The organism is Pseudomonas sp. 5Vm1k, assembly GCF_056161485.1.
The window spans coordinates 340,897-398,567 of sequence record NZ_JBSPCZ010000006.1; the positions used below are offsets into that span (position 1 = coordinate 340,897).

At 60.0% G+C, this 57,671-nt stretch carries 42 protein-coding genes and 1 pseudogene (2 of these 43 only partly in view); 30 read left to right on the forward strand and 13 right to left on the reverse strand.

Annotated features, from left to right (window positions below; all coding sequences use genetic code 11):
- From ACWIKB_RS14960 to ACWIKB_RS15020, 13 genes are all read left to right on the forward strand, one after another.
- On the forward strand, positions 1-604 hold the 3' portion of the coding sequence (locus tag ACWIKB_RS14960) for an MIP/aquaporin family protein (protein WP_475267749.1). The gene continues 248 nt to the left of window position 1, outside the view; only the last 604 of its 852 coding nucleotides appear in the window; its start codon lies beyond the left edge, outside the window; it ends in the stop codon at positions 602-604.
- Positions 605-677: 73 nt separating this feature from the next.
- A complete protein-coding gene (gene glpK, locus ACWIKB_RS14965) occupies positions 678-2,183 on the forward strand; it encodes a glycerol kinase GlpK (RefSeq protein ID WP_475267751.1) in 1,506 nt (501 codons plus the stop codon).
- Positions 2,184-2,278: 95 nt separating this feature from the next.
- A complete protein-coding gene (locus ACWIKB_RS14970) occupies positions 2,279-3,034 on the forward strand; it encodes a DeoR/GlpR family transcriptional regulator (protein WP_007916700.1) in 756 nt (251 codons plus the stop codon).
- A 245-nt stretch (positions 3,035-3,279) separates the two neighbouring features.
- Complete coding sequence (gene glpD, locus ACWIKB_RS14975; RefSeq protein WP_475267753.1) at positions 3,280-4,818, forward strand: glycerol-3-phosphate dehydrogenase; 1,539 nt, start codon at positions 3,280-3,282, stop codon at positions 4,816-4,818.
- Positions 4,819-5,250: 432 nt separating this feature from the next.
- Entirely contained in the window at positions 5,251-6,165 is a 915-nt protein-coding gene (locus ACWIKB_RS14980; RefSeq protein ID WP_475267755.1) for a glutamate/aspartate ABC transporter substrate-binding protein, read from the forward strand.
- Between the two features lie 193 nt (positions 6,166-6,358).
- Entirely contained in the window at positions 6,359-7,105 is a 747-nt protein-coding gene (locus ACWIKB_RS14985; RefSeq protein WP_475267757.1) for an amino acid ABC transporter permease, read from the forward strand.
- Positions 7,105-7,776: an amino acid ABC transporter permease gene (locus tag ACWIKB_RS14990; protein ID WP_475267759.1), complete on the forward strand. Its 672-nt coding sequence runs from the start codon at positions 7,105-7,107 to the stop codon at positions 7,774-7,776. Before ACWIKB_RS14985 ends, ACWIKB_RS14990 begins: the two co-directional genes overlap by 1 nt.
- Entirely contained in the window at positions 7,773-8,507 is a 735-nt protein-coding gene (locus ACWIKB_RS14995) for an amino acid ABC transporter ATP-binding protein (protein ID WP_092278598.1), read from the forward strand. The genes ACWIKB_RS14990 and ACWIKB_RS14995 overlap by 4 nt, the downstream gene beginning before the upstream one ends.
- Before the next feature lie 143 nt (positions 8,508-8,650).
- A complete protein-coding gene (gene aauS / locus ACWIKB_RS15000; protein ID WP_475267761.1) occupies positions 8,651-10,552 on the forward strand; it encodes a two-component sensor histidine kinase AauS in 1,902 nt (633 codons plus the stop codon).
- Positions 10,549-11,877 (forward strand): two-component response regulator AauR, encoded by a 1,329-nt coding sequence (gene aauR / locus ACWIKB_RS15005; protein ID WP_475267763.1) that lies wholly within the window; start codon positions 10,549-10,551, stop codon positions 11,875-11,877. Before aauS ends, aauR begins: the two co-directional genes overlap by 4 nt.
- An 8-nt stretch (positions 11,878-11,885) precedes the next feature.
- Positions 11,886-12,215 carry a GlpM family protein gene (locus ACWIKB_RS15010; RefSeq protein WP_475267868.1) on the forward strand — a complete coding sequence of 110 codons (330 nt, stop codon included), beginning with the start codon at positions 11,886-11,888 and terminating at the stop codon, positions 12,213-12,215.
- A 257-nt stretch (positions 12,216-12,472) separates the two neighbouring features.
- Complete coding sequence (locus tag ACWIKB_RS15015; protein ID WP_475267765.1) at positions 12,473-12,847, forward strand: DMT family transporter; 375 nt, start codon at positions 12,473-12,475, stop codon at positions 12,845-12,847.
- 19 nt (positions 12,848-12,866) lie between these two features.
- The gene (locus ACWIKB_RS15020; protein ID WP_475267767.1) at positions 12,867-13,250 is read left to right on the forward strand and encodes a DMT family transporter; all 384 of its coding nucleotides are present in this window, start codon (positions 12,867-12,869) and stop codon (positions 13,248-13,250) included.
- 114 nt (positions 13,251-13,364) lie between these two features.
- Here the strand turns inward: ACWIKB_RS15020 and ACWIKB_RS15025 are convergent, their stop codons facing one another.
- Positions 13,365-14,117 (reverse strand): MipA/OmpV family protein, encoded by a 753-nt coding sequence (locus ACWIKB_RS15025; protein WP_475267769.1) that lies wholly within the window; start codon positions 14,115-14,117, stop codon positions 13,365-13,367.
- Positions 14,118-14,334: 217 nt separating this feature from the next.
- Between ACWIKB_RS15025 and ACWIKB_RS15030 the strand changes: the two genes are divergently transcribed.
- The 5 genes from ACWIKB_RS15030 (at position 14,335) to ACWIKB_RS15050 (ending at position 20,581) form a co-directional block, all read left to right on the forward strand.
- On the forward strand, positions 14,335-15,057 hold the full coding sequence (locus ACWIKB_RS15030) for an HAD-IB family phosphatase (RefSeq protein ID WP_475267770.1): 723 nt from the start codon (positions 14,335-14,337) through the stop codon (positions 15,055-15,057).
- Positions 15,050-16,444, forward strand: coding sequence for an aspartate aminotransferase family protein (locus tag ACWIKB_RS15035; RefSeq protein ID WP_475267772.1), 1,395 nt, complete (start codon positions 15,050-15,052; stop codon positions 16,442-16,444). Before ACWIKB_RS15030 ends, ACWIKB_RS15035 begins: the two co-directional genes overlap by 8 nt.
- A complete protein-coding gene (locus ACWIKB_RS15040) occupies positions 16,441-17,319 on the forward strand; it encodes an alpha/beta hydrolase (RefSeq protein ID WP_475267774.1) in 879 nt (292 codons plus the stop codon). The genes ACWIKB_RS15035 and ACWIKB_RS15040 overlap by 4 nt, the downstream gene beginning before the upstream one ends.
- A gap of 111 nt (positions 17,320-17,430) precedes the next feature.
- Positions 17,431-19,203, forward strand: a complete 1,773-nt coding sequence (locus ACWIKB_RS15045) for a sensor histidine kinase (RefSeq protein ID WP_475267775.1) — start codon at positions 17,431-17,433, stop codon at positions 19,201-19,203.
- Complete coding sequence (locus tag ACWIKB_RS15050) at positions 19,193-20,581, forward strand: sigma-54-dependent transcriptional regulator (protein ID WP_475267777.1); 1,389 nt, start codon at positions 19,193-19,195, stop codon at positions 20,579-20,581. Before ACWIKB_RS15045 ends, ACWIKB_RS15050 begins: the two co-directional genes overlap by 11 nt.
- A 121-nt stretch (positions 20,582-20,702) precedes the next feature.
- Here ACWIKB_RS15050 and ACWIKB_RS15055 read toward each other — a convergent pair whose 3' ends face one another.
- The 3 genes from ACWIKB_RS15055 to metE form a co-directional block, all read right to left on the reverse strand.
- Complete coding sequence (locus ACWIKB_RS15055; protein WP_475267779.1) at positions 20,703-21,368, reverse strand: DsbA family oxidoreductase; 666 nt, start codon at positions 21,366-21,368, stop codon at positions 20,703-20,705.
- A gap of 202 nt (positions 21,369-21,570) precedes the next feature.
- Entirely contained in the window at positions 21,571-22,590 is a 1,020-nt protein-coding gene (locus ACWIKB_RS15060; RefSeq protein ID WP_475267780.1) for an alpha/beta fold hydrolase, read from the reverse strand.
- A gap of 249 nt (positions 22,591-22,839) precedes the next feature.
- Positions 22,840-25,152, reverse strand: coding sequence for a 5-methyltetrahydropteroyltriglutamate--homocysteine S-methyltransferase (gene metE, locus ACWIKB_RS15065; RefSeq protein ID WP_475267782.1), 2,313 nt, complete (start codon positions 25,150-25,152; stop codon positions 22,840-22,842).
- Positions 25,153-25,271: 119 nt separating this feature from the next.
- Between metE and metR the strand changes: the two genes are divergently transcribed.
- Positions 25,272-26,189: a transcriptional regulator MetR gene (metR, locus tag ACWIKB_RS15070; protein ID WP_054613654.1), complete on the forward strand. Its 918-nt coding sequence runs from the start codon at positions 25,272-25,274 to the stop codon at positions 26,187-26,189.
- Between the two features lie 122 nt (positions 26,190-26,311).
- Here metR and ACWIKB_RS15075 read toward each other — a convergent pair whose 3' ends face one another.
- From ACWIKB_RS15075 to nosR, 4 genes are all read right to left on the reverse strand, one after another.
- On the reverse strand, positions 26,312-26,809 hold the full coding sequence (locus tag ACWIKB_RS15075) for a GNAT family N-acetyltransferase (protein WP_475267784.1): 498 nt from the start codon (positions 26,807-26,809) through the stop codon (positions 26,312-26,314).
- Between the two features lie 2 nt (positions 26,810-26,811).
- A complete protein-coding gene (locus ACWIKB_RS15080) occupies positions 26,812-27,450 on the reverse strand; it encodes a LysE family translocator (protein WP_475267786.1) in 639 nt (212 codons plus the stop codon).
- Between the two features lie 25 nt (positions 27,451-27,475).
- The gene (locus ACWIKB_RS15085) at positions 27,476-27,898 is read right to left on the reverse strand and encodes an NUDIX hydrolase (protein ID WP_475267787.1); all 423 of its coding nucleotides are present in this window, start codon (positions 27,896-27,898) and stop codon (positions 27,476-27,478) included.
- Between the two features lie 134 nt (positions 27,899-28,032).
- Complete coding sequence (gene nosR / locus ACWIKB_RS15090) at positions 28,033-29,394, reverse strand: response regulator c-di-GMP phosphodiesterase, NosR family (RefSeq protein WP_475267789.1); 1,362 nt, start codon at positions 29,392-29,394, stop codon at positions 28,033-28,035.
- A gap of 259 nt (positions 29,395-29,653) precedes the next feature.
- Between nosR and ACWIKB_RS15095 the strand changes: the two genes are divergently transcribed.
- The 5 genes from ACWIKB_RS15095 to ACWIKB_RS15115 are packed head-to-tail and all read left to right on the forward strand — an operon-like array spanning position 29,654 to position 38,046.
- Positions 29,654-31,960 carry a GGDEF/EAL domain-containing response regulator gene (locus ACWIKB_RS15095; protein WP_475267791.1) on the forward strand — a complete coding sequence of 769 codons (2,307 nt, stop codon included), beginning with the start codon at positions 29,654-29,656 and terminating at the stop codon, positions 31,958-31,960.
- Positions 31,957-33,831, forward strand: coding sequence for a putative bifunctional diguanylate cyclase/phosphodiesterase (locus ACWIKB_RS15100; protein ID WP_475267793.1), 1,875 nt, complete (start codon positions 31,957-31,959; stop codon positions 33,829-33,831). Before ACWIKB_RS15095 ends, ACWIKB_RS15100 begins: the two co-directional genes overlap by 4 nt.
- Positions 33,832-33,875: 44 nt before the next feature.
- Positions 33,876-34,835, forward strand: a complete 960-nt coding sequence (locus tag ACWIKB_RS15105) for a cytochrome-c peroxidase (RefSeq protein ID WP_475267795.1) — start codon at positions 33,876-33,878, stop codon at positions 34,833-34,835.
- The gene (locus ACWIKB_RS15110; protein ID WP_475267797.1) at positions 34,832-36,643 is read left to right on the forward strand and encodes a DAHL domain-containing protein; all 1,812 of its coding nucleotides are present in this window, start codon (positions 34,832-34,834) and stop codon (positions 36,641-36,643) included. Before ACWIKB_RS15105 ends, ACWIKB_RS15110 begins: the two co-directional genes overlap by 4 nt.
- Positions 36,640-38,046 carry an ATP-binding protein gene (locus ACWIKB_RS15115; protein WP_475267799.1) on the forward strand — a complete coding sequence of 469 codons (1,407 nt, stop codon included), beginning with the start codon at positions 36,640-36,642 and terminating at the stop codon, positions 38,044-38,046. The genes ACWIKB_RS15110 and ACWIKB_RS15115 overlap by 4 nt, the downstream gene beginning before the upstream one ends.
- Positions 38,047-38,187: 141 nt before the next feature.
- On the opposite strand, the gene ACWIKB_RS15120 is transcribed toward ACWIKB_RS15115, so the two are convergent.
- Together ACWIKB_RS15120 and ACWIKB_RS15125 are read right to left on the reverse strand one after the other, a co-directional pair.
- Positions 38,188-39,513 carry an APC family permease gene (locus tag ACWIKB_RS15120; protein ID WP_475267801.1) on the reverse strand — a complete coding sequence of 442 codons (1,326 nt, stop codon included), beginning with the start codon at positions 39,511-39,513 and terminating at the stop codon, positions 38,188-38,190.
- 210 nt (positions 39,514-39,723) lie between these two features.
- Positions 39,724-40,545, reverse strand: a complete 822-nt coding sequence (locus tag ACWIKB_RS15125) for a carbon-nitrogen hydrolase family protein (protein WP_475267803.1) — start codon at positions 40,543-40,545, stop codon at positions 39,724-39,726.
- A gap of 127 nt (positions 40,546-40,672) precedes the next feature.
- Between ACWIKB_RS15125 and ACWIKB_RS15130 the strand changes: the two genes are divergently transcribed.
- Complete coding sequence (locus ACWIKB_RS15130) at positions 40,673-41,473, forward strand: helix-turn-helix transcriptional regulator (protein ID WP_475267805.1); 801 nt, start codon at positions 40,673-40,675, stop codon at positions 41,471-41,473.
- A 176-nt stretch (positions 41,474-41,649) separates the two neighbouring features.
- The gene (locus ACWIKB_RS15135) at positions 41,650-43,269 is read left to right on the forward strand and encodes an FMN-binding glutamate synthase family protein (protein WP_475267807.1); all 1,620 of its coding nucleotides are present in this window, start codon (positions 41,650-41,652) and stop codon (positions 43,267-43,269) included.
- Between the two features lie 174 nt (positions 43,270-43,443).
- Here the strand turns inward: ACWIKB_RS15135 and ACWIKB_RS15140 are convergent, their stop codons facing one another.
- On the reverse strand, positions 43,444-44,949 hold the full coding sequence (locus ACWIKB_RS15140) for a glucosyltransferase domain-containing protein (protein ID WP_475267809.1): 1,506 nt from the start codon (positions 44,947-44,949) through the stop codon (positions 43,444-43,446).
- Between the two features lie 213 nt (positions 44,950-45,162).
- On the opposite strand from ACWIKB_RS15140, the gene ACWIKB_RS15145 reads away from it, so the two are divergent.
- Positions 45,163-46,287: an OpgC family protein gene (locus ACWIKB_RS15145; RefSeq protein ID WP_475267811.1), complete on the forward strand. Its 1,125-nt coding sequence runs from the start codon at positions 45,163-45,165 to the stop codon at positions 46,285-46,287.
- A gap of 163 nt (positions 46,288-46,450) precedes the next feature.
- On the opposite strand, the gene ACWIKB_RS15150 is transcribed toward ACWIKB_RS15145, so the two are convergent.
- Positions 46,451-47,872: an amino acid permease gene (locus ACWIKB_RS15150; protein ID WP_475267813.1), complete on the reverse strand. Its 1,422-nt coding sequence runs from the start codon at positions 47,870-47,872 to the stop codon at positions 46,451-46,453.
- A 639-nt stretch (positions 47,873-48,511) separates the two neighbouring features.
- Between ACWIKB_RS15150 and ACWIKB_RS15155 the strand changes: the two are divergent.
- The 3 genes and pseudogenes from ACWIKB_RS15155 (at position 48,512) to ACWIKB_RS15165 (ending at position 57,244) form a co-directional block, all read left to right on the forward strand.
- A pseudogene (locus tag ACWIKB_RS15155) lies at positions 48,512-48,970 on the forward strand (REP-associated tyrosine transposase).
- Positions 48,971-49,272: 302 nt separating this feature from the next.
- Positions 49,273-52,383 (forward strand): transglycosylase domain-containing protein, encoded by a 3,111-nt coding sequence (locus ACWIKB_RS15160; protein ID WP_475267815.1) that lies wholly within the window; start codon positions 49,273-49,275, stop codon positions 52,381-52,383.
- A gap of 196 nt (positions 52,384-52,579) precedes the next feature.
- Positions 52,580-57,244: an NEL-type E3 ubiquitin ligase domain-containing protein gene (locus ACWIKB_RS15165; protein WP_475267817.1), complete on the forward strand. Its 4,665-nt coding sequence runs from the start codon at positions 52,580-52,582 to the stop codon at positions 57,242-57,244.
- Positions 57,245-57,367: 123 nt separating this feature from the next.
- On the opposite strand, the gene ACWIKB_RS15170 is transcribed toward ACWIKB_RS15165, so the two are convergent.
- Positions 57,368-57,671, reverse strand: partial view of a CS1 type fimbrial major subunit gene (locus tag ACWIKB_RS15170; RefSeq protein WP_475267819.1) — the 3' portion only. Its footprint extends 197 nt past the window's final position; only the last 304 of its 501 coding nucleotides appear in the window; its start codon lies off the right edge, out of view; its stop codon occupies positions 57,368-57,370.

Genomic DNA, 57,671 nt, shown 5'->3' on the forward strand with positions numbered 1-57,671 from the left:
CTTCGAAAAACGCAAACTGCCCTTCTACATCCTCGCCCAGGTCGCTGGTGCTTTCTGCGGAGCGTTGTTGGTTTACACGCTCTACAGCAATTTATTCTTCGATTACGAACAAACTCACCATATGGTTCGTGGCACCCAGGCAAGCCTTGAGCTGGCGTCGGTGTTCTCCACCTTCCCGCACCCTGCCCTGTCCACGGCCCAGGCGTTTCTGGTTGAAGTGATCATCACCGCCATCCTGATGGGCGTGATCATGTCCCTGACCGACGACAACAACGGCCTGCCCAAGGGTCCGCTGGCACCGCTGCTGATCGGCTTGTTGATTGCAGTGATTGGCAGCTCGATGGGCCCACTGACCGGTTTCGCGATGAACCCGGCGCGTGATTTCGGTCCTAAGCTAATGACTTTCTTCGCAGGCTGGGGTGAAATTTCCTTCACTGGCGGCCGCGATATTCCGTACTTCCTGATTCCGATTTTTGCACCGATTGTCGGTGCCTGCCTCGGCGCTGCGGCCTATCGCGGGCTGATTGCCCGTCATCTGCCAAGCACCGAACCTGCAACAAAGGGCGCAGCACCGGCCATTGACGGCAAACCAAGAACTTCTTGATACCGTTGGCGCGTGATCCTGCCATTTGATCGCGCGCCTGACCTCACTCTCTTTTTCGTCCAAGGCAATCGACATGACCGACATTCAGAATAAGAACTACATCATTGCCCTCGATCAGGGTACGACCAGCTCCCGCGCGATCATTTTCGACCGTGACGCGAACGTGGTCTGCACTGCACAACGTGAATTCGTCCAGCATTACCCGCAAGCCGGTTGGGTTGAACACGACCCGATGGAAATCTTCGCGACCCAAAGCGCCGTGATGGTCGAGGCCCTGGCTCAAGCCGGCCTGCATCATGACCAGGTCGCCGCCATCGGCATCACCAACCAGCGCGAAACCACCGTGGTCTGGGACAAGACCACCGGCCGCCCGATCTACAACGCGATCGTCTGGCAGTGCCGCCGCAGCACCGAGATCTGCCAGCAGCTCAAGCGCGATGGCCACGAGCAATACATCAGCGACACCACGGGCCTTGTGACTGACCCGTACTTCTCCGGCACCAAGCTCAAGTGGATCCTCGACAACGTCGAAGGCAGCCGCGAGCGTGCGCGTAACGGCGAACTGCTGTTCGGCACCATCGACAGCTGGCTGATCTGGAAATTTACCGGCGGCAAAGTCCACGTCACCGACTACACCAACGCCTCGCGCACCATGCTGTTCAACATCCACTCGCTGGAGTGGGACGCGAAGATGCTGGAAATCCTCGACATCCCTCGTGAGATGCTGCCGGAAGTTAAATCGTCGTCGGAAATCTACGGCCACACCAAAAGCGGCATCGCCATCGGCGGTATCGCGGGCGACCAGCAAGCGGCCCTGTTCGGCCAGATGTGCGTCGAGCCAGGCCAGGCGAAAAACACCTACGGCACCGGCTGCTTCCTGCTGATGAACACCGGCGACAAAGCCGTGAAGTCCAAGCACGGCATGCTGACCACCATCGCTTGCGGCCCGAAAGGCGAAGTGGCCTACGCCCTGGAAGGCGCGGTATTCAACGGCGGTTCGACCGTGCAGTGGTTGCGTGACGAGTTGAAGATCATCGCCGATGCCACCGACACCGAATACTTCGCCAGCAAGGTCAAGGACAGCAACGGCGTGTACCTGGTGCCAGCCTTTACCGGCCTGGGTGCTCCGTACTGGGACCCGTATGCCCGTGGCGCGCTGTTCGGCCTGACTCGCGGCGTTCGCGTGGATCACATCATTCGTGCCGCGCTGGAATCGATCGCTTATCAAACCCGTGACGTGCTCGACGCCATGCAACAGGACTCCGGCGAACGCCTCAAGTCCCTGCGTGTGGACGGCGGTGCAGTGGCGAACAACTTCCTGATGCAATTCCAGGCCGATATCCTCGGCACCCAGGTTGAGCGTCCGCAAATGCGCGAAACCACAGCACTGGGCGCAGCTTACCTGGCCGGCCTGGCGTGCGGCTTCTGGGGCAGCCTGGACGAGTTGCGCGGCAAGGCAGTGATCGAACGCGAGTTCGAACCGGCCCTGGAAGAAACCGCGAAGGAAAAACTCTACGCCGGCTGGAAAAAAGCCGTCAGCCGCACCCGCGATTGGGAACCACACGAAGGGGCTGAATAAGCCAAGGACCGGACTCGTATCCGGTTGTAACTGGTAGGGAGCGGATTCCTGCGGCATCATGGGCAAATTTTGCACGGCAGCCCAAAGGAAGCCCCATGAATCTGCCTCCCCGTCAGCAGCAAATCCTCGAACTGGTCCGCGAACGCGGCTATGTCAGCATCGAGGAAATGGCTACGCTGTTCGTCGTTACACCGCAAACCATCCGCCGCGATATCAATCAGCTCGCGGAAGCCAATTTGTTGCGTCGCTACCACGGCGGCGCAGCCTACGACTCCAGTGTCGAGAACACCGCCTACGCCATGCGTGCCGACCAGATGCGCGATGAAAAGCAGCGTATCGGCGAAGCCATTGCGGCACAGATTCCCGATCACGCCTCGCTGTTCATCAATATCGGCACCACCACCGAATCGATTGCCCGGGCGTTGCTCAACCACAATCACCTGAAAATCATCACCAACAACCTGCATGTGGCCTCGATGCTCAGCGCCAAGGACGACTTTGACGTTTTGCTGACCGGCGGTAATGTGCGGCGCGACGGTGGCGTGGTTGGTCAGGCGAGTGTCGATTTCATCAACCAGTTCAAGGTCGATTTCGCCTTGGTCGGCATCAGCGGTATTGATGAAGACGGTAGCCTGCTGGACTTCGATTATCAGGAAGTGCGGGTCTCCCAGGCGATTATCGCCAACGCGCGGCAGGTGATACTGGCAGCGGACTCCAGCAAATTCGGGCGCAACGCCATGATTCGCCTGGGTCCGATCAGCCTGATTGATTGCCTGGTGACTGATCAGCAGCCGGTACCGGCGCTGGCGCAATTGTTGAGCCAGCACAAGATTCGGCTCGAGGTCGTCTAAGGCTTTCAGCCTCAAAAGATCGCAGCCTTCGGCAGCTCCTACAGGTTCACTCTGCCCTGTAGGAGCTGCCGAAGGCTGTGATCTTTTGCTTCTAATGTTCGTAAATTTTCCTTTAGCCACCCTTCGATCAGTATTTTCAATCGAAGTTGACTGGCTGTGCGCGGCTTTATGGGCTACCATTTTCGCAAATGAACATTAATGTTCGAATTCCAATATCGAAAATCATAAAAGCCCGAGGCCAGCCGATGCCCACTTCTACCTTGCCTACGCCCCCTCTCGCCGAGGTCTACGATATCGCCGTCATCGGTGGTGGGATCAATGGCGTGGGGATCGCAGCGGATGCCGCCGGTCGCGGTCTTTCGGTGTTTCTTTGTGAAAAAGACGATCTGGCCAGCCATACCTCGTCAGCCAGCAGCAAGCTGATCCACGGCGGCCTGCGCTACCTCGAACATTACGAATTCCGCCTGGTGCGTGAAGCCCTGGCCGAACGCGAAGTGCTGTTGGCCAAGGCCCCGCACATCGTCAAGCAGATGCGTTTCGTGTTGCCGCACCGTCCGCACCTGCGTCCAGCGTGGATGATCCGCGCCGGCCTGTTCCTGTATGACCATTTGGGCAAGCGGGAAAAACTGGAAGGCTCGAAAAGCCTGAAGTTCGGCCCGAACAGCCCGCTGAAAAGCGAAATCACCAAAGGTTTCGAATACTCCGATTGCTGGGTCGACGATGCCCGCCTGGTGGTTTTGAACGCCATGGCCGCTCGCGAGAAAGGCGCTCACGTGCACACCCAGACCCGTTGCGTCAGCGCCCGTCGCTCCAAAGGCCTGTGGCATCTGAACCTGGAACGCGCCGATGGCAGCCTGTTTTCGATCCGCGCCAAGGCGCTGGTGAACGCCGCCGGCCCGTGGGTCGCCAAGTTCATTCGTGATGACCTGAAGATGGATTCGCCGTACGGCATCCGCCTGATCCAGGGCAGCCACCTGATCGTGCCGAAACTGTACGAAGGCGAACATGCGCACATTCTGCAAAACGAAGATCAGCGCATCGTCTTCACTATTCCGTACCTGAACCACTTCACCCTGATCGGCACCACCGACCGTGAGTACACTGGCGACCCGGCAAAAGTGGCAATCACCGAAGGCGAAACCGATTACTTGCTCAAAGTGGTCAACGCCCACTTCAAGAAACAAGTCAGCCGCGACGACATCCTGCACAGCTATTCCGGTGTGCGTCCGCTGTGCAACGACGAATCCGACAACCCGTCGGCCGTGACCCGCGATTACACCCTGGCATTGTCCGGCAGTGGCGAAGAAGCCCCGTTGCTGTCGGTGTTCGGCGGCAAGCTGACCACCTACCGCAAACTGGCTGAGTCGGCGCTGGCGCAACTGGCCCCTTACTTCACGCAGATCAGGCCGAGCTGGACCGCGACGGCGACCCTGCCCGGCGGCGAAGACATGACCACCCCGCAAGCCTTGTGCGCGAAGATCCGCGACACCTTCGACTGGGTGCCGACCGAAATCGCCCGCCGCTGGGCCACCAGCTATGGCAGCCGCACCTGGCGCATGCTTGAAGGTGTGCAAAACCTCAGCGACCTGGGTGAACACATCGGCGGCGGTCTCTACACCCGCGAAGTCGATTACCTGTGCAGTGAAGAGTGGGCCACCACCGCCCACGACATTCTGTGGCGCCGCAGCAAGCTCGGGTTGTTCACCACCCCGGACGAGCAGCAGAAGCTGGCGGATTACCTGAGCAAGGTCGAGCAGAACCGCAGCAAGATCGAAGCGGCCTGATCGGGAATCCGGCTAAACAAAAGCCCCTGAATCGTGAGGTTCAGGGGCTTTTGCATGTGCCGCCTATCTGTAGGAGCGAGGCTTGCCCGCGAATGCGGTGTGTCAGCTGCATTAATGTTGGCTGACACTCCCTCTTCGCGGGCAAGCCTCGCTCCTACAGGGGATGTCGCAAGACTCCATTCGGTTTTCCGAACGCGACCTGTCAGTCAATTCGGTTAACCGGATTATTCCTCGCTAAAAAACCCGCCATAAATATTTAATACCCTTATAAATCAACACCTTGATCCATTCAGCCTGGCCTGGCACGAGTCATGCTCTACACTCTTGGACGAATGTATTGTCGTGACCACCCTTCAGGTGCCGCCACGCATTCGAAGCACAAAAGGGCCGACGAACTGGCTCCATAAAAAAAACAATGTCGAGGAAAATTTGATGCGCATCGTTCCCCATATCCTGGGCGCAGCCATTGCTGCCGCTCTGATTAGCACTCCAGTTTTCGCTGCCGAACTCACCGGCACACTGAAGAAGATCAAAGAGTCCGGTGTGATCACCCTCGGGCATCGTGATGCTTCCATTCCGTTTTCCTACATCGCGGACGCTTCCGGCAAACCGGTCGGCTACTCCCACGATATCCAGCTGAAAATCGTCGAAGCCATCAAGAAAGACCTCGACTTGCCGAACCTGCAGGTCAAATACAACCTGGTCACCTCGCAAACCCGTATCCCACTGGTGCAGAACGGCACCGTGGACGTCGAGTGCGGCTCCACCACCAACAACGTCGAGCGTCAGCAGCAAGTTGACTTCTCCGTCGGCATCTTCGAAATCGGTACCCGCCTGCTGTCCAAGAAAGGCTCGGCGTACAAAGACTTCGACGACCTGAAAGGCAAGAACGTCGTAACCACCGCAGGCACCACGTCCGAGCGCATCCTCAAGTCGATGAACGCCGACAAGCAAATGGGCATGAACGTCATCTCCGCCAAAGACCACGGCGAGTCCTTCCAGATGCTGGAATCGGGCCGCGCTGTTGCGTTCATGATGGACGACGCCTTGCTGGCCGGTGAAGCAGCCAAGGCCAAGAAGGCTGATGACTGGGCCGTTACCGGTACTGCACAGTCCTACGAAATCTACGGCTGCATGGTCCGCAAGGGCGACGAGCCGTTCAAGAAGGCTGTAGACGACGCCATCGTGGCCACCTACAAGTCGGGCGAGATCAACAAGATCTACGAGAAGTGGTTCATGCAGCCAATCCCGCCTAAAGGCCTGAACCTGAACTTCCCGATGAGCGACGAGCTCAAGACCCTGATCGCCAATCCGACCGACAAAGCGGCTGACGACAAGAAGTCCTGATTCCTGACTAACCTTATCCCCTGAAAGGGCCACTGCCCTTTCGGGGGGTTGTCACTCCCTGCTGGCATATTTTGGAAACACTCGAACCGGTGGCTGTCGAGCCGATCGTGTGTGCCTGACCACCAAGGTTGGGCGGGAACGGAGCTTCCCCAGGCGGGCACTTGTACATTGATCGATCCGAGGGGAGACCCTAATGAATTACAACTGGGACTGGGGCGTGTTCTTCAAGTCCACCGGCGTGGGCAGCGAGACTTATCTCGACTGGTTCATCTCCGGTTTGGGCTGGACCATCGCCATCGCCGTCGTGGCCTGGATTATCGCGCTGACGCTGGGCTCGATCCTGGGTGTCATGCGTACCGTGCCGAACCGCGTCGTATCTGGCATTGCGACCTGCTACGTCGAACTCTTCCGTAACGTGCCGCTGCTGGTTCAACTGTTCATCTGGTACTTCCTGGTGCCCGACCTGCTGCCGCAGAACCTGCAAGACTGGTACAAGCAGGACCTGAACCCGACTACCTCGGCCTACCTCAGCGTCGTCGTCTGCCTGGGCCTATTCACCGCGGCTCGCGTTTGCGAACAGGTGCGCACTGGCATCCAGGCCTTGCCACGCGGCCAGGAATCCGCCGCGCGTGCCATGGGTTTCAAGCTGCCGCAGATCTACTGGAACGTGCTGCTGCCCCAGGCTTACCGCATCATTATTCCGCCGCTTACCTCGGAATTTTTGAACGTGTTCAAGAACTCGTCCGTGGCCTCGCTGATCGGCCTGATGGAGCTGCTCGCGCAGACCAAGCAGACCGCCGAGTTCTCCGCCAACCTGTTCGAAGCCTTCACCCTGGCCACGCTGATCTACTTCACCCTGAACATGAGCCTGATGCTGCTGATGCGCCTGATCGAGAAGAAAGTCGCTGTACCTGGCCTGATCTCGTTAGGGGGTAAATGATGGAATTCGACTTCTCAGGCATCGTTCCGTCCCTGCCGGGCATGTGGAACGGCATGGTCATGACCCTGCAATTGATGGCGCTGGGCGTGGTCGGTGGGATCATCCTCGGCACGATCCTGGCGCTGATGCGCCTGTCCCACAACAAACTGCTGTCGAACCTTGCCGGCGCCTACGTTAACTACTTCCGTTCGATTCCGTTGCTGCTGGTGATCACCTGGTTCTACCTGGCGGTGCCGTTCGTACTGCGCTGGATCACCGGCGAAGACACCCCGATCGGCGCATTCGCCTCGTGCATCGTGGCGTTCATGATGTTCGAAGCGGCGTACTTCTGCGAAATCGTCCGGGCTGGCGTGCAATCGATTTCCAAGGGCCAGATGGGCGCTGCCCAGGCTCTGGGCATGACTTACGGCCAGATGATGCGTTTGATCATCCTGCCGCAAGCGTTCCGCAAAATGACCCCGCTGTTGCTGCAACAGAGCATCATCCTGTTCCAGGACACCTCGCTGGTGTACGCGGTCGGTCTGGTGGACTTCCTCAATGCTTCGCGCGCCAGTGGCGACATCATCGGTCGCTCCAATGAGTTCCTGATCTTTGCAGGTCTCACGTACTTCACAATCAGCTTTGCCGCCTCGCTGCTGGTCAAGCGTCTGCAAAAAAGGTTTGCCGTATGATCTCTATCAAGAACATCAACAAGTGGTATGGCGACTTCCAGGTGCTGACTGATTGCAGCACCGAGGTCAAAAAAGGCGAAGTGATCGTGGTCTGTGGCCCGTCGGGCTCGGGTAAATCGACACTGATCAAATGCGTCAACGCCCTGGAACCGTTCCAGAAAGGCGACGTGGTGGTCGATGGCACGTCCATCGCCGACCCGAAGACCGACCTGCCGAAACTGCGTTCGCGCGTCGGCATGGTGTTCCAGCATTTCGAACTGTTCCCGCACCTGTCCATCACCGAAAACCTGACCATCGCGCAGATCAAGGTCTTGGGCCGCAGCAAGGAAGAAGCCACCAAGAAAGGCCTGCAACTGCTGGAGCGCGTCGGCTTGTCGGCTCACGCTCACAAGCACCCGGGCCAACTCTCCGGTGGTCAGCAACAGCGTGTGGCGATTGCCCGTGCGCTGGCCATGGACCCGATCGTCATGCTGTTCGACGAACCGACTTCGGCCCTCGACCCGGAAATGGTCAACGAAGTGCTCGACGTGATGGTGCAACTGGCCCACGAAGGCATGACCATGATGTGCGTGACCCACGAAATGGGCTTCGCCCGCAAAGTGGCCGACCGTGTGATCTTCATGGACCAGGGCAAGATCATCGAAGACTGCCCGAAAGAGGAGTTCTTCGGCGACATCAGCGCCCGCTCCGAACGTGCGCAGCACTTCCTTGAGAAGATTTTGCAGCACTAAAAGCTACACGGCCGCCCCTGTAGGAGCTGCCGCAGGCTGCGATCTTTTGATCCTGATCCTTAAAGGCAAAAGATCGCAGCCTGCGGCAGCTCCTACACGGGATTCTCTGGGCTTGTAGTTGTGGTTGACCCAAGGCATCTGTGATGAAATGCGACCCCACTCTCTATCGCGCCGCGCCGCCATCACTCGCCGTGAAACCCCGTCTGATTCGTCATCTGTTCCTGCCGCCGCTGGTTATCGCCCTGATGATCGGGTTGGGTTACATCGGCTTCTGGGTCAGTGAACACTACGGGATTCGCAGCCTCAGCGAGAATGGTCAGCGTCAGCTGGAACTGCACGCCCGCGCCGTCGAGAGCGAGATCAGCAAATACACCTACCTGCCCAGCCTGCTGGAGCTTGAATCCAGTGTTTCAAAACTGCTGGACGACCCGTCGCCGGAAACCCGGCAAACGGTCAACGATTACCTCGAAGGCCTGAACCGGCGCAGCCGCAGTCGGGCCATCTACGTCATGGACACCACCGGTCGCGTACTCGCTACCAGCAACTGGCGCGATGTCGACAGTTACCTCGGTGAAGACCTGTCCTTCCGTGCCTATTTCCAGAACGCCGTGCGCGGTCAGCCGGGGCGGTTCTACGGCATCGGCAGCACCAACGGCGAGCCCGGTTATTACCTGGCCCATGGCCTGGAAGAACACGGCAAGATCATTGGTGTGGCGGTGGTCAAGGTTCGCCTCGAAGCCATGGAAGAACGCTGGCAGCGTGCGCGCCTCGAAGCTTTCGTCAGCGACGAAAACGGCATCATCATTCTCTCCAGCGATCCGGCGCGTCGACTCAAATCCGTGGTGCCGTTGAGCGACGAGACCAAGGAAAAACTCGCCCGCAGCCTGCAGTACTACTGGTTCCCGCTAAACGAATTGCAACCGTTGGCCCGGGAAACCCTGGCCGAAGGCGTGGAGAAACTGACCTTCCCCGCCAACAGCGAACTGGCGTCCGACGAACAGGACATCACCTACCTGGCCCAGACCCGGCCGTTGAGCGACACCCCGTGGAATTTCACCCTGCTCACGCCCCTGGCGGATTTGCGTCGGGAAGCGATCAATCAGGGGATTCTGGTGGCGGTGGCGTTTGCCCTGGTGGCGTTCCTGCTGATCGCCTGGAACGAGCGGCGCAAGGTGATCGCCACACGCCTCGCCGCCCGGGAAGCCTTGCAGGAAGCCAACAACCAACTGGAGCGTCGGATTACCGAACGCACCACCGATCTGCGCGCCAGCAACGAACGGCTCAAGGGCCAGATCCGCGAACGGCGACAGGCCGAAGAGACCCTGCGCCGGGCCCAGGATGAACTGGTCCAGGCCGGCAAATTGGCGGCCATCGGCCAAATGTCCACCAGCATCGCCCACGAATTGAACCAGCCGCTGGCCGCATTGCGAACCTTGTCCGGCAACACCGTGCGCTTCCTGGAGCGCGGTCAACTGGACGTCGCCAGCACCAACCTGAAAACCATCAACGAATTGATCGACCGCATGGGCCGGATCACCGCCAGTCTGCGTTCGTTCGCCAAACGCGGCGACGACAAAGGCCAGGCCAGCCTCGGTAAAGCCGTGGAAGCGGCCTTGCAATTGCTCGGTGGCAGGATGGAAAGCGCGCATCTGCAACAGCATCGAGACTTCGCCGATGTGCAGGTGCAGATCGACCAGACGCGACTGGAACAGATTCTGGTCAACCTGATCGGCAACGCCCTCGACGCCATGCAAGCCCAGCCACTGCCGGAGCTGTGGCTGGAAGGCGAAGAGTTCGACGGCAAATATCGCCTGCGGGTGCGCGACAACGGCCACGGCATCGACGCCGAAGCGCGCAAGCATCTGTTCGAACCGTTCTTCACCACCAAACCCGGCGCACAGGGCCTGGGCCTTGGCCTGACCCTTTCCGCCAGCCTGGCCGCGGCCACCGGTGGTCATTTGGGTGTCGAGCACCCGGCCAGCGGTGGTACCACCTTCGTCCTCAGTTTACCGTTGGTAAGCCCCACTCCCGCCGAGCCAATATGAACAACGACCTTAGCGTACTGATCGTCGAAGACGACCCCCATGTGCTGCTCGGCTGCCAACAGGCACTGACCCTGGAAGACATTCCCTGCGTCGGTGTCGGCAGCGCCGAAGAAGCCCTGGAGCGGGTCGGCGACAACTTTGCCGGGATCGTCATCAGTGACATCCGCCTGCCGGGCATTGACGGACTGGAGCTGTTGACCCGGCTCAAGGCTCGCGACCGCAGCCTGCCGGTGGTGCTGATCACCGGCCATGGCGACATCTCCATGGCCGTCGGCGCGATGCAGAAAGGCGCCTACGATTTCATGGAGAAACCGTTCTCCCCGGAACGCCTGGTGGACGTGGCCCGCCGTGCCCTGGAACAACGCAGCCTGGCTCGCGAAGTCTCGTCGTTGCGCCGGCAACTGGCCGAACGTGATTCTCTGGAAGGCCGGATCATTGGTCGCTCGCCGGCCATGCAGAACTTGCGCGAACTGATCGCCAACGTCGCCGATACCTCAGCCAACGTGCTGATCGAAGGCGAAACCGGCACCGGTAAGGAACTGGTCGCCCGTTGCCTGCATGATTTCAGTCGCCGCCACACTAAGCAGTTCGTCGCCCTGAACTGCGGTGGCCTGCCGGAAAACCTGTTCGAAAGCGAAATCTTCGGCCACGAAGCCAACGCCTTTACCGGTGCCGGCAAGCGGCGGATCGGCAAGATCGAACACGCCGACGGCGGCACGCTGTTCCTCGATGAAGTGGAAAGCATGCCCCTGCCGTTGCAGATCAAACTGCTGCGGGTATTGCAGGAGCGCACCCTCGAACGCCTCGGTTCGAACCAGAGCGTGGCGGTAGATTGCCGGGTCATTGCAGCGACCAAGTCCGACCTGGACGAGTCGAGCAAAAAGGGCGAGTTCCGCAGCGACCTGTATTACCGCCTCAACGTGGTGACCCTGGAACTGCCGCCGCTGCGCGAACGTCGCGAAGACATCCTGCAACTGTTCGAACACTTCCTGCAGCAGTCGTCCCTACGCTTCGACCGTGCGGTGCCGGGGCTGGACAACCAGACCCTGTCCAACCTGATGAGCCACGACTGGCCGGGCAACGTGCGCGAACTGCGCAACGTCGCCGAGCGTTTTGCCCTCGGTTTGCCGGCCTTTAAAAAGTCTGGCGCCAGTGGCAGCAATCAAGGCCTGGCCTTCGCCGAAGCGGTGGAAGCCTTCGAACGCAACCTGCTCAACGATGCCCTTCAGCGCAGTGGCGGCAACCTGACCCAGGCCAGCCTGGAACTGGGAATGGCCAAGACCACGCTGTTCGACAAAGTTAAAAAGTACGGGCTGAACCACTGATGGACCTTTTGCTCAAAGCCGCCCTGGGCGCGGCGGTGGTGTTGATCCTCGCCGCGTTGGCCAAGACCAAAAACTACTACATCGCCGGCTTGGTGCCGCTGTTCCCGACCTTTGCGCTGATCGCGCACTACATCGTCGGCAAGGGCCGTTCACTGGACGACTTGAAGACCACCATCGTGTTTGGCATGTGGTCGATCATTCCGTACTTCGTGTACCTGGCCACGCTGTACGTCCTGGTCGACCGCATGCGTCTGGAAGCTTCGCTGGCTGTTGCGGCGGTGGCCTGGTTGATGGCCGCGACCGTGCTCGTCAGCGTTTGGGTTCGCCTTCACGCCTGATCACCCCACCATCCCCTGTGGGAGCGGGCTTGCTCGCGAAGAGGCCAGCACATTCAATATCCATGTTGGCTGACACACCGCTTTCGCGAGCAAGCCCGCTCCCACAAGGGAACTGCGTCGCCAGCGGCTGGCCCGCCCCTTGCATTTACCCCCAAAGCCCTCTCGGCCGGTGCTCATACCTGATGAGCCCGGTGTCTGAAAGCGCCCACCAAGGGGTAGATCCTGACCGTGAATATTTTCATAAAGGCACCACGCCCATGACCTTCACCGTCATTGTGCTGGTGGCGTTTTCTATCGTGCTGGATGTGATCGGCCAGCTCTGTTTCAAGCTTGGCCTGGACCGTTTGCCGGAACTCGAAGGTGGTTTCCGGCTGAATGCGTTCTGGGGCCAGGTGTTCAATGCGCCGCTGTTGTGGTGCGGGATCGGTGCCTATGCGCTGGAGTTTTTCGTCTGGCTCGAAGCCTTGTCCCGGGCGCCGCTGAGCCTGTTGTTCCCGGCCGGGGCCCTGGCCTATTGCGGCGTAGTACTGGCGGGCAAAGTGGTGCTCGGGGAAACCGTCAGCCGCCGGCGCTGGCTCGCTACCCTGGTGATCACGGTGGGCGTCATGCTCGCGTGTGCCGGTAATGCCTGATTCTCAAAGGAGCAATGCGATGGATTGGTTACACGGACGCTTCGGCACGGTGGTGCTCTGGGCGCTGCTGATTCTTCTGGAAAGTGCCGGACAGATTGCGACCAAAGTCGGCGGTGATCAACTGGGCCAGATGACCTTTACCCTGCAATGGCTGCAAGCGGTGATCGTCGATCCCGGCGTGCTGTTTGCGGTGGGTTGCGGCATCGGCGCGTTCTTTGTGTGGATGCTGATTTTGCGGCGCAGCAGTTTGTCCCTGGCGTTTCCCCTGAGTTCACTGGTGTTTGTCGGGGTGCTGCTGGGGTCGTGGCTGGGGTTGGGTGAGCAGATCAGCGTGCTGCACTGGATCGGGGTGGCGGTGATTATCGGGGGGATTGCGTTGTTGGCTGAAGGCGAACAAGCCTGAATCTCTGTTGCACTCAAGGGAGCCTTCGCGAGCAAGCCCGCTCCCACATTGGAACGCGACCTCCTGTGGGAGCGGGCTTGCTCGCGAAGACGTCAGCCCCGCCAATGAGATTTCCTAGTCAAACTTATAAGCCACCGCCGCCTGCACTTCCCCCTGATCCTGCTGCCCGACCTGTTTGACGATACTGCTGTCTGCCGCTGAGCCCGTCAGGTGAATCCAGCTCGCACTGGTCAACAGCGACCAATGGGTTGCCAGCGGAAATTCAAAGCTCTGGGTCAATGCCACGTTCTGCAAACCGCCACCGGCGTTGTAGCGGGCAATGCCCGAAGCCTGTGACGTCTCGGCACTGACGCCGTAGAACGCCTGATTCTGCTGCGCATCGGCAAAGTGTGCAGTCAGGTTACTGCTGCCGATCACACCGCCGCCCAGTGGATAACCGATCTCGCCACCCAAGCGCCCGACCACGCCCTGCGGTCCGCCAACCGCCTCGCCTACCGTGGCAAACACCCGCCAGAAATCAGCCGGCGCGTACTGCACGAACCCACCGACAACGCCCATATCGGGTACATCGTGCAGGCCCTGCAAACTGCCGTTGGCGGTGCGCCCCGGCAAGTAATTGAGGAACGGCCCGGCGCTGAAGCCATTGGTTTTCAACGCGCTCCAGGTCAGCCCGTCGTCGGTGCTGAGGCTGACATCGCCCCAGTCCAGATCGAGATACGGCACCGGACGGATTTCATGGCGGCTGCCGCTCGGGTCGTGGGGTTGGTAGCTCAGCCCCGCACCGGCCTCACCGGTAATGCCGTCGGCCAGGACATTGGCCGACAAGCACGTCAGCGCCGCAAACAGGGCAACAGTAATCCTCGACATGAGGTCTTTCCTTAACAAGATATGCGCGCATCAATCCTCTTTTAACCGTCCCTGCGCAAGCACTCATGTTGTTTGTAGCGACCTACAAAAATTGTAGCTTCGCCGACACACACATCCGCTAGAACCCCGGAAATACGGGGCTCTACCCGATTGGCACACTCCCTGCTCTACCCCTTTTGCAAGCGCAAACAGCGCGCCCTGCCAAATAGGTAAACAGATGATTGACTGGCATATCGTGTGTGATTTCGACGGGACCATCACCCGCACCGACGTGATCGACAGCATCCTCCAGCAGTTCGCCGACCCGAGTTGGGAAGCGATCGAAAACGAGTGGCTGCAAGGCGACATCGGTTCCCGTGAATGCCTCAGCCGCCAGCTCTCGCTGGTCAAGGCCACGCCGACCGAACTGCTCGCGTTCTTCGACACGATCGAAATCGACCCGGACTTCCCCGACTTCGTCGATCACGTGATCGGCCTCGGTGCCACCCTCGAAGTGGTCAGCGACGGCATCGAGCAAGGCATTGCGCGGATTCTTGCGCGCAACTACGTGACCCTGCTGCCGATCCTCGCCAACCGCTTGCGCCAACTTGGCCACGAGAGCTGGCGTATCGACTTCCCGTATTCCAGCGACGCCTGCCGCGCCGCTTCCGGCAACTGCAAATGCAAGTCCACGCCCAAGAGCAAACGGGTGTTGGTGATCGGCGACGGTCAGTCCGACATGTGCGTGGCCTCCACCGCCGACTTCGTGTTCGCCAAGGATCGCCTGGCCGAGCACTGCGAGCGCAACGGCATCGCCTACGCCCGCTTCGATAGCTTCGCCGAACTCCCGGCCCTGCTGGCCCAACTGCCGGCCGGCCGCGCCGCCAATGCGACCGACTTCGCCCTTGAAACCACTTCTGACTACGCGTCAAACAATCAGGAACTCTTCAATCATGTCTGATATCCGCATCGCTACGCCCGAAGACCAGATCCTTCTGGATAAAGAAGCCAAATATTGCTCCTACGGCGACACCGTCCACTACATCGACCCGCCGCGCATCTTTAGCCGCTGCGAAGGCTCGTACGTGTGGGACACCGAAGACCAGGCCTACCTCGACCTGCAAATGTGGTACTCGGCGGTTAACTTCGGTTACGCCAACCCGCGCCTGAACAACGCACTGAAACAACAGATCGACACCCTGCCGCAGATCGCCAGCCAGTACTTGCACAAAGGCAAAATCGAGCTGTCGGAAATGATCGCAGTCGATGCCAAGAACAAGTTCGGCCTCGACGGTCGTGTGCACTTCAACGTCGGCGGTTCGCAGTCCATCGAGGACTCGCTGAAAGTCGTGCGTAACGCCACCAACGGCAAGAGCCTGATGTTCGCCTTCGAAGGCGGTTACCACGGTCGCACCCTCGGCGCGTCGTCGATCACCTCCAGCTACCGCTATCGTCGTCGCTACGGCCACTTCGGCGAGCGTGCCAATTTCATCCCGTTCCCGTACCACTTCCGTGGCCCGAAAGGCATGACCAAGGAAGAATACGGCAGCCATTGCGTGCAGCAATTCGCCCGTTTGTTCGAGACTGAATACAACGGCGTCTGGGACCCGAAAGTCGGCCAGAGCGAATACGCAGCCTTCTACGTCGAGCCGATCCAGGGCACCGGCGGCTACGTGATCCCGCCGATGAACTTCTACAGCGAACTCAAGCACGTGCTGGATCAGCACGGCATCTTGATGGTCGTCGATGAAATCCAGATGGGTTTCTGGCGCACCGGCAAGCTGTGGTCGATCGAACACTTCGACGTCAAACCGGACGTGATCGTCTTCGGCAAGGCGCTGACCAACGGCCTCAACCCGCTGGGCGGCATCTGGGCCAAGGAAGAATTGATCAACCCGAAAATCTTCCCGCCGGGTTCGACTCACTCGACTTTCGCGTCCAACCCGTTGGGCACTGCGGTCGGCCTGGAAATGTTCAAGATGACCAGCGAAGTCGATTACGGCGCGATGGTCATGGCCAAGGGCAAATACTTCCTTGAAGGCCTGAAAGACCTGCAGAAACGCTACCCGATCATCGGCGACGTCGATGGCCTGGGCCTGGCCCTGCGCTGCGAAATCTGCGGCCCGGACGGTTTCACCCCGGACAAGGCGACCCTGGATTTCATGGTCGACGAAGGCATGAAGGGCGACATCGAAATCGACGGCAAACGCCTGGGCCTGATCCTCGACGTGGGCGGCTACTACAAAAACGTGATCACCCTGGCCCCGTCGCTGGAAATCAGCTACCCGGAAATTGACCTGGGTATCGCCCTCCTCGACCGTTTGCTGCATCGGGCCATGAAGCGATGAACGAACACGAGATCGACATGGGCGAAGGCAACGCCGGTTTCGTTCTCGGCTCGGGCGAGGTCGCGGTGCTGTTGATCCACGGCCTCACCGGCACCCCGACGGAACTCCGTCGGGTGGCCATGGGCCTGGCGAAAGCCGGGCACACGGTCTACGTGCCGACCCTGGCCGGCCACTGCGGGGGCAACGCCGACCTGCAAGCCACTGGCTGGCGCGACTGGTACGAAAGCGCGCGCAACACCTTCGTCGGCGTGCGGCGCAAGCACGAGCATGTGTTCGTCGGCGGCTTGTCCATGGGCGCGGTGCTGTCGATGTACCTGGCAGCCGAGCATCCGGGGCAAATCGAAGGCTTGCTGCTGTACTCGACCACCCTGCGCTACGACGGCTGGAGCATCAACAAACTGGCGTTCCTGACGCCGTTGCTGATGAAAATTCCATTCGGCGTGCATCTTTGCAGCTTCGAAGAAAAACCGCCCTACGGCATCAAGAATGAACGCCTGCGGGCCATCGTCGAACGCCAGATGAAAGAAGGCGAAAGCAGCGCGGCCGGTTTGCTGACCATGGAAGGCGTCACCGTGCGCGAGTTGCACCGACTCAATGCCGTGGTGAAAAAATGCATGCCATCGATCACCACCCAAGCGTTGGTGCTGCACTCCATCGAAGACGACATCACCAGCCGCTGGAACGCCGATTACGTCGAACGCAAGCTCGGCGGGCCGGTGGTCAAGGTGCTGCTGGACGACTGCTATCACATGATCACCGTCGACCTGCAATACCGCCGGGTGATTGAACTGAGCATCGACTTCATCCAACAGCGTTTCATTCAACAACGCTCCACCCCGCAACCTCTGCGCCAGGAATATCGGCAACTGGCCTGAGCCCATGGCGAACCCGTTGCAGACGGGTCGCCACCGGCGGGGCAATGTCGGCTACTGTATTGAACCAGGCCTCACGATTTCTCCCGCCATGGCATTCGACAAGCGAACCCGATGACCAAACACCGACCTGCCAAAGCCCGACCCTTCGCCCTCTCCGGCTGGAGCCTGCAACGCAAACTGGTCCTGGCCTTCTGGCTGGTCAGCGTGATCCCGACCATGATCGCCGCAGAACTGGCGGCCACCACCCTGTCACAGATTTTCGACAGCAACGTGCGCATCTGGCTGCAGGAATCGACCAAGATTGTCGAGGACGAGATCAGCGAAATCCTGCGGGACAACGCCCGGGCCGCGCAGTTGTTCCTGCGTTACACCCGCCCGCCGGTGGATAAGTTGTCGCTGCGCCACGACCGCCTGACCACCGACATTGCCGATTCCATGGGCATCGACGTCGTCGCGCTGGTGCGCAACAGCGATCACAAAGTGGTGTTCAGCACCGCCGCCGATGACATCGTGCGGCAGATCAGCACCGCGCCCAAAGCGGTGATGCAAACCTTGCAAATCGGTGGTGTCGCCACCGGCACGGTGGTCTCGACCTTCGAGACCGAACAGGACGGCGTCGATTACAAACTGGTAATCGCCACTTACCTCGATAACAGCTTCCTGACCAGCGTCTCCGATGTGCACTCGCTGGACTTGCGTTTGTACCTGGCCAAGGGCAATGACTTTTCCGAGATTTTCTCCAGTCAGCGCTTCGAGGATCACCCGGCGGCGGTGCCGGAAAAAATCGAACAGATCCTGCGCACCACCAAGCAGCCGACCGAACAATTCACCAGTCGCTACAGCGGCATCTATCGGCCGATCCTCAACGAAAACGGCGAACTCCAGGGCGTGATTTTCAGCGGTTTGCTGCGCCACACCAGCCTGGTCGGGCTGGTGAATCAGAGCAACCTGTTCATCCTGATCTTCCTGCTCAGTTCGGCAGCGTCCCTCGGTGTCGGCTGGCTGGTATCGCAACGCCTGACCCAACCGTTGCGCGGCTTGTCCAAAGGCGTGCAAGCGGTGATCGCCGGGGACTATCGCCAGCGTTTGGCGGTTACCGGCGGCGACGAACTGGCCGAACTGAGCAGCACGTTCAACCACATGAGCGAACGCCTGGGTGAGTTGCAGCACCTGGAGTCGCAACTGCGCCGCCGCGACCGTTTGCATGCGCTGGGCGAAGTCGCCATGGGCCTGGCCCATGAAATTCGCAACCCGCTGGGCATCATCAAGACCGCGACCCAATTGCTGCACCGCCGCGCGGATCTGCCCGAGACCGACAAGCGTCACCTGGAATACGTGGTCAGCGAAGTCAGCCGCATCAATGACCTGATCACCGATTTCCTCGACTTCGCCAAACCCAGCGCGCCGCTGCGTTCGACCCAACCGGCGCGACCGCTGGTGGATGAGTTGGTGGGGTTTTGCGCCCCGGAGCTGGCCAGCCACAACATCGAGGTGCACATCGATGATCAGGCACCGGGCGCGACCCTGTACGCCGATGCGCGCCAGCTCAAGCAGGCCGGGTTGAACCTGATCGTCAACGCCATCGACGCCATGCCCGATGGCGGCCACCTGACTCTGGGCATCAACCGCGATGCTTCCCACACCATCATCAGCGTCGCAGACACCGGCCAGGGCATCGAACCGGACATGCTCGAACGGATCTTCACACCATTTGTGACCACCAAGGCATCCGGCACGGGCCTGGGTCTGGCCAAGGTGTTTTCGATCATGGAAAACCATGACGGGCACATCGAATGCACCAGCGAAAAAGATGCCGGCGCTACCTTCAGCCTGTACATTCCGACCCATGGCGAAGACTTCGACGAGGCGAGCGATGACACATAACGTACTGGTGGTCGACGACGAGCCCAAGCTCTGCGACCTGCTGGCATCGGCCCTGAGTCAGAACGGCATCACCGTGTTCACCGCCGGCAACGGCCTGCACGCGCTCAAGGTGCTGGAGTGCGAGGACATCGACCTGGTGATCAGCGACTGGCGCATGCCCGGCATGGACGGCCCGCAATTGCTCGCGGAAATCAAAAACCGTTTCCCGCAGTTGCCGGTGATCGTGATGACCGCCTACAGCACGGTGAAAAACGCCGTGCAGTCAATGCGCAACGGCGCCTTCGACTACATCGCCAAGCCGTTCGACATCGACGAACTGGACATCACCGTCAGCAAGGCCCTGCAATTTCGCGACATCCTCAAAGACAACCAGCGCATGCGCGCCGAACTCGACGAACACCAGCAGATCGACAGCCTGGTGGGCGACAGCCCGAGTTTTCGCCGAGTGCTGCAAGCCATCGACTCGGTGCGCGAAAGCAACGCCACCATTCTGCTGACCGGCGAAAGCGGCACCGGCAAGGAAATGGTCGCCCGGGCCATTCACAAACACGGTAACCGCGCCGACAAGCCGTTTGTGGCGGTGAACTGCGCGGCGATCCCCGAAGGCTTGCTGGAAAGCGAAATGTTTGGCCATCGCAAAGGTGCGTTTACCGGCGCCGTGGCGGATCGGGTCGGGCGTTTCCAGCAAGCGGACAAGGGCACGTTGTTTCTCGATGAGATCGGCGAAATGCCCTTGGCCTTGCAGGCGAAAATCCTCCGCGCGTTGCAGGAACGGGTGATCGAGCCGGTGGGCGATCCGCGCGAGCGCAAAGTCGATGTGCGGGTGATCGCCGCCACTAACAAAAACCTGCTGGATGCGGTGGCCAAAAAAGAGTTTCGCGAAGATTTGTATTACCGGCTCAACGTGTTTCCGATCCCGCTGCCGGCCCTGCGCGAACGGGTCGAAGACATCGCCCCGCTGGCCCGGCATTTTGCTAATACCCTGGGGGCCGCGGCGGGCAAACGCTTCAGCGGATTCAGTGCGGCGGCGTTGCAAGCCATGGCCAATTATTCGTGGCCGGGGAATATTCGTGAGCTGCAGAACTGTGTCGAGCGCGCGACGATTGTGGCGAGTGGGTCGGTGATTGAGGACGATGATTTGCCGGCGTATTTGTTTGCCTCACGGCCCGCCGACAGTGGCGTGCTGATTGAACACAACGGCGTGCCGGCGGACCTGGAAGCGGCGCTGGCGGAAGTCGAAAAAGCTTACATTCTGGCGGCGCTGCAACAGAGCAATGGCGTGCAGGCTGCGGCGGCGCAGTTGATCGGGATCTCCGAGCGCAGCTTCTGGTATCGGCTGAAGAAACTGGGGATTCATGTGGACAAGATCGTCCGCTGACCACAAAACCTTGTGGGAGCGGGCTTGCTCGCGAAAGCGGAGTGTCAGCTCCATTGATGGTGACTGACACTCCGCCTTCGCGAGCAAGCCCGCTCCCACATTAACCGTGTTCGCCGAAGGATCAGCTGACGGTACCGCCCTTCGCCTCGCTCATGATCTGCCGGATCGCCCCGACGAACGTTTCCACCGGCTGCCCGCCAGTCACCGCGTACTGCCCGTTGAACACCACCGTCGGCACCGAACTCACCCCGCGCGACAGCCACAACTGTTCTTCCTCGTGAACCTCTTTGGCGTATTCATCCGAGGCCAGAATCGCCTCGGCCCGTTGCCGATCCAGCCCAACACTTTCCGCGATCTGCGCCAATTGCGCGGGGTCCGACGGATTACCGCCATCGGTGAAATACGCCTTGAACAGCGCCTCTTTCAAATTGAACTGCAACCCTTCCAGACCGGCCCAGTAGAGCAAGCGGTGCGCATCGAAGGTGTTGTAGATGCGGCTGTTGCCATCGGTGCGAAAGGCAAACCCGACTTCGGCGCCACGGGCGCGGATCATCTCGCGGTTTTTCTGCGATTGCTCGGGGGTGGAACCGTATTTTTCGGTGATGTGTTCGGTGATGTTCTGGCCGTCCGGGCCCATGTTCGGGTTCAGCTCGAACGGCTGGAAGCGGATCTCGGCCTGCACCTCCTCACCCAGCAGGTCCAGCGCTTTGGTCAGGCCATACAGGCCAACGACGCACCAGGGGCAGGACACGTCGCTGACAAAATCGATTTTCAGGGAGTTACTCATCGTGTACCTCGCAGGCTGATGTCGCGCTGGAAAGCTCGAACAATACACCCGACGGGGCTGGGGTTGCAGTAGATCCCTGTGTCCAACGCAAATCCCCCTGTGGGAGCGGGATTGCTCGCGAAGAGGGTGTGTCAGCTGCATCGATGTCGACTGACACGCCGCTTTCGCGAGCAAGCCCGCTCCCACAGTTGGGTTTGCGGTGTTACAGGAGGTTGGGGGTTGCCACCGGTTCGATCTGCGCCCAATGCGAGGTGTCTTCGCGGTGGGACTGCAAGTACGGCAACACCGCCGCCAGCAATGGCGCCTTGAACGCTTCCTGGAAACGATGGGCCATGCCCGGGATCAGTTTCAACTGACTGCCGCGAATATGCGCCGCCAGGTGTACGCCGTGCATCACCGGCAACAACGGGTCCGCCGTGCCGTGCACCACCAGCGTCGGCACGCGCAATTGGTTGAGCAACGCCACCCGGCTCGGCTCCGCGAGGATCGCCATGATCTGGCGCTTCACACCTTCGGGGTTGAACGCCCGGTCGTAGGAGGCCGCCGCTTGTTGCAGCAACGCTTGCCGGTCATCACTCACGGTTGGGCTGCTCAGGGCCGCGAGCAAATCCGCCTGTTGCTCCAGCGCCACTTCGCGATTCGGCGCGCCCCGGCGCGACAACAATTGCACCAGCGCCGCACTCGGCGCCGGCAAGCCTTCGGCCCCGGAACTGGTCATGATCAAGGTCAGGCTCTCGATCCGCTGCGGCGCCATGGCCGCCATATGCTGGGCGATCATCCCGCCCATGCTCGCGCCCAGCACGTGAAACTGCTCGATGTGCAACGCGTCCATCAGCCCCAACGCGTCCTCGGACATGTCGGTCAAGGTGTACGGCGCCGCCACCGGCAAGCCGAGTTTGTAGCGCAGCACTTCGAAGGTCAGGTTGGCGTTGGCCGGGGCCTGGCGCCAGGTCGACAGCCCGACATCGCGGTTGTCATAGCGAATCACCCGAAAGCCCTGCTGACACAAGGCAACCACGACTTCGTCCGGCCAGTGGATCAGTTGCCCGCCCAGGCCCATCACCAACAGCAATGCCGGATCGGACGCACGGCCGATGCTCTGGTACGCCAGGCTCACCTGGTCCAGATCGACATGTTCAGTCGGCACATTGACGTCGCAGCGCGACGCCGCAAGGGACGGCAGGCTGAATAACAGCGCTGCCACGAAAAGAAATACACGCATGAAAAACACCGAAACGCAGAACCCCAGTAGAGCGCGAGTCTGATGAAGTTTGTTCAAGCGCGCTGCCACAGTTGCGTGACAGTTTGATGAAGATTGCCGAGCGGTCATTTTTCGAGACCGCGTTATCGTTCATTCGCGAGCAGGATCGCTCCCACAGGATGTGTGTCGATCACAAACTTTGTGTGCGACATCAATCCAATGTGGGAGCGAGCCTGCTCGCGAAGGCGCCAGACCAGGCGCCGCAGGACTTTATGCCAACTGACTGCGCAACTGCCGCGCCGCCGCCACCATGTTCACCAGCGCCGCCTCAGTCTCTGGCCACGCACGGGTCTTCAAGCCGCAATCCGGGTTGACCCACAGGCGTTCGGCAGGGATGCGCTTCACTGCCTTCGTCATCAACTTGACCATCTCGGCCGTGTCCGGCACCCGTGGCGAGTGGATGTCATACACGCCCGGACCGATGTCGTTCGGGTAGTCGAAGGCTTCGAAGGCTTCCAGCAACTCCATGTCCGAACGCGAGGTTTCGATGGTGATCACGTCGGCGTCCATGGCGGCGATGGACTGGATCACGTCGTTGAATTCGCTGTAGCACATGTGGGTGTGGATCTGGGTTTCGTCGCGCACACCGGAGGCGCTCAAGCGGAAGGCTTCCACCGCCCAGTCGAGGTATTCCTGCCATTGCGCCCGGCGCAGCGGCAAGCCCTCGCGGAACGCGGCTTCGTCGATCTGCACGATTTTGATGCCGGCGTTTTCCAGGTCGACCACTTCATCACGCAGGGCCAGGGCCAGTTGCTGCGCCTGGATTTTGCGCGACACGTCTTCCCGCGGGAACGACCACATCAGCATGGTCACGGGACCGGTGAGCATGCCTTTCATGACTTTGTCGGTCAGGCTCTGCGCGTAGGTGATCCAGTCGACGGTCATGGCGTTCGGGCGGCTCAGGTCGCCGTAAATGATCGCCGGTTTGACGCAACGGGAACCGTAGCTCTGCACCCAGCCGAAACGGGTGAACAGGTAGCCGTCCAGTTGTTCTGCGAAGTATTCGACCATGTCGTTGCGCTCGGCTTCACCGTGCACCAGCACATCCAGGCCCAGGCGCTCCTGGACTTGCACCGCGTGGCGGATTTCGCTGTGCATGGCGTCGGTGTAATCGTTGGCCGACAGCTTGCCTTGCTTGAACGCCTGACGGGCCAGACGGATCGAACCGGTCTGCGGGAACGAGCCGATGGTGGTGGTCGGGAACGCCGGCAATTGCAGGCGTGCACGCTGCTGTTCGATGCGTTTGGCGAACGGCGAATGGCGTTGGCTGTCTTTGGCGCCAATGGCGTTGATGCGAGCCCGGACTTCAGCTTTATGGATGCGCGGCGACTGCGCACGGCTAGCCTGGATTGCGCGGCTTTCGGCCAACGCGGCTTGCACCTTGGGCGCTTGCGGGTCGTTGAGGGCATCGCGCAGCACGGCAATTTCACCGCACTTCTGCACAGCGAAGGCCAGCCAGGATTTCAGTTCCGGGTCGAGCTTGTCTTCGCGCTCCAGATCCACCGGGCTGTGCAGCAACGAACAGGAACTGCTGACCCACAGGTTGTCGCCAAAACGCTCCTGCGCCGGTTGCAGCTGCGCCAGCACTTGTTCCAGTTCACAGCGCCAGACGTTGCGCCCGTTGACCAGGCCGACCGAGAGAATCTTGTAGGTCGGCAGGCGATCCAGCACTTGGCCGAGTTGGTCCGGCGCACGCACCGCGTCGATGTGCAGGCCTTGCACCGGCAGGCTGACGGCCAGGCCGAGGTTGTCTTCCAGGCCGCTGAAGTAAGTCGCCACGAGTTTTTTCAGCGGCGAATATTGAAGGATGTGATAAGCGCGCTCGAAGGCACTTTTCCAGGCTTGTGGCAGGTCGAGGGTCAGGATCGGTTCGTCGATCTGCACCCATTCCACGCCTTGTTCGGCGAGGCGACCGAGGATTTCGTTGTAGACCGGCAGCAGGCGTTCCAGCAGTTCGAGCTTGTCGAAGTCGTTGCCTTTGGCTTTACCCAGCCACAGATAAGTCAGCGGGCCGATGATCACCGGTTTGACGTTGTGGCCCAGGGCCTTGGCTTCGGCGACTTCGTCGAACAGCTGTTCCCAGCTCAGTTTGAACTGCTGGTCAGCGCTGAATTCCGGGACCAGGTAGTGGTAGTTGGTGTCGAACCACTTGGTCAGTTCCTGGGCGTATTGCGCTTTGCTGTGTTCGCCGCCGCAGCAAGCGGCAGTGGCGCCACGGGCCATGGCGAACAAGGTGTCGAGGGTCGGCTGGCCGCTGGCATCCAGAGTGCTGTCGAAACGCTCGGGCACCACGCCGAAAGCCAGGGAATGGCTCAGCACCTGGTCGTACCAGGCGAAGTCGCCGACCGGCAGCAAATCGATGCCGGCGTCTTTCTGCAATTGCCAATGGGTGGCGCGCAGTTGGCGGCCAACGGCTTTCAAAGCGTCCTGATCGAGATCGCCCTTCCAGTAGGATTCGAGGGCTTTTTTCAGTTCGCGGTCAGCGCCGATGCGCGGGAAACCAAGTGTGTGGGCCAGAGCCATGGTGAATTTCTCCCTTTAAAGATGTTGTAAAAACGTGGGCCTATTGTCGACAGCCAACCCAACATGAGACAAACTCAACCTTTTCGTGTTGATCACAAGTTTTCCTCATGGAGCCCCCGGTGCTTGAAATCCGTCACCTGAAGACCCTGCATGCCTTGCGCGAAGCCGATAGCCTGGTGGATGCGGCCGACCGCCTGCACCTGACGCAATCGGCCCTGTCCCACCAGTTCAAGGAGCTGGAAGAACGCATGGGCATGCCGCTGTTCGTGCGCAAGACCAAACCGGTGCGTTTCACCAGCGCCGGTTTGCGCCTGCTGCAACTGGCCGACGCCACCCTGCCGTTGCTGCGTGGCGCCGAGCGCGATATTGCGCGGCTGGCCGGCGGCACTGCCGGGCGTTTGCACATGGCGATCGAGTGCCACAGTTGCTTTCAGTGGCTGATGCCGACCATCGATCAGTTCCGCGACGCCTGGCCGGAAGTAGAACTCGACCTGGCCTCGGGCTTCTCCTTCGCCCCGCTGCCGGCCCTGGCCCGTGGCGATCTGGATCTGGTGGTGACTTCCGATCCGCTGGAACTGGCCGGGATCACCTACGTGCCGTTGTTCACCTACGAAGCGATGCTCGCAGTGGCCAACCAGCACCGGTTGGCGAGCAAGGCGTACATCGTGCCGGAAGATTTGCTCACAGAAACCTTGATCACCTACCCGGTAGAGCGGGATCGGCTGGACATCTTCACCCGTTTTCTGGAACCCGCCGACGTCGAACCGGCCCAGGTCCGAACATCGGAACTGACGGTGATGATGATGCAACTGGTGGCCAGCGGACGCGGCGTGTGCGGCATGCCCCATTGGGCGCTGCATGAATACAGTTCACGGGGTTATGTGAAGGCCAAGCGGCTGGGGGAAAAAGGCTTGTTTGCGACGCTGTACGCCGGGATCCGCGCGGACATGCTGGATGCACCGTACATGCGCGATTTCTTGCTGACGGCGAAGGACACGTCGTTCTCGACACTCGACGGCGTCAGCGCGGTTCGCTGACACGACACAATCCTTGTAGGAGCGAGGCTTGCCCGCGAAGCTTTTTGCAGCCTCAAGGACGCCTTCGCGGGCAAGCCTCGCTCCTACAGGTTATTTGTGCACCTAAAGACCCTCGGTGACTCTTAAATCTCGCGCCACATGTGGATCTTGTCGAAGTAGTCTTCGCCGACCCGCACTGCCAGCGGTTCCAGGCCGAACTGGATAAAGCCGCAACGCTGGTACAGCTTGAACGCTGCGTCATTGCCAGCCGTAACGGTCAACTGAATCAGCTTCAGGCCTGGGCGATTTTGCGCTTCGGTCAGTGCTGCCTGGACCAATTCAAAACCAAGCCCGCGCTGGCGGACCTGGCCGGACACGTACATGCCGAACAGCGTTGCCTTGTGCCGAGCCTTTTCCCGGGGTTCAAAGGCCAGGCCGACGATGCCCGACAGCTTGCCCTCCTCAAACGCCCCGAACACAACATCTAGCTTGCTGGTCAATCGCGACTCCCACCAACTCAGCGGCATCGCGGCACGTTCGCGCACGCTGGAGGTGAACGCTTGCGGATGCCGGTCGTAGGCTTCGAGCATCAGTTCCCGATAGTCCAGGGCGTGGCTGGCATCCAGGCGTTCAATCCACATGATCACACCGCGTTGCGCTGTTCAAGCATCAACCGTACCGCCAATGCCGACAGCACGAAACTCATGAAGTAGCGTTGTACCGCCAGCCAGGTCGGGTTGCTGACGAACCACGACGCAATGCCGGCGGCGAACAACGCAATCAGCAGGTTGACGCAGAAACTCACGCTGATCTGGGTCAGGCCGAGGATGACGCTCTGGGTAAACACCGAACCATGTTCCGGGATGATGAACTGCGGAAACACCGACAGGTAAAACACCGCGATCTTCGGGTTCAAGGCGCTGGTAAGAAAGCCCATGGTGATCAGTTTTCGCGACGAGTCCGGCGGCAATTGCTGCGCTTCGAACGGTGAGCGTGCGCCGGGTTTGACCGCTTGCCAGGCCAGCCACACCAGGTACAGGGCGCCGGCCCATTTCAACACTTCATACGCCATCGGCACCGCCAGGAACACTGCGGTCAAACCGGCTGCGGCGGCGAACAAATGCACGAAAAACCCCGCCACCACCCCGAGCAACGAGGTCACGCCGGCCTTACGCCCCTGGCAGATTGAACGGGAGATCAGGTAGATCATGTTCGGCCCCGGCGTCAGTACCATCAGCAATGCGGCGGCGGCGAATATCAGCAAGTCTTGAAGGGGAATCATGGGGCAGTCCTTGGTCCGGTGATGATCAGGCGATCGCTGTCAGCGAGGCTCGATAAAACGGCAGGATCACGTCCCGTGTCAATGGCGCCAGCGTGAGATGGCCGTCGGTGGCCGGGTCGATCCAGCGCACTTCTTCGATCTCGGCGGCCGGCGTGACGTTTGCGTCGATGGTCAGCAGAAAGAGTTCGGCCTGAACGATAAAACCCGGTTCGTTGGCGGCCGGTGCCGAGAACTGGCCCAAATAGGTGGTTTGCGCCGGATCGATGACCAGGCCCAGTTCCTCTTCAAGCTCGCGGGCCAGCGCGTGGGCCGGTTGCTCATGAGCTTCGATCTTGCCGCCCGGTTGCATAAAGGCCTCGGTCCCGCGTTTGCGTACCAGCAATGTGCGGCCATCGGGGCCGATCAGCAGGGCGGCGGCGATATGGATGATGCGGGGTGAAGTGGACATGGATGAGGAATGGCCTTGACTGAAAGGCGCAAGAATAACCTGTAGGAGCCAGGCTTGCCGGCGAAGGCGTCTTTGAAATCGCCTTCGCCGGCAAGCCTGGCTCCTACAAGTGTTCGTCGAAGACCCTGCGGTGTTTACGAAGTAGCACGCTCCAGCAAGGCTTCCACTTCCTCGGGGACTTTCACAAAGACGCTGTATTTCGCCCCTTCCATGGTTTCGAAGGCGATCAGTTTTTCCACCAGCGGCCCGTTCAGCACCTTGCCGGCATTGAGCAACAGCATGCCGTTGTCGGCGTTGAGGTTACGCGCCAGGATCATGCCCGACACCAGGTCCCGGGTGGTCAGGACCTTGACCGATGGATCGGCCAGCGTCACATCGCTGAGGTACGCGGCGCAGATCTGAATGAAATCTTCCACCAGTTCGGGATCGTAGAGCCGTCCGGTATAGCTGCGGATATACACCAGCGCTTCGTCGCTGTTCATCTGCCGCTCAAGGATCAACCCGCGCTGCAACTCGATGAAATCCACCGCCAGTTTCAGCAACCGTGAACCGAACGGAATCGCCTCACCCTTGAGTCGGTCCGGGAAACCGCTGCCGTCCCAGCGTTCCTGGTGGTGCAGGATTAGACGGGCGGCATCTTTCATCGGGTCGAGGGTCATCAGCAGCGACTCGCTCTGCTTCGGATACTCGCGATAACGATCACGATCAAGGTGATGCAGCATGTCCGACGGCGTGATCATCATGCTGTCGGTCCAGCTCAGCTTGCCGATGTTGTAGAGCGCGGCGGCCATGGTCAGGTCACGGCTGGTGCCCTCGTCCAGCCCATGGAGTTTGCAGTACACCCGCACCAGCTCGATGATCTGGCGGTTGGTCTGCTTGGCCGGCGGCAGACGCAGGTTGGCCAGCAACGAGAACACCTCGGTGCCGGTGACATAGCTGTGTTTGAGCTCTTCATACGCCAGGTCGAGCATGTCGGCGGTCTGTTGCAGCTCGGAGGTGCGCGCCGCGACGTGTTTTTCCAGGGTGGTATTGAGGGTTTTCAGTTGATCGTTCTGCTGGCGGGTCAACTGCACCAGACGCCGGCGTTCGCGCTCGGAATGCTGATGTTCCAGGGCCTGGCGCAGCGTCAGAAGCATTTCCTCGTCGTTCCAGGGTTTACTGATGTAACGGTGGATCTGCCCGTCGTTGATCGCTTTGATGATCGTCGGCAGGTCTGCGTAACCCGTGAGCAGGATGCGCGTGGTCGTCGGGTAGAGCTGATGGATATGGGCCAGCAACGTAGCGCCATCCATATTGGGCATGCGCGCGTCGGTCATCACCAGATCGACACTGTGCTGCGCCATGATCTCCAGGGCTTGGGCACCACTGGTGGCCAGCAGCACGTCGTAGGGCTGGCTGCGCAGCAACCGACGCAGGCTGCTGAGGATTGATTCCTCGTCGTCGACCAGTAACACCTTGGGTTTATCGGTCAAAGTCGTGGGGAGTTGCTCTTCCATGGCGTCACCTCAAGTGAAACGGGTCTTCCGTTGTGTCAGGCCCACGACAAACATCCACTCTTGCCGGAGCCTGACCTACAGGCTAGATGATTTTCAGACACTACCGGCAATTGATTCATTCCATACACCCAAGCGAACTCCAGACAAGGGGGCTATGCTCAGCGAACTCGGATCTACATTCTGTAACCGTTCGGCCAGGTGATCAGGGAAAGGATGCCCCTATGAACAGACCGTTTCGCATTGCTGTCACCCCGGGCGCATGCCTATGAATGCGCTGCTTGCAAGGGCCAACCGGCGAATCCTCATCGTCGACGACACCGCCTCGATTCATGGGGATTTCGCGAAAATCCTCAGCCCGCAGTCGATCGTGGACGACGATCTGGACAGCACCGAAAGGGCGCTTTTCGGATCGACGGCGGCTATAACGCTGCAAAGCTTTACGCTTGATTCGGCGTTTCAGGGCCTTGAAGCCCTGAACAAGGTCGAAACGGCGCTGGCCAACGACATGCCCTACGCCATGGCCTTCATCGACATGCGCATGCCACCGGGCTGGGACGGCCTGGAAACCATCGAACGGCTGTGGCAAGTCGATCCCAAGCTGCAAGTGGCGCTGTGCACCGCTTATTCCGATTATTCCTGGGAAGACATCGACGAACGCCTGGAACTGGGCGATCGCCTGCTGATTCTGAAAAAACCCTTCGACGCCATTGAAATTCGCCAGATGGCCAGTGCGCTCACCGCCAAATGGCAAATGACCGAAGACGCCGCGCTGAAGATGTCGCTGCTCGAACAAGCGGTCGAAGAGCGCACCCTGGAGTTGTCCGACGCCAACATCATCGTGCAGAACAGCCCGACCATTTTGTATCGGTTGCGCGGCGAGCCGTCGTTTCCGCTGATGTACATCTCCCACAACATCACCAAATACGGGCACATCGCGGCCAAACTGGTGGCGTCGGCCAATTGGTCCAAGGAACTGATTCACCCGGACGACCTGCCAAAGGTCGACATCGCCATGGAGCGGGTGCTGGACCGCCATGCCGAAGGGGCGTCCATCGAATTCCGCATGCGCACCGGCGACGGGGCCTGGCGCTGGGTCGAAAACCGCTATATCCCGGTGCGTGACGCCGATGGACGGTTGCTCGAAGTCGAAGGCATCATCCTCGACATCACTGAACGCAGGCTCGCCGAAGAGAAAATCGCCTTGCTGGCCCGCACCGATGGGCTGACCGGGCTGGCCAACCGCGCCACGCTGATCGAGCGCCTGCACCAGGCGTTCGCGGCCAATCGTCGGGGCGCCACCGCGTTCGCGATTTTTTACCTGGACCTGGATCACTTCAAACGCATCAACGACACCCTCGGCCATCCGGTGGGCGACCTGTTGCTGCAAGAAGTGGCCCAGCGGATCAAGGCCTGTGTGCGCGAAAACGATGTGGTCGCGCGCCTGGGCGGTGACGAGTTCGCCATCCTGCAACTCGATGTCAGCGACCCGACCCAATCTGCGGCGCTGGCAGCCAAGGTTCGCGATTCGCTGGTGCTGCCCTACTCCCTGGGTGGCAACGATGTGCGGGCTTCGGTCAGTATCGGCATCAGCAGTTGCACCCCGGACATTCTCAGTGCCGACAGCCTGCTGACCCAGGCCGACATGGCGCTCTATCGCTCCAAGGAGCAAGGCCGCAACCAGTACCACTTCCATTCCGAGGAGATCAATCAGGAAGTGGTCGAGCGCATGACCATCGCCAGCGACCTGAAAACCGCTATCGAACACGAAGAGCTCGAACTGCATTACTGGCCGGAAGTGGACCTGAGCACCGGCAAGATCCTCGGCATGGAAGCCCAGGTCAGCTGGAACCACCCTACCCGCGGGTTACTCGAAGGCCCGTCGTTCCTCCCAGCCGCGGAAAAAACCGGGACCATTGTCGCCCTTGGCCACTGGGTGCTGGACCAGGCCTGCCGGCAAATGCGCCAGTGGCGTGACGAAGGCATGGCGCCGCCAGTGATTGCGATCAAGCTGTCCCTGGCCCAGCTCAAGAGCGGTCCGGAGCTGATCTATGACGTGCTGCGCACCACCGCGCGCTGGGAGTTGTGCCCTTGGGACCTGCGTTTCGACGTCACCGAGGCGACCCTGGCCCAGACCAAATGGACCCACAACGATGTGCTGCCGCGCCTGCGGGAGCTGGGGGTGAAGATCGCCATCGATGACTTCGGCACAGAATATTCATCGTTCGATTACCTCAAGACTTACCAGGTCAATCACCTGAAACTGGCCCAGGCCTTTATCGACACCGCCGCCCAGGACCCGGCCAGCGCGAACACTTTGCGGGCAATTATCAATTTCGCACGTGATGTAGGGATCGGAATCATTGCTGAAGGTGTCGAAACCCAGGAGCAACGCAGTTCGCTGATGGCCACGGGTTCGCCGATGAACGCCCAAGGGTATTTCTTCAGCAAAGCGGTCAGCAGCCAACAAGCCGCCGAACTGCTGAAAGCCGGGAGCATCGTACCCTCGGGCAGCGAAACAGGCCCAAACCTGGGCAATCCGCCGCGTTCCACGGAGGAAAACGGATGAAGACACCCTTCGTGCGGACCAACCGGCGCATCCTGATCATTGACGACACGCCCTCGATCCATCTCGATTTTCGAAAAATCCTCGACCCCGACGCGGAAGAGGAACAGTCCCTGGCCGGCACCGAAGAAGCACTGTTCGGCACCCTGCAACCAGATCGGCTGACCTTCCAGCTCGATTCCGCCTATCAGGGCCAGGAAGCCCTGGAACTGGTCAAGCGCGCCCGGGCCGAGGGCCGCCCTTATGCCCTGGCGTTCACCGACATGCGCATGCCGCCGGGCTGGGACGGGCTGGAAACCATTGAAGAGTTGTGGAAGGCCGATCCAAGCCTGCAAATCGCCTTGTGCACCGCGTATTCGGATTACAGCTGGGAAGCGATGGCCGAACGGCTTGAATTCGGCGATCAGCTATTGGTATTGAAAAAACCCTTCGACAGCCTGGAAATTCGCCAGATGGCCAGTGCCCTGACCTGGAAATGGCAGATGGCCCAGGACGCGGCGATGAAAGTGCTGAGCCTGGAGCAGACCATCGAGGCCCGGGTTCATGAATTGCTCAAGGTCTCGCACCTGTTGCAGTACGACATCCTCACCGAGTTGCCCAACAGCACGTTGCTCGGTGATCGCCTGAACCAGTCGCTGGCCTTGTCCCGGCGCCATGACAAACAACTGGCAGTGATGTTTCTGGGGCTGGACCGCTTCAAGCGCATCAACAATGCCCTGGGGCATCCGGCCGGCGACGAGATGCTTAAACGGGTCGGCCAAAACCTGGTGGCCACGGTGCGCGAATCCGACTCGGTGTTTCGCTATGGCTCCGACGAGTTCGTGGTGATCCTCGCCGATGTCCGCCATCCGCAGCAGACCAAGGGCATCGCCGAAAAACTCTTGAACGCCATCCGCGCGCCGCAACACATTGCCGGCCACGACTTGAGCGTGACCGCCAGCCTGGGGATCAGCATCTATCCCGAGGACGGCCTCGACGCCATCGTGCTGATCAAGAAAGCCGAAACCGCGATGCGTAACGTCAAGGAAAACGGCCCGAACGATTTCAGCTTTTTCATCGACGAAATGAACCAGCGCGCCCGGGAACAGCAGAGCATTGAGTCGGGCATTCGCCTGGCCCTGGAGCGCAACGAATTTGTCCTGCACTACCAGCCAAAAATGGACCTGAGCAATGGCCAGGTGGTCGGCGCCGAGGCGTTGATCCGTTGGAAAAAACCGGGACAAGGCTGGGTGTATCCCTCGGATTTCATCGCGGTGGCCGAAGACAGCGGTTTGATTGTGCCGTTGACCAAATGGGTGATGGCGCAAGCCTGTCGTCAGGCGTGCATCTGGAAGACCGCCGGACTACCGGACATCTGCATTTCCGTGAACGTGTCGGCCATCGACTTCCGCCAGCGCGACTTTGTCGAGAGCATCGAGTTGATCCTCAAGCAAACCGGCATGGAGCCAACGCTGCTAGAGCTGGAAATCACTGAAGGCGTGTTGATGCAGAACGTGGATGCCACCGTGACCGCCCTGAACCGGATCAAGGCCTTGGGCGTGCGCCTGGCCATCGATGACTTCGGCACCGGTTATTCCAGCCTGAGTTATCTGCGCCGGTTTCCTATCGATGTGCTGAAAATCGATCAGTCGTTCATTCGCGGCTTGAGCCGTGACAGCAGCGACGCAGCCCTGGTCAGCGCCATCATCAGCCTGGGCAAGAGCCTCAAGCTGACCGTCATCGCCGAAGGGGTGGAAACTCTCGAACAGCTCGACTTCCTCAAGGCCCACCACTGCGAGGAAGGCCAAGGTTATTACTTCAGTAAAGCCGTGGCACCGGATGCTTTTGCACATTATTTGATGTCCGTGAAACCGCTGCCATCAGCCCAGACATGAGCGACGCGCAACGACACGCAGGCCAACTGCCAAGGAATCATTCGATGTCGCCCGACCGTGCCTTTCTGCTCCCGGTGTTTGCGTTGGCCATTTGCCTGACCGCCAGCGGCGCACCGCTGGACGAACCGCTCAAACCCTTACCCGCCGCGCCCCAGCAGAACCCTCTACGGGTTGAACTGGGTCGCCAGTTATTCAATGAACCGCGCTTGTCGGTCAACGGCAGCCTGTCCTGCGCCGGTTGCCACCGACTGGAAAGCGGTGGCGCCGACAACAAAGCGTTTTCCATCGGTTTCAACGGCCAACCGGTGGTCGTTAATACCCCCAGCGTGTTCAACGCGACCCTGAACTTCCGGCAGTTCTGGAATGGCCGGGCCGACACCCTGGAAACCCAGGTCCACGAAGTGGTGCAGAGCCCCAGCGAAATGGGCAGTAACTGGGAACACGTGGTACAGACGCTGAGCGCTGACCCGTCCTATAAAGTCGCGTTCGCCAATGCCTACCGCGATGGCGTGACCATGGGCAATGTGCAAAATGCCCTGGCCAGCTACGAACGCACGCTGCTCAGCAGCAACTCGCGCTTCGATCAATACCTGCAAGGCAACACCGACATACTCACCCTTGATGAAAAATACGGTTATCAGCGCTTCAAGGACTACGGCTGCATTTCCTGCCATCAAGGGGTGAACATCGGCGGCAACATGTTCCAGAAATTCGGGGTCATGGGCGATTACTTCCAGGCCCGGGGCAACCCGACCGAAAGTGACCTGGGACGCTACCTGGTGACCAAGGATGAAGAGGACCGCAACGTGTTCAAGGTCCCGAGCCTGCGCAACGTCGCGGTGACCGCGCCGTACTTCCACGACGCCTCGGCGAAAACCCTCGAAGAAGCCGTGGACGTGATGTTCAAGTTTCAGCTTGGCCGTGTGCCCTCCGACGACGACCAGAAGCTGATCATCAAATTCCTCAAGACCCTGACCGGTGAATGGGAGGGCAAGCCATTATGAAAATGTCCCGCCGTCGCAGCCTGGCGTTGCTCAGCCTGGTGGCCCTCGCCCTGGCCTCGATCCTGCTGTTTCTGTACCTCAAATCCAGCTCCGACCAGACCTCGACCTACACCGAGTCCCGGGATTTGATCGCGCGGATGAAACAACTCAACGCGCAGTGGGAAACCGAGATACTCAAGGCCAGGGTCGCCATCAGCCACAACTACGATCCGCTGGTGTCGCCCCTTACCGAAATGACCGAGCTGTGGCAGCGGTTCGACAGCATGGAGTCGAACCACGGGCGCAACGACTCCCCCGTCTGGAACACCAGCCATGATGCGTACCTGGCCGCTATCGGGGAAAAAACCCGCCTGGTGGAACAGTTCAAGTCCCACAACGCGGTGCTGCGCAACTCGCTGGCGTTCTTGCCCACCGCCGAGGACGACATCCAGCAACCCTTGACCGAAGTGGTGGGCAGCGACCAACTGCAACTGCAGAACATCGCCACCGACACCTACGATTTGCTGCTTAGCGCCCTGGAATTCGCCCAGGTCACCTCGGATGACAAGGCCGCCGACATCCTGGTGGGCCTGAATAAAATGGGGATCAATAAAACCCGGCTGCCGGATGCGTTCCATGGCCCCATCGATATCCTGAGCAACCACATTGCGCTGATCCTGCGCGAACAACCGATCGTCAACCGCCTGCTGGAAAACATTGAAGCCATCCCGGTGGCCCAGCGCCTGGACGACATCACCAGCCTGCTGAACCAGGACCAGCAGGAGGCCGACGTGATTTATCAGCGTTACCACTTCTACATGCTGGTGTTTTCCGTGCTGCTGGTCCTGGTGCTGGTGTACCTGGCGATCCGACTGATGCGCAGCTTCACCGAGATCAGTCGCGTCAACAAAGCACTGCAAACGGCTAACGACGACCTGGAACTACGGGTCGAAGAACGCACCCGGGAACTCAAGGACACCCAGAGCGAACTGCTCGACACGGCGCGTCAGGCCGGCATGGCCGAGATCGCCACCAACGTGTTGCACAACGTCGGCAACGTGCTCAACAGCGTGAACATCTCCGCCGACCTGGTCACCCGCAAACTGCGCAGCAGCAAGGCGTTGGGGCTGGGCAAGGCAATGCAACTGATCAACGAACATCCTGCGGACCTGGGCAGCTTTCTGAGCGACGACCCCAAAGGCAAATTGCTGCCCGGCTACCTCAATCAACTGGTGGACGCCATTGCCCTGGAACAACAGGGCATGACCGACGAACTCGCCCAACTGACCAAAAGCGTCGACCACATCAAGGACATCGTCGCCACCCAGCAGTCCTACGCGGGCGCCAACAGCCTGATGGAGCCGGTACAGATCAGCGAATTGCTGGAGGACGCCCTGCGCATGAACTCCGGCGCCCTGACCCGGCACCATGTCACGGTGGTCAAGGAGTACAGCGAAGTGCCCCGGGTGATGGGCGACAAGCACCGCTTGCTGTTGATCCTGATCAACCTGATCAGCAACGCCAAATACGCCATGTCCGATCTCAGCGACCGTCCACGACAGATGACCCTTGGGGTGAAAATCGTCGAGGACACCATTCTGCAAGTCAGCGTCAAGGATGACGGCGAAGGCATCCCCGAAGAAAACATGACGCGAATATTTGCCCACGGTTTTACCACCCGCAAGGAAGGCCACGGATTCGGCCTGCACAGCTGCGCCCTGGCCGCCATCGAGATGAACGGCCACCTTACCGCCCACAGCGACGGGCCGGGCAAAGGTGCACAGTTCACGTTGCAAATCCCCCTGAAAACCGTAGTAGGTGACGCATGAGCAACCCTTCGAATCGACGCATTTTGTTGATCGATGACACACCTTCCATTCACGTCGATTTTCGCAAGATCCTCACCCCGAACCCGGTGCAGCACGTGGAACTGGATGAGATGGAAGCCGCGCTGTTCGGCGCCGAGGCGAAATCCGCCAGCGCGCTGTTCGAGCTGGACTCGGCCTTCGGCGGTCAGGAAGGCCTCGGCAAACTCAAATTCGCCTTGAAGGAAAACCGTCCCTACGCCATGGCCTTCGTCGACATGCGCATGCCCGACGGCTGGGACGGTGCGCAGACCATTGAACACCTGTGGCAGGAAGACCCGCGCCTGCAAGTCGTGGTGTGCACCGCCTATTCCGACTATTCGTGGGATGAACTGCTGGACCGCTTGCAGGCCCATGACCGGTTGTTGATCCTGAAAAAACCCTTCGACAACATTGAAGTCCAGCAGATGGCCAATACCCTGCTGACCAAATGGGACATGACCGAACGCGCCAGTGTGCAGGTGGATCATTTGGGGCAGATGGTTGAACGCCGAACCCGGCAGTTCAAGGAAGCCAGCGTCGAGTTGCAACGGGAAATCGACGAACGCAAACAGCTGGAATCGCAACTGGTGCAATCGGAGAAACTCGCCTCGCTGGGGCAACTGGCGGCCGGCGTCGCCCATGAAATCAATAACCCCATCGGTTTCATTTCGTCCAACCTCGGGTGTCTGGACGGCTACTTCAAGCAACTGCAGGAAATGCTCGATGCCTATCGGGGGGCCGAAGAAGCGATTACTTCACCCGAGGTGATCGAGCGCTTGAATGTACTGCGCGAACGCGTCGAGCTGGAATTCCTGCGCGAAGACATTCCACTGCTGATCAAGGAGTCCAAGGACGGCATCAGCCGGGTCGGGCAGATCGTCAAGGATCTGAAGGACTTCTCCCGGGTGGATTCCAGCCAGGAATGGCAGTGGGCCAACCTGCAACAGGGCATCGAATCGACCCTGAACATCGTCGCCAACGAACTCAAGTACAAGGCCGATGTGGTCAAGCAATATCAGGTGCTGCCGGAAATCGAATGCCTGCCCTCGCAAATCAATCAGGTGATCATGAACCTGATCGTCAACGCGTCCCAGGCCATCGGCACGGAACGCGGCACCATCACCCTGAGCACCGGACTTGAGGGCGAGACGGTGTGGATCGAAGTGGCGGACACGGGCTCGGGGATTGAGCCGCAGACCTTGCAGAAAATCTTCGACCCGTTCTTCACCACCAAGCCGATTGGCCAGGGCACCGGGCTGGGGTTGTCTTTGTCGTACGGGATCGTGAAGAAGCATCACGGGGATATTTCGGTGCGCAGCGTCGTCGGGACCGGTACTACGTTCAGGGTTGAATTGCCGGTGCACCAGACCAAACTTTCCGCCTGAACACCGATTAATTGTGGCAATACAAATCAAATGTGGGAGCGGGCTTGCTCGCGAATACGGTGTGTCAGGCAACATGAATGTTGAATGTCAGACCGCATTCGCGAGCAAGCCCGCTCCCACAGGTTATTTGCCAGGCTTGGGTTACGTGGCTTCCTGGAAGTCCATTTCCGGTGGCTGGCGACGGAACCCGCCCGTCAGCACCGCCAGGTACACCACGCCAATCGCCAGCCAGCTCAGGCCCAGGTAAATCGCCAGGTGATCGAGGCTGACCATTAGCCACAGGTCAGCGACCAGGCCAATGAACGGGAACACCAGGAACAGCACCAGTTCACGCGGGCCTTTCTTCTCGCCAGCGATCCAGTAATGGAAGATCACCGACAGGTTCACCAGGCTGAACGCCAGGAATGCGCCGAAGTTAATGAACGAGGTCGAGGTGGTCACGTCGAGTTTCAGCGCCAGCAACGCCACCACTGCACACAGAATGATGCTGTTGACCGGCGTGCCGAATTTCTCATGCAAGGTGCCGAAGAACGACTTGGGCAGCACACCGTCGCGGCCCATGGCGAACAGCAACCGCGACCCGCTGGCCTGGGCTGACAGACCCGACGCGAATTGGCCGACGATCAGGCCGATCAGGAAGATCGAGACGAACAGGTCGCCACCGATGTTGCGCGCAATTTCGTAGGCCGCCGAGTCGACGTTGTCGAACTGGAACGACGGATGCGCGATCTGCACGAAGTACGACACGCCGACGAAAATCAAACCGCCGATCAGGGTAATCAGCATGATCGCCCGTGGAATGGTGCGGCGCGGGTCGCGGGTTTCTTCGGTCAGGGTGCTGACCGCGTCGAAGCCGAGGAACGAGTAACAGGCGATGGCCGCACCGCTCATGATCAGCGGCATTTGCATGTCGCCGTTGAAGAACGGTTTGACCGTCCACAGCGGCGTGCTCGCATCGCCGCCGATGTAATGGATACACAGCACGACGAAAGCGATCAGCACCAGCGCTTGCACCAGCATCAGCAAGGCGTTGATGCCGTTGGCCAGTCTCAGCCCAACGATGTTGATCGCGCTGGTGATGCCGATGAACGCCAGCACCCAGATCCACTGCGGCACAGCCGGGAAGGCGGAGTTGAGGTAGGCCGCGCCGATCAGCCAGATCGCCATTGGCAGAAACAGGTAGTCGAGCAGCACCGCCCAACCGGCGATGAACCCGAGTTTCGGGCTGATGGCTTTGCGCACATAGCTGTAGGCCGAACCGGCGACCGGGAACGCAGCGGCCATGCGCCCGTAGCTCATGGCGGTGAAGAACATCGCCACCAGCGCCGCCAGGTAAGCGGCCGGGACCATGCCGGCGGTGGATTGAGCGAGGATGCCAAAGGTGCCGAGCACAATGATCGGCGTCATGTAGGCGATGCCGAACAGCACCACCGAACCCAATGACAGGGTGCGTTGTAAACGAGCCATGAGCGACTACTCCGAATTTATTAGATTTATGGCAGAGCCGAGTTCGGCGCAAGGTACGGGTGTTGCGTTGTTGTTCTTGGTCGATCGAAACAGGTGTGTCGGATGTAAGGGCCTCTTCGCGAGCAAGCCCGCTCCCCCCGGGGAATGCATTCCAAATGTGGGAGCGGGCTTGCTCGCGAAGGCGCCAGCCCGATCGACACAAAAACCGGATCAGTTCCTGGGAATCAGTAACTCCCGCAATCCAGAAGCATGCTCAACCATCTCCCCCGGCAACTTCAGCCGCTGATCATCCAGGTATCGATAATCCTGTCGCGCCGCCGCCAACTGATTCAGGTCCAACTCAACAGCAAACTGCCCCTCCTCGCGCCCGGCTTCGAACAGCAAGGTGCCCAGCGGATCCACCAGTGCACTGCCGCCGGCAAACAACAACCCGCCATCACCCGTTTCCACCCGGTTGACCATCAGCGCGAACGCCTGGTTTTCCTGGGCGCGGGCCATGATTGCGGTGCGGTGGGTCGGGCCGTAGGGGTCCATGTTGCCGTTGGTCACCAGCAGCAACTCAGCGCCCAGTTGCGCCAGGGCGCGGGCGGTCTCGGGGAATTCGATGTCGTAGCAAATCAGCAGGCCGACCCGCACCCCGTTCCACAAGCACGTGGCGTAACGGTCGCCGGCCTCGTAAACACCGCGATCAGACGCCCACAAGTGAGTCTTGCGATAGCGCAGGGCAATGCCCTCAGGGGTAATCAGCAGCGTGGTGTTGTAAAAACGGCCGTTGTCGTTCTCGGCCATGCCGACGACCACGGCGATGTTGCGGGCACGGGCAGCGTCGATCACGGCGCTGACGGTCGGGCCGTCCAGCGGCTCGGCAACCTGGGCCACGGTCTCTTCCGACGCAAAGCCCATCAAGTGGCCTTCCGGGAACATGATCAGTTGCGTGTCGGCAGCGCAGGCAGCAATCGCCGCCAGGGCGCGTTCGAGGTTGTAAGCCGTGTCGTTGTCACGGCCCGCCAATTGGGCGAGTTCGACCTTCATGGGTATTCCTTGTTATGTGCGCCGGGGTTGCAGAAAGATTGCCCGGTCGGTGTCTGTGCGCCAGTATGCGCAGCAAGCAACCGGCCAGGGAATTACGCGGCTGGGGTAACCCGATAGGGGTAGATGCATGACACTCTCGCTGGATGACATCGCCTGGCACCGCTCGGTCGGGCAATTGATCGACGCCCTCGACAAGCCGAATTTCTGGACGCAGCTCGTCCGGTTACTGGATCAGTACGTGACCTTCGACAGCTGGGTGGCGCTGCTTTTCAGCGCCGATCAGCACCCGCTGGTATTCGCCGAATGCCCCGGTGAGGATGGCAACCCCGACCAGTTGTTCCAGGATTATCTGCGCGGTTTGTACCTGCTCGACCCGTTCTACATCGCCTGCCGCGAGCAGTCGCGTACCGGGCTCTATCGCCTGTCGGAAGTCGCGCCGGAGCACTTCGAGCTGACCGAGTATTACCAGCGCTACTTTCGTCTGAATGTGGTGGCCGACGAAATCCAGTTCAATTGCCAGCTCGAAGGCGACCGTACGCTGTGCCTGTCCCTGGGCAGCAAGCAACGTTTCAGTGGCCAGCAGATCGCTTTGCTGTCGCTGATCCAGCCGTGGGTGCTGGGCCTGTTGCGCCAGCGCCTGCCCTATGAAATCAACGAAGTCGTGGCCCTGGCCCCCGCCCCGCCACAGGCCGACTGGCGCGTACAGCTGGAAGCCTCGGTGCAGCAACTCAAAGGCGCGCAACTGACCGCTCGGGAACTGGATGTCGGGCGTTTGATGCTCAGCGGTTGCTCCAGTAAAGAAATCGCCCGTAAGCTGGAAATCTCCGTGGAAACCGTGAAAGTCCATAAGAAACACATGTACAGCAAGCTGGGGATCAAGTCTCAGTCGGAGCTGTTTTCGATATTTCTTCAGGCGCAAAATGCCTGACTGCCGAGTGAGGGTGCTGTTCTGTGGGAGCGGGCTTACTCGCGAAAGCGGTGTGTCAGACAACATCAATGTTGAATGTAACGGCCTCTTCGCGAGCAAGCCCGCTCCCACAGGAAAATGTGTGTCCAGACAAAGCAATGCGCCAAAACAACCGAGTCCGAACCCAAGGAAACCGTATGAGCCTGTCACTCCTGAGCCGCTACGCCTTCTTTGCTGCCTGCGTGATATTCACCCTCGCCAGCCTGCCTTTTCTGCAACACGACTGGCTCTGGCCGATCACCGCCGTCACGGGCGTGCTGAGCCTGATCGGCCTGTTCGACCTGCTGCAAAGCCCTCACGCGGTGCGGCGCAACTACCCGATCCTGGGGAACATCCGTTATCTGGTAGAAGGCATTCGCCCGGAAATTCGCCAGTACCTGCTCGAATCCGACAGCGATGCCCTGCCCTTCTCCCGGGCCCAGCGTTCGCTGGTCTATTCGCGCGCCAAGAATGAAAGCGCCGACAAACCGTTCGGCACGCTGATCGACGTGTATCAGTCGGGCTTCGAATTCATCGGCCATTCCATGCGCCCGGCGCCGTTGAGCGACCCGAGCGGTTTTCGGGTCATGGTCGGCGGCCCGCAGTGCACCCAACCGTACTCGGCGTCGGTGTTCAATATCTCGGCCATGAGTTTTGGTTCCCTGAGCGCCAACGCCATCCGCGCGTTGAACCAGGGCGCCAAGCTCGGCAACTTCGCCCACGACACTGGCGAAGGCAGCATCAGCGCCTATCACCGGGAAAACGGCGGCGACCTGACCTGGGAACTCGGCAGCGGCTACTTCGGCTGCCGCACTGCCGACGGCCGCTTCGACCCGGAACGCTTCGCCGCCCAGGCGCAAACCCCGCAAGTACGAATGATCGAAATCAAGATGAGCCAGGGCGCCAAACCGGGCCACGGCGGGATCTTGCCCAAGCACAAGGTCACCAAGGAAATCGCCGAAACCCGCGGCATCATGATGGGCGAAGACTGCATCTCGCCGTCACGCCACAGCGCGTTTTCCACGCCGATCGAACTGATGCATTTCATCCAGCAACTGCGTGAACTGTCCGGCGGCAAACCGGTGGGCTTCAAGTTCTGCCTCGGCCATCCGTGGGAATTCATGGGCATAGCCAAGGCCATGCTGGAAACCGGCATCCTCCCGGACTTCATCGTCGTCGACGGCAAGGAAGGTGGCACGGGTGCTGCGCCCGTGGAATTCACCGACCACATCGGCGTGCCGATGCGCGAAGGCCTGTTGTTCGTGCACAACACCCTGGTGGGCCTGAACCTGCGAGATAAAATCAAACTCGGCGCCAGCGGCAAAATCGTCAGCGCCTTCGACATCGCCAGCGTCCTGGCCATCGGCGCCGACTGGGCCAACTCGGCGCGCGGCTTCATGTTCGCCATCGGCTGCATCCAGTCGCAAAGCTGCCACACCAACAAATGCCCGACCGGCGTTGCGACTCAGGACACCCTGCGCCAACGCGCGTTGGTAGTCCCGGACAAAGCTCAGCGGGTATTCAACTTCCACCGCAACACACTCAAAGCTCTCGCGGAAATGTTGGCGGCGGCGGGCCTGGATCATCCTTCGCAGTTGTCAGCCAAGCATCTGGTGCGGCGCATGTCGGCGACCGAGATCAAGTTGTTCTCGCAGTTGCATGTGTTCTTGAAACCCGGTGAGTTGCTGACTGGGGAAGTGAACGGCGAGTTTTACTCGCGGATGTGGCAGATGGCGCGGGCAGACAGTTTTGAGCCGGCTGAAGTGGCGGCTGCTTAAGGAATGTTTGAGCGCCAGCCTCATGGGGAGGCTGGCGTACATCAAAGAAGAACACCATTTGCGGTACCGGGTCCGCCGATCAACCATTTTCAATCCAAGGGCTGCATTGTCTTGCTGATGGATACGTTCTGACGCTCCCATTGAATACGCCATGCCGGGCTACCAACGGCAAACTCACCACTGCAGCTCCGTGACCCGAGCCGGCTCTTTCATGACGATAAAGCCATAATCCCCGATCAGGTAAATGCGGTAGTACTGGCTCTCGACCAGAGGCGCAAACCCCTGATAACCGACCCGCGTCGCATTGCGCCGATCCCTCTCGGCGACCACGTTCGCAATGCCGACCTTCGGCAGGTTTTCGGCCAGCATGTAATAGTCGGTATTCAGTAAATAGCGCAGTACCGGCATCTGTTTGAACGAGCCTGCGGCGCCCAACAACCAGTGATCAGAGTAAGTCACCGACAGGTAAATACGCTTGGCGTCGCGCAGCAGTGGACGCGAAGCAATGTCGTAGCTCAAGGCGTTCAGCGCATTGGTGGCGAAGGTCTTTTGCACCACCAGCACCCGACCATAGGCGTAGGACAGCGAGAGCATGGCCAGCAGCGGGATCAGCAACAGCAATGGCAGTCGCTCATGCACGGTCGCCAACGCCAGATGGCTCAGGTAGAACAGCAGCACCAGCACCACGGAGAACCCCATCAAGGTTCGGGCACCCTCGTTGAAGTCACGGAAAAACAGCGCGGCGCCAGACACCAGCAGTAACGTGATCGGCAACGTCAGTAAGCACAGAAGACCAACCAGCGCTTTCTTCAGCCCGTCTTCCCGTCGATCAATAATGCGCCGCCCAACATGGACGCTGCCGGCAACGGCACACAGAAACAACACGGCAAACACCCAGGCGAATCCGCCGTGAAACAGCAGCATGACCTTATCCAGCACCCGACCAATGTTGGTGCCGACTTGCAGCAGGGGGGCCGCCGACCCGTTCAACAGGTCAAGGCGATTCTGCGTCATGTAGGCGTAAGCCGTGGCGCCGTAGATCAACCAGGCCAGCCCCACTTGCCCGACTTTCCAACCGATCATCCGGCACCATTCGGGCCAGGGCAGACGGTCATTCGCAGACCGCAGCAGTTCCACGCAACACAGCCCGATAAACACATTGATGCTGACCTGATACAGCCCAAGACCCAGGGCAATCAGGCACGCTGGAACGACCAGTTGCTGGACTCTGGAAGCGCTGCGAAAGGTGATCGCGAAGATCACTGCCACCAGGCTCAAGGTCATGGCCGGGCCGTCGTATTGATACGACAGGTTTTGCAGGAAGAACGGGTTGTACCAGAGCGCGAGCACCACCAGGCAATGGGTGAATGTCGGTTCGATAAAGTAGTGGAAGGTCAGGCGGGTCAGCGCCCAAGCCATCGCCAGTGTGGCCAGCAGCAAGGGCAGCGGGAAGATGTTCGGCGCGGCGCCGGTGAACGACAGCCAGTTGTAGAACAGCTGCGTAAATAAACGGCCCTCCCCCGCCCACCCCATGCCGGCGGAGAGTGAACGCCAGTTGTCATCGATATAGGGGTAGTCAGCGAGGATCAACGGCAGGACATAGGCAAAGGTCGCCAACAAAAAGCACAGCCAGACCCGCCGGCTGCCGAGTTCTCTGTCGAGCCAATCGCCCATGCGCATGTCGGAGCCCCTTGGATTAAGCTCATAACGTATTGAACTCGCCGCCCGCTCTAAATCACTGGCTTTGCGACAGACGGTGATGCCGGGCAATATCCCGTAATACCCGGCCTTTGCAATTACCGGCCAATCACGCCACCCTGCGCGCCGCCGATGTGCGGCACTTTTGCGCCGCGTAACGCTCCTTACTCAACACCCGTTCAAGAGCCCTCAGCCATGACGTCTGAACGCGATCACCGCATCGACTTTTTTCGAGGCCTGGCCCTGATCTTCATATTCTGGGATCACGTGCCGCACAACCCACTCGGGCAACTCACTCCGCGTAATTTCGGTTTCAGCGATGCTGCGGAAATTTTCGTGTTTCTTGCCGGGTACGCGGCGGTCCTGGCCTACGGCAAGATCCTCAAGCGCGACGGTTATCTGATCGCCTGCGTGAAAATCCTGCGCCGCGCCTGGGTGCTCTACGTGGTGCATATTTTTTTGCTGGCGATGCTGATGGGCATCGTGTTCTTCGCCAACAGCCATGTGGAAACCCGCGACCTGGTGGAAGAAATGGGCATGCACCACTTCATCACCAATCCCCAGCAAGCGCTGACGGATGAGTTGCTGCTGCGCTTCAAACCGAACCTCATGGACCCGCTGCCGCTGTACATCGTGCTGCTGGCCGGTTTGCCGTTGGTGTTGCCGATGCTGCTGCGCGCGCCATGGGCGGCGGTGGCCGTGTCGTTGACGGTGTACCTGCTGGCGCCCTGGTTTGGCTGGAACCTGGCGGCCATCAAGGATGGCGTGTGGTACTTCAACCCGGTGGTCTGGCAACTGCTGTTCGTACTCGGTGGCGCTACCGCGATTCACGGGCAGCGACCGCGACTGTCCGATACCCGACCGCTGATGCGCCAACCGTTGTTTGTCAGTGCGCTGGTGTATGCGGTGCTCGCCGGGGTGATTACGATCTCCTGGCGCTGGCCGGAAATACACGACGCGGTGATGCCGGCGTGGCTGAGTAACTTGCTGTACCCGATCAGCAAGACCGACCTGTCGCCGGTGCGCCTGCTGCACTTCCTGGCGCTGGCCTACGTCACCGCCAAGCTGTTGCCCGACAGCGGCTGGACACAAAACTGGCTGGCGCAGCAAAGCTGTCGCATGGGGCGTTATTCGCTGGAAGTCTTTTGCCTGGGCGTGCTGTTGGCGCCGTTGGCGGACATGGTCAATGCCATGACCGACGATGCTTTCGCCATGCAAATCTTCAGCGCACTGGTGGGGGCCGGGTTGATGGCGTTGTTGGGGGTTTGGCTGGATTTCAATAAGCGGTTGAACCGACCGGTTTCGGCGGTGCCTGCTTAAAGTCAAAAGATCGCAGCCTGCGGCAGCTCCTACATTGGAATGCGTTCAACCGGTCGACCGCAATCACCTGTAGGAGCTGCCGAAGGCTGCGATCTTTTGATCTTCAAAACGAAAAAGCCCCGATCATCACGACCGGGGCTTTTTGCATTTCAAGCGTTACACCTTACGAAACCGAGCGCACCGCACCTTGTGTCACGTTGGTCGGTTGCAACTTGAACACGTAGAACAACACCGTCAGCAGCACCAGGAACGCAGGTCCCACATACAGCGCCACGCGGGTGTCCGGGAAGTACGCCATCAGGCCGACCACCAGCACCAGGAACGCCAGCGCCAGGTAAGAACTGACCGGATACAGCCACATCTTGTATTTCAGGCCGGCTCGTTCGCTGGCGCTCAGGCCTTTGCGGAACTTGAGCTGGGCCAGCAGGATCATCACCCAGGTCCAGATCGCGCCGAAGGTGGCAATCGCCGTCACCCAGACGAAGACTTTTTCCGGGACTATGTAGTTGAGCAGCACACCCAGCAACAGCACGAAGATCGACAACAGCAGCGCGCGACGAGGCACGCCGTTGCTCGAGGTCTTGGCGAAACCGGCCGGGGCCTGACCGTTCTGGGCCAGGCTGTAGAGCATGCGACCAGTGCTGAAGATGCCACCGTTGCAGGACGACAGCGCTGCCGTGATCACCACAAAGTTGATGATACCGGCGGCAGTCTTGATGCCCAGACGCTCAAAGGTCATCACGAACGGGCTGCCCTGAGTGCCGATTTCGTTCCACGGGTAGATCGACAGGATCACGAACAACGCACCGACGTAGAACAACAGAATCCGCCAGAACACCGAGCCGATCGCATTGGGAATGGTCTTCTGCGGGTTCTTTGCTTCACCGGCGGTCAGGCCGATCATCTCGACGCCGAGGTAAGCGAACATCACCATTTGCAGGGACATCAACACGCCTTGCACGCCGTTGGGCATGAAGCCGCCGTGGGCCCACAGGTTGGAAATCCCCAAAGCCACGCCGTCGTTGCCGAAACCGAACGCGATCACACCGATGCCGCCGATGACCATCGCAATGATGGTGACGATCTTGATCAGGGCGAACCAGAACTCGAACTCACCGAAGGCTTTTACCGCGATCAGGTTGATGGTGCCCATGCTGATCAATGCCGACAGCGCCCAGATCCAGCGCGGCACTTCGGGGAACCAGACGCCCATGTACACCGCCACCGCGGTGATTTCCGCGACACAGGTCACCAGCCACAGGAACCAGTAGTTCCAACCGGTCAGGAAACCGGCCAATGGGCCAAGATAGTCTTGAGCGTAACGGCTGAAGGAGCCGGCAACCGGGTTGTGCACGGCCATCTCGCCGAGGGCGCGCATGATCACCAGGATCGCCAGACCGCCGATGATGTAGGACAGCATGATGGCCGGGCCGGCCATTTCGATGGCCTTGGCCGAACCGAGGAACAGGCCGACGCCGATACAGGCACCGAGTGCCATCAAGCGAATATGCCGTTCGCCCAGTTCGCGTTTAAGCGGGCCGCCCTGAGCGGTCTCGCCTTGGGGCAGATGATTGCCTGCTGGCATAGGGGTACAACCTCGTCTTGTTATTGGATGTGACCACCGAGTAAACGAAGCGCGGACCGATAAGCCAGCGCTTCCCGATACCGGGCCTGCCTTGTGGGCAAACCCGTCTTGTAGGACAAAACCTGCAAGATCAGCGGGGCGTGCAGTATAAAAAGCTTCCGACAGGGTTTTTCACTCTATAAACCACAACATTCAGGCACAACTCTCGCCAAAAGCCCGGTTTACGGAGGGGCATTACCTGGGTTTTGCAGGATTATTCGCTGCTGAAACGGCGGGGAGTATTGCACGGTAATGGTGCGTCGTCATGCTTGGACCTCATTCGGATTTAACCTCCTAAAGGCTCTAGTTCAAACATTTCAGACACATTAAAACCTGTGGCGAGGGGGCTTGCCCCCGTTCGGCTGCGCAGCAGTCGTAAAACCTGTGGATGCGGTTTGACTGAAGGAATGCTGGGGGTGCTTCGCACTCCAACGGGGGCAAGCCCCCTCGCCACAGGCAAGCCCGCCTCACCACAGGCAAGTCCCCTCAGCACATTTGTCCTTCACACAGATCAGACTTTTCACTCAACCATTGCAGCGCCGAGGATGGCTGTCGACCGCTAGTCTGAAAGCGTCAATTACCACGCAAGGAGGCAATGGATTGCCTACTCAACCAAATTCGCATCGCTTGCGTCGAGGCCGATGAGCCGAGGCCGGTCGCGCTTATCTCATTACTGCAGTTATTCATAATCGCCAACCCATCTTTTCTGATTGGCGATTGGGACGCCTGCTTGTTCAGGAACTGCGTCGAGCTCACGAATCGGGTCAAGTGGACTCAATTGCTTGGGTTGTAATGCCCGATCACTTCCATTGGCTAATGCAGTTACACGACAACAATCTGGCAAATGTCATTGGCGCTACCAAGTCGCGTTGTACTCGGGCAGTTAACAATGCGACCGGCCGGTGCGGTCCGCTGTGGCAATCCGGTTTTCACGACCGAGCAATCCGAGACGGTGAAGACCTTTTGCCGTTTGCTCGTTACATCGTTGGCAACCCGCTGCGTGCCGGGTTAGTAGATAAATACGGTGACTATCCGCTTTGGGATGCTTGTTGGCTTTGAACACGGATCCAAGGTTGGACATTCATTGTGGCGAGGGGGCTCGCCCCCGTTCGGCTGCGCAGCAGTCGTGAAACCTGTGAATGCGGGTTGATTGAGGAATGCAGGGAGTGCTTCGCACTCCGACGGGGGCAAGCCCCCTCGCCACAGGGGTTTGTCGTTTTATAGCTTGGTGGCAGAAAATCTGAGGGCACCACCACTCATACGATTTCGAAATTTCTCTATTCACAATTTTTTCACCATCGCCAACCACCGTCTAAGCTTCAGACAAGTCCGATCAATCTGCGTGAATGGATCAGTCGACTATGGGCGCGTTATGGCAATCCGATTCGAGTAAAACCGTGGTTCCGACTGAACGTGTGGATGATGCGCCTTTACCTGAAAAACCCCGTCGTACCAAACACGGCTGGAAGGCGTTCTGGTTGTTGCTGCTGATTATCCTGATTGTGCTGGGCCTGGCCGCCGCCAAGGAAATGCGTACTTCGAAGTTTCAGGCCCGGGAAGTCAGCAAATTTGCCGCGTCCCTGAGTTATGACGTGCAACCCGGCCCCAGCGATGCAATTCGCTACCCCGGTGCCGGTCCGTTCGATTTGCGGCTGGGTTACAGCTCAATGGGCGAGTTTCTGCCACGGCTGCTCAAGCGCAATTACGTCATTGCCTCACAAACCCGCTTTTCCCCGGCGCTGATGAAGTACAGCGACCGAGGCTTTTTCGTGCCCTATGCGGAGAAAATCCAGGCCGGGCTGTCGATCACCGATTGCCGTGCGGCGCCGCTGTACCAGTTCAACTACCCGCAACAGCTCTATTCCAGCTTCGAGTCGATCCCGCCGGTGGTGGTCAACAGCCTGCTGTTCATCGAAAACCGTTTCCTGCTCGATCCCAAGCAGCCCTTGGCCAACCCGGCCGTGGACTGGCCGCGGTTCGGCATGGCCGCGTGGTCCCAGGTGGCCAAGTTGATGCACCTGCCGGGGCAGTCGGCGGGCGGCAGCACCCTGGCGACGCAGCTTGAGAAATACCGCCACTCCCCCGATGGCTTGACCGTCTCGGGCGCGGAGAAAATCCGCCAGATGATTTCCGCCAGCGTGCGCGCCTATCAGACCGGCCCGCAAACCTTGCAGGTGCGGCAAAACGTGGTACGCGACTACCTCAATAGCGTGCCGCTGTCGGCAGTGCCCGGCCACGGTGAAGTGCATGGCATGGCCGAAGGCCTGCGCGTCTGGTACGGCGCCGATTTCAACAAGGCCAATGAAACCCTGGCCAGCACCGCCACGGATCCAAAAACCATGGCCGCCAAAGGTCTGGCCTTGCGTGAAATGCTGTCGCTGATGATTGCCCAGCGCCGTCCTTCTCACTACTTGACCAAAGGCCACGAAGAACTGGCCGACCTCACTGACAGCCACATCCGCCTGCTCGCCCAGAACAATGTCATCGATGCACAGTTCGCCGCCGCCGCGCTGGCCAGTAAAGTGACCTACCGCGACTGGCAGACCCAGCCGACCATCCAGCCGATCGAAACCAACAAAGGCATCAGCACCGCCCGCAGTCGGTTGGCCTCCATGCTCAATCGTCCGCTGTATGACCTCGATCGCCTCGACCTGTCGGCCACCAGCACCTTGCAAAGTGACTTGCAGGCCCAGGCCACCGAGTACCTGAAACACCTGGCCGACCCGGTCTTTGCCGGGCAGATCGGGCTGATCGGCGAACGCCTGCTCACGCCCACCAGCACCACGGCGGTGCGCTACAGCTTCACCCTGTTCGAACTGACCCCGGATGGCTCTCGCGTGCGGGTGCAGACCGACAGCACCGACCAGCCGTTCGACATTAACGAAGGCAGCAAACTTGAACTGGGCTCAACCGCGAAGATGCGGGTGCTGACCACGTACTTGCAGATCATCTCCGAGCTGCACGACAAGTACGGCGACAAAACCGTGGCCGAGTTGAAAAAAACCGACGTTCCCGATCAGGATCGCCTGAGCCGCTGGGTCGTCGACTACCTGATCCAGAACAGCGATCGCGACCTGTCGAAAATGCTCGGCGCCGCGCTTGATCGCAAATACTCCGCCAGCCCCGGCGAAGCCTTCTTCACCGGCGGCGGGCTGCACGTGTTCCATAACTTCCGCAATGAAGACAACGGCCGCATGCCGACCCTGCGCGATGCCATTCGTGAGTCAATCAACCTGCCGTTCATTCGGCTGATGCGTGACATCGTGCGCTACACCACCTATTCCGGCCCCAATAGCAGCGCCGAACTGCTCAAGGACGACCGCGACCCTCGGCGTCAGGAATACCTGGCTTCGTTTGCCGACAAGGAAGGCACGTCGTTCCTGCTCAAGTTCTGGAAAAAATACAGGAACAAGAACACCGACGCGCGCCTCGAAACCTTCCTCGACAGCATGCGCCCGACCCCGATCCGCATGGCCGCCGTGCATCGCTATCTCTACCCGGACGCCGAACAGGCCGCCTTCAATACTTTCGTGCGCGCACACCTCAAAGGCGCCAAGCTCACCGAAAAACTCACCGACGAACGTCTGGAGCGCCTCTACCTGAGCTACGGTCCTGGCTCATATGACCTGCCGGACCAGGGCTTTATCGCCAAGGTCCACCCGCTGGACCTGTGGCTGATTGGCTACTTGCTCAACCACCCCGATGCCAAGTGGAGCGAGATCGTCACAGCCAGCCAGTTCGAGCGCCAGGAGGTCTATAGCTGGCTGTTCAAGAGCAAACACAAAGGTGCCCGCGACAGCCGCATCCGTACCATGTTGGAGATCGAGGCGTTCCTCGACATTCACCAGCGCTGGCAGAAAGTCGGCTATCCGTTCGATCACCTCGTTCCGTCGCTGGCCACGGCCATCGGCAGTTCCGGCGACCGGCCGGCGGCGTTGGCCGAGCTGATCGGCACCATCCTCAACGACGGCGTGCGCATGCCAACCCTGCGCATCGACAGCCTGCATTTCGCCGCCAATACGCCGTATGAAACCCAAGTGATCAATGACCCGAACGTCGGTAAACGGGTAATGCCTTCCGAAGTCGCCGCGGCCATGCGCGAAGCCTTGTCCCATGTGGTGGACGCCGGTACGGCCAAACGGGTGTCCGGCAGTTTCAAACTACTGGACGGCACACCGCTGGCGATGGGCGGCAAGACCGGCACCGGGGATAACCGCATCGAAGCCATTGGCGCCGGTGGACGGATCCTCAGTTCGAAATCGATCAACCGCACCGCGACGTTCGTGTTCTACATCGGCGATCACCACTTCGGCACCTTGACCGCGTTCGTACCAGGCCGTTCTGCCGAAACATTCAAATTCACTTCGGCGTTGCCGGTGCAAGTACTCAAGGGCATGGCGCCGATCCTGACTCCGTATTTGCAGCCGGGTCGCAACACCGAATGCCAGGCACCGGTGGTCGTCCAGCGATGATGCCGACCACCGCTGTCGTGATGTCCTACGCAAAAAACGCCATTAGTTACGGTGGCGGTAAATAAGTATTTTCGGCATTCCAATTTTCAATCGTTAACCCGCCCGAACGGCACTTCGGGCTCAGTCATTTCGACTTTTTTTATTGACGGCAGTGGATAGCCTGAAGCGTTCCAATTTCACGATTAGAACGGTCGCAATGTCTCAGTTACAGTCAGTCATAACCCTGCTCCCAACCGATGACCTGCCGGATCATAAGGGCCGGCATTACGCCCAGATCCGGGACAGTATCGGCGCCACGTTTACCGCTGCGTCCTTGACCCGGGTACAAGCGCTCGGCAGTGCCAGCCTCCAGCGGGAGAGCTGGTACACGACAGCCGACGAACAGTTGAAAACCGCCAACACTGAAGCCTGGGGCGCGCAAAACGACGTCGACCAGATGCTCGACAGTCTTCAGGACGTCCGGACATTCGCCGCGCCCCTGCTTAACGCCGCACTGAAAAAAAAGTACCGTCTCGACCTTGATGTGGCGGGCACTTACCTGCGGCTCTACATCCCCAAGGGAACGCCCTGGTATGTGATTGATACCTCGGCTGCCGTGACCACACGTACGGTGTCATTGCTGGACGCGGCGGTGCATAACTTCGCCCGTTCCGAAACCTTTGAAGCCGGGTCCGATTTCATAACCCAGCCCGATCATCGCGGTCACTTCGACATCCTGCCGATCAAACGAACAATGAGCATCCGCCAGTTCCAGGCCCTGTGCCGGGAACTGGATATCGGTGCCCGCTACCAACGTCATCTCGACAGTATCTTGCTGCCTGCCGACCCCGTGGCCGCGGCCGTTCTGCAGTACAAGGTCACCACCAACCAGAATGCTGCGCTTCACGCCACCGCCCATCTGGCCCTGGCGAAAAACGACATCAGCCGCAATGCCCATAGCGTGGTGCTGCGCCTGTTCGAGGGGCAACCGGGCCTGACCCTGGACGGCAAAGTCATGCAGGCGTTTGACCTGGCGATGATGGACACGACGCTGACCGGCATTGTGGTGTTTGCCCCGGTCGATCAGCAAAGTCGCGGCACCGACAGGGTAATTGTCTACATTCCCCATGACCCCGAGCACCCGCTGAAGGAATACCGCTCGACCTCCGATTTCATGCAAGAGCTGATGCGTCAACTGCGCGCCAACAAGGTGCTGCCCTCCAGCGGATTGACCTATCAGCAATTCTTCAGCCAGTTCGTCGACCAGCAACAGCGCGGGCATTTTTTCGGCGATCTGGGGCAGCGCCTCAGCCGCGTCAAATGGCATGAAAAACATCCGCTGGACCCGCGCCCTACCTGGCGCGAAACACCGGTGGAAAAACCCAATCTGCAGTTTTCCGTCGCGCCCATCAACCGTCCGTTGTGGGAACACCTGTATCAACAAACGCTCAACAAGATCCTCAACGACGCCCGGGAAATTGCCGTATCCACCGCCGACACCAACAGCCGCGCACGCTGGGCCTGGTGGGACAACTTCAAGAAAATCGTCTCGGATATTTTCAACGTCGTGCTGATGGTGGCAACGCCGTTCGTGCCGGGCCTTGGCGAACTCATGCTCGCCTACACCGCCTACCAATTGACCAACGATGTCGTGGAAGGCGTGGTGGACCTGGCGGAAGGTCTTTGGGCCGAAGCCGCCGAACATGTGATCTCGGTGGTGACGGACATTGTGCAACTGGCGGTGTTTGCGGCGGGCGGTGCGATCGGCAACGAGTTTCGCCTCAAGCTTTCGCCGTTTATCGAGGGCACGAAACCGGTTCAACTGGACAACGGTGACACCCGGTTGTGGAACCCCGACCTCACGCCTTACGAGCAAAAAAATCTCACGCTTGACGAGGATTCCAGCCCGGATGCCTTGGGCCTGCATCGCCTCGACGACCAGCAGGTTCTGCCGATGAACGACCGGCTCTACGTCGTGGAAAAGGATCCCGACACTGGCGCACACCGTGTCCTGCACCCTGAACGACCAAATGCCTACGCGCCGAAATTGACTCACAACGGTCGCGGTGCCTGGCTGCATGAAGGCGAGAACCCGCGCACTTGGGACAAAGTCACCTTGATGAAACGCCTGGGCCACAGCACCGATGGTTTCACCAGCGCGCAATTGGAAGGCATCCTGCTCATCAGCGGTGTCGACGAAGGCGCGTTGCGCCGCATGCATGTCGAGAGTACGCCGCCACCGTTGTTGCTGGACGAAACCCTCCGGCGCCTCAAGGCCGCCGACGACACCGCGGCCCCCGGCAGCAATGACCCGAATGCCCGGCAGTTGCAGCACGAATACCCGACCTTGTCCGCCGACATCGCCGAAGCCCTGGTGGCCGGAGCAAAGAAAAGCGAGCGGGACGCGCTGTCCGGACAACAACGCATTCCCCTGAACCTGGCAGCCCAGGCCCGCGAATGTGCTTTTGAAATCCGCACGACACGCGCCGTCGAAGGCTTCTTCAAGACTGATCGGCTGGGCGTTGATACCGAACGTCTTACCCTGAACGTGCTGCGCTTGAATACCGATACCTATAAAGACCTGCGCATCGAGGTACGTGATGGTTCGTTCGGCGGTGAGTTGCGCTGCGCTGTCGGGCCCGAAGACGCCTCGCTCGTGCGCTACCTGTTGCGTAACGAACAGGGGCGCTACGAAGTCCGCGATGCCCACAATCACCCGCTGCATGGGACGGCTGACTGGTATGAGTCGGTCCTGCGTGCACTGCCCAATCAACAGCGTCGGCAACTGGGCTACCGTCCGGGCCAGGGCACGTGGTTCCGCGAATGGCTGATCGCCAAGACCGAGCCTCCTTCCGAACGCCGGACCGTGCTGCTGGAACCGTCGATCCGGCCGGTGGCCGAGCCGCAAACCCTATTGCTGCTGCGCGGGCCCAAGCTGTCCCGCGATGGCGCTACGCTATATGAGCGCGTGACTGATCTTTACCCGGCGATGAGAGAGCGGGAAGCCGACGCCTTCGTCCGCTCGCTGAACGCCAGGCCCGACCCATTCGAGGTGATCGAAACACTCGAAGACGAATTGACGCTGTTACGCAGTACGGTTCAGTGGTGGCTGGAACAAAAATTTCCGACCTTGCCCGACGAACCGGTGATTTACCGAGGCACCCTCAAATACATTACTGAACGACTGTTGCAATGTTTCGAGCGACGCTCGCAGGTGTTTGATGAGAGCAGCAGCCTGGACGGAGGTTATACGCTGGATCTGTCGTCGGAGTTTCACCACCACAACCTTGAGCGCTGGTGGAAGGAGCTGCCCGATCTGAAAAAATACTTCGATCAGGTCACCACACTGGCGCTAGATAACACCCAGTTCTCGGAAGGCCCCGGCGGCTTGTTGAAAGACTTTCGCAACGTGCGTCATCTCAGCGCCAGGCGCTGCGAACTGCGGCGCCTGCCCGAGGGGGTGGGCAGGATGCATCTGCTGGAAACCCTGCGCCTGACCGACAACCGCATCGAGCTGACACCCGAGGCCGTGGAGCAACTGCGCAACCTGACCCGACTGGAAACCCTGCGCCTGGACAACAACCTGCTGGGCCGTTCACCGAATGTCGAACGGATGCCGCGCCTGACCGTCCTTAACCTGAGCAATACCGGGCTCGACACCTGGCCGCAGGGGGTGTTCAGCAAACGTCGTCCGCGCGGTTTTTTCCTGGATTTGCAAGACAACCCGATTACCCGTGTTCCCAAGGTGATCCCCGGTTCGGACAGCGCCATGATCATCGCGCGTACCCGCGTCTCTGCGCCGGACCTGCCGCAAACCGCCCAGTTCGAAATCAGCGAATATCGGCAGTCGGTAGGCTTGCCCCGGCGGATTGTGTTTGCCCCCGCCGCCGAACGCGCGCGGCAAAAATGGCCTGCCGCTGACGATTCGTATTTGTGGGGCAGCGCGCCGGGATTGGGTACCTACAGAGCGGAAGCGTGGGACAAGTTGATCACCGAGCCGAACGCCGAAGGCTTTTTCAGCGTGATCGACAACCTCACTCGGTCTTCCGATTACATGGCTGGTGGTGAATGGCGCAAACAGCTGTCCGCTCGGGTCTGGAACATGATCGATGCCATTGACCTCGACACCCGCCTGCGCGAGGAGTTGTTCACCATGGCCACGGCGCCCACCAATTGCGCCGACGCCGGGGCGCAGCTGTTCAACAACATGGGGGTCAAGGTTCTCGCCTCGCGGGCGTACTCGTACTCGACTTACCGCGCGTCACTGGAGAAGGCACTGGTGACCCTGGCCAAAGGCGCCGCGCGCCTGGATCGTGTCGATGACATCGCCCGGGCCGATATCGTGGCCCGTAGTGGCAACCCGGATGAAGTCGAGGTGTACCTGGCGTATGAAACCGCGCTGGCGGATCGCCTGGCGTTGCCTTGGCAATCGGAAAGCATGCTGTACCGGCCGATCGCCGGCGTCAGTGACAGCGCCATCGACCAGGCGTTCGAGACGGTGTTGTCCATGGAAGACGGCGACGGACTGGTCAATGCCATGCTGGAGCAACCGTTCTGGGACCAGTACCTGCGGGAGACCTGGCCCGACGAGTTCCACGACAACGCGCAGCGCTATGAACGGCTCTCCAATCTGCTTGAAACCCTGCGTGAGGCGCAATCGGAATGGGCCAAGGCCGAGGTATTGCCCCAGACCCACAGGACTCGACTGCGGGAACGGATACAGGTTCTGGCGCGACAATTGTCCATCCCGGAACAAGTGATATTCACCGGGGAAGCCATGACCGAGCAGACCTACAACATTCTCTACAACGACCTGGGCTACAAACAACAGGCACTGGCCCGGCAAAAAACCCGTGAGGCGCTGGATCGCGCAACACTGTAAGCACACCACACTCCCCTGTGGGAGCGGGCTTGCTCGCGAATAGGCCATGTCAGTCGACATCAATGCTGAATGACACACCGCATTCGCGAGCAAGCCCGCTCCCACAGGGGCTTTCGCCAACCATTACGCCCCCGGCGCCCGGGCATTGAACAACAACAGCACATTGCCGTAATAATCCCCAGCCCGATAACCCCCGGCCGGCTGCTGCGGTTCTATCTCCAGCAACACTCGCGCCCCCACCGCGGCATCGGCGGCAGTCACCACCAGCCGGGGCTCGACGGCATGGCTCAGTTCCACACCATTGAAGCGCACGCGCAAGGCGATGTCGTCCGCCGGGCGGCCATTGGACAGGTACGCCGGCTCTTCCAGACGCGCTTCAATCGCGCTGTTGTCGTGACGCACGTCGAAGTATTTGCGCAGACTGCCC

What these genes read in the sequence shown, in the direction of transcription:
- glpK (WP_475267751.1), top strand. Translation starts at nt 678, where the DNA reads ATGACCGACATTCAGAATAAGAACTACATCATTGCCCTCGATCAGGGT.
- ACWIKB_RS14970 (WP_007916700.1), top strand. Translation starts at nt 2,279, where the DNA reads ATGAATCTGCCTCCCCGTCAGCAGCAAATCCTCGAACTGGTCCGCGAA.
- glpD (WP_475267753.1), top strand. Translation starts at nt 3,280, where the DNA reads ATGCCCACTTCTACCTTGCCTACGCCCCCTCTCGCCGAGGTCTACGAT.
- ACWIKB_RS14980 (WP_475267755.1), top strand. Translation starts at nt 5,251, where the DNA reads ATGCGCATCGTTCCCCATATCCTGGGCGCAGCCATTGCTGCCGCTCTG.
- ACWIKB_RS14985 (WP_475267757.1), top strand. Translation starts at nt 6,359, where the DNA reads ATGAATTACAACTGGGACTGGGGCGTGTTCTTCAAGTCCACCGGCGTG.
- ACWIKB_RS14990 (WP_475267759.1), top strand. Translation starts at nt 7,105, where the DNA reads ATGGAATTCGACTTCTCAGGCATCGTTCCGTCCCTGCCGGGCATGTGG.
- ACWIKB_RS14995 (WP_092278598.1), top strand. Translation starts at nt 7,773, where the DNA reads ATGATCTCTATCAAGAACATCAACAAGTGGTATGGCGACTTCCAGGTG.
- aauS (WP_475267761.1), top strand. Translation starts at nt 8,651, where the DNA reads ATGAAATGCGACCCCACTCTCTATCGCGCCGCGCCGCCATCACTCGCC.
- aauR (WP_475267763.1), top strand. Translation starts at nt 10,549, where the DNA reads ATGAACAACGACCTTAGCGTACTGATCGTCGAAGACGACCCCCATGTG.
- ACWIKB_RS15015 (WP_475267765.1), top strand. Translation starts at nt 12,473, where the DNA reads ATGACCTTCACCGTCATTGTGCTGGTGGCGTTTTCTATCGTGCTGGAT.
- ACWIKB_RS15020 (WP_475267767.1), top strand. Translation starts at nt 12,867, where the DNA reads ATGGATTGGTTACACGGACGCTTCGGCACGGTGGTGCTCTGGGCGCTG.
- ACWIKB_RS15025 (WP_475267769.1), bottom strand. Translation starts at nt 14,117, where the DNA reads ATGTCGAGGATTACTGTTGCCCTGTTTGCGGCGCTGACGTGCTTGTCG.
- ACWIKB_RS15030 (WP_475267770.1), top strand. Translation starts at nt 14,335, where the DNA reads ATGATTGACTGGCATATCGTGTGTGATTTCGACGGGACCATCACCCGC.
- ACWIKB_RS15035 (WP_475267772.1), top strand. Translation starts at nt 15,050, where the DNA reads ATGTCTGATATCCGCATCGCTACGCCCGAAGACCAGATCCTTCTGGAT.
- ACWIKB_RS15040 (WP_475267774.1), top strand. Translation starts at nt 16,441, where the DNA reads ATGAACGAACACGAGATCGACATGGGCGAAGGCAACGCCGGTTTCGTT.
- ACWIKB_RS15045 (WP_475267775.1), top strand. Translation starts at nt 17,431, where the DNA reads ATGACCAAACACCGACCTGCCAAAGCCCGACCCTTCGCCCTCTCCGGC.
- ACWIKB_RS15050 (WP_475267777.1), top strand. Translation starts at nt 19,193, where the DNA reads ATGACACATAACGTACTGGTGGTCGACGACGAGCCCAAGCTCTGCGAC.
- ACWIKB_RS15055 (WP_475267779.1), bottom strand. Translation starts at nt 21,368, where the DNA reads ATGAGTAACTCCCTGAAAATCGATTTTGTCAGCGACGTGTCCTGCCCC.
- ACWIKB_RS15060 (WP_475267780.1), bottom strand. Translation starts at nt 22,590, where the DNA reads ATGCGTGTATTTCTTTTCGTGGCAGCGCTGTTATTCAGCCTGCCGTCC.
- metE (WP_475267782.1), bottom strand. Translation starts at nt 25,152, where the DNA reads ATGGCTCTGGCCCACACACTTGGTTTCCCGCGCATCGGCGCTGACCGC.
- ACWIKB_RS15075 (WP_475267784.1), bottom strand. Translation starts at nt 26,809, where the DNA reads ATGTGGATTGAACGCCTGGATGCCAGCCACGCCCTGGACTATCGGGAA.
- ACWIKB_RS15080 (WP_475267786.1), bottom strand. Translation starts at nt 27,450, where the DNA reads ATGATTCCCCTTCAAGACTTGCTGATATTCGCCGCCGCCGCATTGCTG.
- ACWIKB_RS15085 (WP_475267787.1), bottom strand. Translation starts at nt 27,898, where the DNA reads ATGTCCACTTCACCCCGCATCATCCATATCGCCGCCGCCCTGCTGATC.
- nosR (WP_475267789.1), bottom strand. Translation starts at nt 29,394, where the DNA reads ATGGAAGAGCAACTCCCCACGACTTTGACCGATAAACCCAAGGTGTTA.
- ACWIKB_RS15095 (WP_475267791.1), top strand. Translation starts at nt 29,654, where the DNA reads ATGCCTATGAATGCGCTGCTTGCAAGGGCCAACCGGCGAATCCTCATC.
- ACWIKB_RS15100 (WP_475267793.1), top strand. Translation starts at nt 31,957, where the DNA reads ATGAAGACACCCTTCGTGCGGACCAACCGGCGCATCCTGATCATTGAC.
- ACWIKB_RS15105 (WP_475267795.1), top strand. Translation starts at nt 33,876, where the DNA reads ATGTCGCCCGACCGTGCCTTTCTGCTCCCGGTGTTTGCGTTGGCCATT.
- ACWIKB_RS15110 (WP_475267797.1), top strand. Translation starts at nt 34,832, where the DNA reads ATGAAAATGTCCCGCCGTCGCAGCCTGGCGTTGCTCAGCCTGGTGGCC.
- ACWIKB_RS15115 (WP_475267799.1), top strand. Translation starts at nt 36,640, where the DNA reads ATGAGCAACCCTTCGAATCGACGCATTTTGTTGATCGATGACACACCT.
- ACWIKB_RS15120 (WP_475267801.1), bottom strand. Translation starts at nt 39,513, where the DNA reads ATGGCTCGTTTACAACGCACCCTGTCATTGGGTTCGGTGGTGCTGTTC.
- ACWIKB_RS15125 (WP_475267803.1), bottom strand. Translation starts at nt 40,545, where the DNA reads ATGAAGGTCGAACTCGCCCAATTGGCGGGCCGTGACAACGACACGGCT.
- ACWIKB_RS15130 (WP_475267805.1), top strand. Translation starts at nt 40,673, where the DNA reads ATGACACTCTCGCTGGATGACATCGCCTGGCACCGCTCGGTCGGGCAA.
- ACWIKB_RS15135 (WP_475267807.1), top strand. Translation starts at nt 41,650, where the DNA reads ATGAGCCTGTCACTCCTGAGCCGCTACGCCTTCTTTGCTGCCTGCGTG.
- ACWIKB_RS15140 (WP_475267809.1), bottom strand. Translation starts at nt 44,949, where the DNA reads ATGCGCATGGGCGATTGGCTCGACAGAGAACTCGGCAGCCGGCGGGTC.
- ACWIKB_RS15145 (WP_475267811.1), top strand. Translation starts at nt 45,163, where the DNA reads ATGACGTCTGAACGCGATCACCGCATCGACTTTTTTCGAGGCCTGGCC.
- ACWIKB_RS15150 (WP_475267813.1), bottom strand. Translation starts at nt 47,872, where the DNA reads ATGCCAGCAGGCAATCATCTGCCCCAAGGCGAGACCGCTCAGGGCGGC.
- ACWIKB_RS15160 (WP_475267815.1), top strand. Translation starts at nt 49,273, where the DNA reads ATGGGCGCGTTATGGCAATCCGATTCGAGTAAAACCGTGGTTCCGACT.
- ACWIKB_RS15165 (WP_475267817.1), top strand. Translation starts at nt 52,580, where the DNA reads ATGTCTCAGTTACAGTCAGTCATAACCCTGCTCCCAACCGATGACCTG.